The sequence below is a fragment of the Acidovorax temperans genome (assembly GCF_006716905.1).
Lineage (GTDB): Bacteria > Pseudomonadota > Gammaproteobacteria > Burkholderiales > Burkholderiaceae_C > Acidovorax > Acidovorax temperans.
In genome coordinates, this window is sequence record NZ_VFPV01000001.1 from 346,256 (window position 1) to 401,825 (window position 55,570).

General features: G+C 62.2%; 57 protein-coding genes and 6 pseudogenes (2 of these 63 cut by a window edge). 29 read left to right on the forward strand and 34 right to left on the reverse strand.

The window, feature by feature from the left end; translation table 11 throughout:
- Positions 1-1,463: the 5' portion of a heavy metal translocating P-type ATPase gene (locus BDD18_RS01645; protein WP_244938960.1), read on the reverse strand. The gene continues 1,051 nt to the left of window position 1, outside the view; the window shows 1,463 of its 2,514 coding nt (coding positions 1-1,463); it begins with the start codon at positions 1,461-1,463; its stop codon lies beyond the left edge, outside the window.
- Between the two features lie 102 nt (positions 1,464-1,565).
- Here BDD18_RS01645 and BDD18_RS01650 point away from each other — a divergent pair, with 102 nt between their 5' ends.
- A complete protein-coding gene (locus BDD18_RS01650) occupies positions 1,566-2,009 on the forward strand; it encodes a universal stress protein (protein ID WP_044398647.1) in 444 nt (147 codons plus the stop codon).
- Positions 2,010-2,110: 101 nt separating this feature from the next.
- On the forward strand, positions 2,111-2,299 hold the full coding sequence (locus BDD18_RS01655; protein WP_244938961.1) for a type 2 periplasmic-binding domain-containing protein: 189 nt from the start codon (positions 2,111-2,113) through the stop codon (positions 2,297-2,299).
- Positions 2,300-2,561: 262 nt separating this feature from the next.
- Here BDD18_RS01655 and BDD18_RS01660 read toward each other — a convergent pair.
- The 17 genes and pseudogenes from BDD18_RS01660 to lgt all read right to left on the reverse strand — a co-directional run.
- Positions 2,562-2,954, reverse strand: a pseudogene (locus tag BDD18_RS01660) (IS5-like element ISAav2 family transposase); the annotation flags it as partial.
- Between the two features lie 116 nt (positions 2,955-3,070).
- The gene (locus BDD18_RS01665; protein WP_125958936.1) at positions 3,071-4,183 is read right to left on the reverse strand and encodes an IS5 family transposase; all 1,113 of its coding nucleotides are present in this window, start codon (positions 4,181-4,183) and stop codon (positions 3,071-3,073) included.
- A 92-nt stretch (positions 4,184-4,275) separates the two neighbouring features.
- A pseudogene (locus BDD18_RS01670) lies at positions 4,276-4,823 on the reverse strand (IS5-like element ISAav2 family transposase); the annotation flags it as partial.
- Positions 4,824-4,880: 57 nt separating this feature from the next.
- Complete coding sequence (locus BDD18_RS01675; protein WP_142081018.1) at positions 4,881-5,126, reverse strand: DUF1010 domain-containing protein; 246 nt, start codon at positions 5,124-5,126, stop codon at positions 4,881-4,883.
- A 30-nt stretch (positions 5,127-5,156) separates the two neighbouring features.
- Complete coding sequence (locus tag BDD18_RS01680) at positions 5,157-5,441, reverse strand: DUF1010 domain-containing protein (RefSeq protein ID WP_125958935.1); 285 nt, start codon at positions 5,439-5,441, stop codon at positions 5,157-5,159.
- A gap of 19 nt (positions 5,442-5,460) precedes the next feature.
- Complete coding sequence (locus BDD18_RS01685) at positions 5,461-5,760, reverse strand: DUF1010 domain-containing protein (protein ID WP_142081020.1); 300 nt, start codon at positions 5,758-5,760, stop codon at positions 5,461-5,463.
- Between the two features lie 19 nt (positions 5,761-5,779).
- Entirely contained in the window at positions 5,780-6,025 is a 246-nt protein-coding gene (locus BDD18_RS01690; protein WP_142081022.1) for a DUF1010 domain-containing protein, read from the reverse strand.
- Positions 6,026-6,041: 16 nt separating this feature from the next.
- Positions 6,042-6,341, reverse strand: a complete 300-nt coding sequence (locus BDD18_RS01695) for a DUF1010 domain-containing protein (RefSeq protein ID WP_082758537.1) — start codon at positions 6,339-6,341, stop codon at positions 6,042-6,044.
- 16 nt (positions 6,342-6,357) lie between these two features.
- Positions 6,358-6,603 carry a DUF1010 domain-containing protein gene (locus BDD18_RS01700; RefSeq protein ID WP_142081024.1) on the reverse strand — a complete coding sequence of 82 codons (246 nt, stop codon included), beginning with the start codon at positions 6,601-6,603 and terminating at the stop codon, positions 6,358-6,360.
- A gap of 42 nt (positions 6,604-6,645) precedes the next feature.
- Positions 6,646-7,359: a hypothetical protein gene (locus BDD18_RS01705; RefSeq protein ID WP_135147901.1), complete on the reverse strand. Its 714-nt coding sequence runs from the start codon at positions 7,357-7,359 to the stop codon at positions 6,646-6,648.
- Between the two features lie 4 nt (positions 7,360-7,363).
- Positions 7,364-7,684, reverse strand: coding sequence for a hypothetical protein (locus BDD18_RS01710; RefSeq protein ID WP_125875134.1), 321 nt, complete (start codon positions 7,682-7,684; stop codon positions 7,364-7,366).
- A 237-nt stretch (positions 7,685-7,921) separates the two neighbouring features.
- A complete protein-coding gene (locus BDD18_RS01715; RefSeq protein WP_142081026.1) occupies positions 7,922-9,475 on the reverse strand; it encodes a malonate--CoA ligase in 1,554 nt (517 codons plus the stop codon).
- Positions 9,476-9,497: 22 nt separating this feature from the next.
- Positions 9,498-10,298, reverse strand: a complete 801-nt coding sequence (locus tag BDD18_RS01720) for an enoyl-CoA hydratase/isomerase family protein (RefSeq protein WP_066699450.1) — start codon at positions 10,296-10,298, stop codon at positions 9,498-9,500.
- Positions 10,299-10,594: 296 nt separating this feature from the next.
- Positions 10,595-11,593, reverse strand: a complete 999-nt coding sequence (locus BDD18_RS01725) for a Bug family tripartite tricarboxylate transporter substrate binding protein (protein WP_066699443.1) — start codon at positions 11,591-11,593, stop codon at positions 10,595-10,597.
- Positions 11,594-11,680: 87 nt separating this feature from the next.
- A complete protein-coding gene (locus BDD18_RS01730) occupies positions 11,681-13,180 on the reverse strand; it encodes a malonyl-CoA decarboxylase (protein WP_142081028.1) in 1,500 nt (499 codons plus the stop codon).
- Positions 13,177-13,845: a GntR family transcriptional regulator gene (locus BDD18_RS01735; protein ID WP_142081030.1), complete on the reverse strand. Its 669-nt coding sequence runs from the start codon at positions 13,843-13,845 to the stop codon at positions 13,177-13,179. The genes BDD18_RS01730 and BDD18_RS01735 overlap by 4 nt, the downstream gene beginning before the upstream one ends.
- A 509-nt stretch (positions 13,846-14,354) precedes the next feature.
- On the reverse strand, positions 14,355-15,176 hold the full coding sequence (gene lgt / locus BDD18_RS01740) for a prolipoprotein diacylglyceryl transferase (RefSeq protein WP_066691787.1): 822 nt from the start codon (positions 15,174-15,176) through the stop codon (positions 14,355-14,357).
- A gap of 198 nt (positions 15,177-15,374) precedes the next feature.
- On the opposite strand from lgt, the gene BDD18_RS01745 reads away from it, so the two are divergent.
- The 6 genes from BDD18_RS01745 to bfr all read left to right on the forward strand — a co-directional run bounded on the left by BDD18_RS01745 (position 15,375) and on the right by bfr (position 21,586).
- A complete protein-coding gene (locus BDD18_RS01745; protein WP_142081032.1) occupies positions 15,375-15,872 on the forward strand; it encodes a sigma-70 family RNA polymerase sigma factor in 498 nt (165 codons plus the stop codon).
- 185 nt (positions 15,873-16,057) lie between these two features.
- Positions 16,058-17,017, forward strand: coding sequence for a FecR domain-containing protein (locus BDD18_RS01750; protein WP_142081034.1), 960 nt, complete (start codon positions 16,058-16,060; stop codon positions 17,015-17,017).
- A 249-nt stretch (positions 17,018-17,266) separates the two neighbouring features.
- Positions 17,267-19,474 carry a TonB-dependent receptor gene (locus BDD18_RS01755; RefSeq protein ID WP_244938962.1) on the forward strand — a complete coding sequence of 736 codons (2,208 nt, stop codon included), beginning with the start codon at positions 17,267-17,269 and terminating at the stop codon, positions 19,472-19,474.
- A 53-nt stretch (positions 19,475-19,527) separates the two neighbouring features.
- Positions 19,528-20,607: an IS630 family transposase gene (locus tag BDD18_RS01760; RefSeq protein ID WP_142081035.1), complete on the forward strand. Its 1,080-nt coding sequence runs from the start codon at positions 19,528-19,530 to the stop codon at positions 20,605-20,607.
- A gap of 49 nt (positions 20,608-20,656) precedes the next feature.
- Entirely contained in the window at positions 20,657-20,917 is a 261-nt protein-coding gene (locus tag BDD18_RS01765; protein ID WP_170207363.1) for a TonB-dependent receptor, read from the forward strand.
- Positions 20,918-21,109: 192 nt separating this feature from the next.
- Positions 21,110-21,586: a bacterioferritin gene (bfr, locus tag BDD18_RS01770; RefSeq protein ID WP_067512193.1), complete on the forward strand. Its 477-nt coding sequence runs from the start codon at positions 21,110-21,112 to the stop codon at positions 21,584-21,586.
- Positions 21,587-21,831: 245 nt separating this feature from the next.
- Here bfr and ilvD read toward each other — a convergent pair whose 3' ends face one another.
- Together ilvD and BDD18_RS01780 are read right to left on the reverse strand one after the other, a co-directional pair.
- Positions 21,832-23,691, reverse strand: coding sequence for a dihydroxy-acid dehydratase (gene ilvD / locus BDD18_RS01775; protein ID WP_142081039.1), 1,860 nt, complete (start codon positions 23,689-23,691; stop codon positions 21,832-21,834).
- A gap of 185 nt (positions 23,692-23,876) precedes the next feature.
- The gene (locus BDD18_RS01780; RefSeq protein ID WP_044398679.1) at positions 23,877-24,119 is read right to left on the reverse strand and encodes a TIGR04438 family Trp-rich protein; all 243 of its coding nucleotides are present in this window, start codon (positions 24,117-24,119) and stop codon (positions 23,877-23,879) included.
- 113 nt (positions 24,120-24,232) lie between these two features.
- Here BDD18_RS01780 and BDD18_RS01785 point away from each other — a divergent pair, with 113 nt between their 5' ends.
- Entirely contained in the window at positions 24,233-24,538 is a 306-nt protein-coding gene (locus BDD18_RS01785; protein WP_066699349.1) for a c-type cytochrome, read from the forward strand.
- Between the two features lie 129 nt (positions 24,539-24,667).
- On the opposite strand, the gene BDD18_RS01790 is transcribed toward BDD18_RS01785, so the two are convergent.
- Complete coding sequence (locus BDD18_RS01790) at positions 24,668-25,132, reverse strand: Signal transduction histidine kinase (RefSeq protein WP_066699346.1); 465 nt, start codon at positions 25,130-25,132, stop codon at positions 24,668-24,670.
- 284 nt (positions 25,133-25,416) lie between these two features.
- Positions 25,417-27,411, reverse strand: a complete 1,995-nt coding sequence (acs, locus tag BDD18_RS01795) for an acetate--CoA ligase (RefSeq protein ID WP_066694762.1) — start codon at positions 27,409-27,411, stop codon at positions 25,417-25,419.
- Between the two features lie 189 nt (positions 27,412-27,600).
- Between acs and BDD18_RS01800 the strand changes: the two genes are divergently transcribed.
- Positions 27,601-28,200: a TIGR00645 family protein gene (locus tag BDD18_RS01800; protein WP_066694760.1), complete on the forward strand. Its 600-nt coding sequence runs from the start codon at positions 27,601-27,603 to the stop codon at positions 28,198-28,200.
- 50 nt (positions 28,201-28,250) lie between these two features.
- Here the strand turns inward: BDD18_RS01800 and fumC are convergent, their stop codons facing one another.
- Positions 28,251-29,654, reverse strand: coding sequence for a class II fumarate hydratase (gene fumC, locus BDD18_RS01805; RefSeq protein WP_066694758.1), 1,404 nt, complete (start codon positions 29,652-29,654; stop codon positions 28,251-28,253).
- A 178-nt stretch (positions 29,655-29,832) separates the two neighbouring features.
- On the opposite strand from fumC, the gene BDD18_RS01810 reads away from it, so the two are divergent.
- Positions 29,833-31,389, forward strand: coding sequence for a fumarate hydratase (locus BDD18_RS01810; RefSeq protein WP_142081041.1), 1,557 nt, complete (start codon positions 29,833-29,835; stop codon positions 31,387-31,389).
- Between the two features lie 78 nt (positions 31,390-31,467).
- Here the strand turns inward: BDD18_RS01810 and BDD18_RS01815 are convergent, their stop codons facing one another.
- The gene (locus BDD18_RS01815) at positions 31,468-32,775 is read right to left on the reverse strand and encodes an IS4 family transposase (RefSeq protein ID WP_142081043.1); all 1,308 of its coding nucleotides are present in this window, start codon (positions 32,773-32,775) and stop codon (positions 31,468-31,470) included.
- A 201-nt stretch (positions 32,776-32,976) separates the two neighbouring features.
- Here BDD18_RS01815 and murI point away from each other — a divergent pair, with 201 nt between their 5' ends.
- Positions 32,977-33,867, forward strand: a complete 891-nt coding sequence (gene murI, locus BDD18_RS01820) for a glutamate racemase (RefSeq protein ID WP_066696930.1) — start codon at positions 32,977-32,979, stop codon at positions 33,865-33,867.
- Positions 33,868-33,948: 81 nt separating this feature from the next.
- Here the strand turns inward: murI and BDD18_RS01825 are convergent, their stop codons facing one another.
- Positions 33,949-34,473 (reverse strand): M48 metallopeptidase family protein, encoded by a 525-nt coding sequence (locus tag BDD18_RS01825; protein ID WP_067512151.1) that lies wholly within the window; start codon positions 34,471-34,473, stop codon positions 33,949-33,951.
- 114 nt (positions 34,474-34,587) lie between these two features.
- On the reverse strand, positions 34,588-35,214 hold the full coding sequence (locus BDD18_RS01830) for a DUF6806 family protein (protein ID WP_142081045.1): 627 nt from the start codon (positions 35,212-35,214) through the stop codon (positions 34,588-34,590).
- A 249-nt stretch (positions 35,215-35,463) separates the two neighbouring features.
- Between BDD18_RS01830 and BDD18_RS01835 the strand changes: the two genes are divergently transcribed.
- The 3 genes from BDD18_RS01835 to BDD18_RS01845 all read left to right on the forward strand — a co-directional run bounded on the left by BDD18_RS01835 (position 35,464) and on the right by BDD18_RS01845 (position 37,475).
- Complete coding sequence (locus BDD18_RS01835; protein WP_142081047.1) at positions 35,464-36,666, forward strand: tyrosine-type recombinase/integrase; 1,203 nt, start codon at positions 35,464-35,466, stop codon at positions 36,664-36,666.
- Between the two features lie 139 nt (positions 36,667-36,805).
- Positions 36,806-37,189, forward strand: a complete 384-nt coding sequence (locus BDD18_RS01840; protein WP_142081049.1) for a type II toxin-antitoxin system RelE/ParE family toxin — start codon at positions 36,806-36,808, stop codon at positions 37,187-37,189.
- Positions 37,173-37,475 (forward strand): helix-turn-helix domain-containing protein, encoded by a 303-nt coding sequence (locus BDD18_RS01845; RefSeq protein ID WP_142081050.1) that lies wholly within the window; start codon positions 37,173-37,175, stop codon positions 37,473-37,475. Before BDD18_RS01840 ends, BDD18_RS01845 begins: the two co-directional genes overlap by 17 nt.
- Before the next feature lie 32 nt (positions 37,476-37,507).
- On the opposite strand, the gene BDD18_RS01850 is transcribed toward BDD18_RS01845, so the two are convergent.
- From BDD18_RS01850 to BDD18_RS01870, 5 genes are read right to left on the reverse strand one after another with little or no spacing between them, the layout of a single operon-like run.
- On the reverse strand, positions 37,508-37,717 hold the full coding sequence (locus BDD18_RS01850; RefSeq protein ID WP_142081052.1) for a KTSC domain-containing protein: 210 nt from the start codon (positions 37,715-37,717) through the stop codon (positions 37,508-37,510).
- 24 nt (positions 37,718-37,741) lie between these two features.
- Complete coding sequence (locus BDD18_RS01855; protein ID WP_211360638.1) at positions 37,742-39,676, reverse strand: ATP-binding protein; 1,935 nt, start codon at positions 39,674-39,676, stop codon at positions 37,742-37,744.
- Positions 39,627-40,955, reverse strand: coding sequence for an SIR2 family protein (locus tag BDD18_RS01860; protein WP_211360650.1), 1,329 nt, complete (start codon positions 40,953-40,955; stop codon positions 39,627-39,629). The genes BDD18_RS01855 and BDD18_RS01860 overlap by 50 nt, the downstream gene beginning before the upstream one ends.
- 5 nt (positions 40,956-40,960) lie before the next feature.
- Entirely contained in the window at positions 40,961-42,253 is a 1,293-nt protein-coding gene (locus BDD18_RS01865) for a DUF2130 domain-containing protein (protein ID WP_142081054.1), read from the reverse strand.
- Positions 42,254-42,281: 28 nt separating this feature from the next.
- A complete protein-coding gene (locus BDD18_RS01870) occupies positions 42,282-42,473 on the reverse strand; it encodes a type II toxin-antitoxin system RelB/DinJ family antitoxin (protein WP_094098537.1) in 192 nt (63 codons plus the stop codon).
- Positions 42,474-42,731: 258 nt separating this feature from the next.
- Between BDD18_RS01870 and BDD18_RS01875 the strand changes: the two are divergent.
- From BDD18_RS01875 to BDD18_RS01890, 3 genes and pseudogenes are all read left to right on the forward strand, one after another.
- Positions 42,732-42,893, forward strand: a pseudogene (locus BDD18_RS01875) (ATPase); the annotation flags it as partial.
- Between the two features lie 768 nt (positions 42,894-43,661).
- Entirely contained in the window at positions 43,662-44,486 is an 825-nt protein-coding gene (locus tag BDD18_RS01885; RefSeq protein WP_142081058.1) for a DUF932 domain-containing protein, read from the forward strand.
- Positions 44,487-44,563: 77 nt separating this feature from the next.
- A complete protein-coding gene (locus BDD18_RS01890; RefSeq protein ID WP_142081060.1) occupies positions 44,564-46,591 on the forward strand; it encodes a ParB/RepB/Spo0J family partition protein in 2,028 nt (675 codons plus the stop codon).
- 207 nt (positions 46,592-46,798) lie between these two features.
- Here the strand turns inward: BDD18_RS01890 and BDD18_RS01895 are convergent.
- A pseudogene (locus BDD18_RS01895) lies at positions 46,799-47,319 on the reverse strand (GNAT family N-acetyltransferase).
- A gap of 800 nt (positions 47,320-48,119) precedes the next feature.
- Here BDD18_RS01895 and BDD18_RS01900 point away from each other — a divergent pair.
- Positions 48,120-48,434: a DUF736 domain-containing protein gene (locus BDD18_RS01900; RefSeq protein ID WP_003107092.1), complete on the forward strand. Its 315-nt coding sequence runs from the start codon at positions 48,120-48,122 to the stop codon at positions 48,432-48,434.
- A gap of 63 nt (positions 48,435-48,497) precedes the next feature.
- Here BDD18_RS01900 and BDD18_RS01905 read toward each other — a convergent pair whose 3' ends face one another.
- On the reverse strand, positions 48,498-48,803 hold the full coding sequence (locus tag BDD18_RS01905; protein WP_142081062.1) for a helix-turn-helix domain-containing protein: 306 nt from the start codon (positions 48,801-48,803) through the stop codon (positions 48,498-48,500).
- A gap of 240 nt (positions 48,804-49,043) precedes the next feature.
- Between BDD18_RS01905 and BDD18_RS01910 the strand changes: the two genes are divergently transcribed.
- From BDD18_RS01910 to BDD18_RS01945, 7 genes and pseudogenes are all read left to right on the forward strand, one after another.
- On the forward strand, positions 49,044-49,394 hold the full coding sequence (locus BDD18_RS01910) for a DUF2958 domain-containing protein (protein ID WP_034008069.1): 351 nt from the start codon (positions 49,044-49,046) through the stop codon (positions 49,392-49,394).
- A 309-nt stretch (positions 49,395-49,703) separates the two neighbouring features.
- A complete protein-coding gene (locus BDD18_RS01915) occupies positions 49,704-50,465 on the forward strand; it encodes a DUF2285 domain-containing protein (RefSeq protein WP_142081064.1) in 762 nt (253 codons plus the stop codon).
- Positions 50,466-50,548: 83 nt separating this feature from the next.
- Positions 50,549-50,830: a helix-turn-helix transcriptional regulator gene (locus tag BDD18_RS01920; protein ID WP_003107109.1), complete on the forward strand. Its 282-nt coding sequence runs from the start codon at positions 50,549-50,551 to the stop codon at positions 50,828-50,830.
- Between the two features lie 26 nt (positions 50,831-50,856).
- Positions 50,857-51,714, forward strand: a complete 858-nt coding sequence (locus tag BDD18_RS01925; protein ID WP_142081067.1) for a replication initiator protein A — start codon at positions 50,857-50,859, stop codon at positions 51,712-51,714.
- Between the two features lie 253 nt (positions 51,715-51,967).
- Entirely contained in the window at positions 51,968-52,606 is a 639-nt protein-coding gene (parA, locus tag BDD18_RS01935; RefSeq protein ID WP_142081069.1) for a ParA family partition ATPase, read from the forward strand.
- Positions 52,603-52,875 carry a hypothetical protein gene (locus BDD18_RS01940; RefSeq protein WP_011516028.1) on the forward strand — a complete coding sequence of 91 codons (273 nt, stop codon included), beginning with the start codon at positions 52,603-52,605 and terminating at the stop codon, positions 52,873-52,875. The genes parA and BDD18_RS01940 overlap by 4 nt, the downstream gene beginning before the upstream one ends.
- Positions 52,872-53,186 (forward strand): annotated as a pseudogene (locus BDD18_RS01945) (DUF2840 domain-containing protein); the annotation flags it as partial. The gene BDD18_RS01940 and the pseudogene BDD18_RS01945, both read left to right, overlap by 4 nt.
- A gap of 82 nt (positions 53,187-53,268) precedes the next feature.
- On the opposite strand, the gene tnpA reads toward BDD18_RS01945, so the two are convergent.
- Complete coding sequence (tnpA, locus tag BDD18_RS01950; RefSeq protein WP_026437438.1) at positions 53,269-53,700, reverse strand: IS200/IS605 family transposase; 432 nt, start codon at positions 53,698-53,700, stop codon at positions 53,269-53,271.
- Positions 53,701-53,821: 121 nt separating this feature from the next.
- Here tnpA and BDD18_RS01955 point away from each other — a divergent pair.
- The 3 genes and pseudogenes from BDD18_RS01955 to BDD18_RS01970 form a co-directional block, all read left to right on the forward strand.
- Positions 53,822-54,070: pseudogene (locus BDD18_RS01955) on the forward strand (DUF2840 domain-containing protein); the annotation flags it as partial.
- Complete coding sequence (locus tag BDD18_RS01960) at positions 54,067-54,654, forward strand: S26 family signal peptidase (RefSeq protein WP_142081071.1); 588 nt, start codon at positions 54,067-54,069, stop codon at positions 54,652-54,654. The pseudogene BDD18_RS01955 and the gene BDD18_RS01960, both read left to right, overlap by 4 nt.
- A 448-nt stretch (positions 54,655-55,102) precedes the next feature.
- Positions 55,103-55,570 carry the beginning of a relaxase/mobilization nuclease domain-containing protein gene (locus tag BDD18_RS01970; protein ID WP_142081074.1) on the forward strand. Its footprint extends 1,530 nt past the window's final position, so the window shows 468 of its 1,998 coding nt (coding positions 1-468); the start codon lies at positions 55,103-55,105; the stop codon falls past the right edge of the window.

A 55,570-nucleotide genomic window follows, 5' to 3' on the forward strand; every position in this document is an offset into this window, starting at 1 on the left:
GTTTTGTCAAACACCACCGTATCGATCTGCGCCAGGGCCTCCAGCCCTTGCAGGTTGCGCACCAGCACGCCCTGCCGCGCCAGCGTACCTGCTGCCGTCAACATCGCCACCGGGGTGGCCAACGACAACGCACAGGGGCAAGTGACGATGAGCACCGCCACCGCCACCATCAGCGCGTGCCCTGGGTCTTTGGGCCACCACCAGGCAGCAGCAGCAAAGGCGGCCAGCAACACTGCCACCAAAAACGGTTTGGCGATGCGGTCCGCCAGCTGGGCCAGACGTGGCTTTTGCAGGCCAGCGCTCTCCATTAAGGCCACGATCTGTGCAAAGCGGGTTTGGGCGCCCACACATTCCACGCGAACTTCTACCGACGACTGCAGGTTGTAGCTGCCAGCCGTTACCGCGCTGCCTTCGGGCTTGTGCACCGGGGTCGATTCACCAGTCAGCAGGGCTTCGTCGGCCTGGGTGCTGCCTTTGAGAATCGTGCCGTCGGCCGGAAACGCCTCTCCTGGCAAGACGCGCACCGTGTCGCCCACCACCAGGCGACGCACCGCCACGCGGGTGAATGCACCGTCAGCGCCCAAGCGCTCCACGCTGTCGGGCAGGCGATTGAGCACCGCTTCCAGCGCACCTGCCGTGCGGTCACGCAGGCGCAGCTCCAGCCAGCGCCCGGTGAGCAGGAAGAAAACGAACATGGTCAGCGAGTCGAAGTACACCTCGCGACCAAAAATGCCATTGGGGTCGAAGGTGCCTGCCGTGCTCACCACAAAGGTGATGCCCATGCCAAGCGCCACGGGCAGGTCCATGCTCACCTGCCGCTGGCGTACATCGCGCAAGGCACTGGTAAAGAAAGGGCCGCAGGCAAAAAAGACCACGGGCAGCGAAATCACCCACGAGGCCCAGCGCAGCAGCGTTTCCATCTCTTGCGACAAATCGCCGGGCTGCGCCACGTACGCAGGCCATGCGTACATCATCACCTGCATCATGCAAAAACCGGCCACCAGCCAGCGCCACAGCGCACGGCGACTTTCCACCAGCCGCTGGCCGCGCACAAAAGCATCCATGGCCGGAACCGCGCGATACCCCGCGCTGCGCACCGCTGCCATCCACTGCGATGGCAACACCCTGCCCGGCTGCCACACCACGCGGGCGCGACGGGTGGCTGCGCTCACATCGGCCTGCAACACACCGGGCACAGACTTCAAGGCATCTTCAATGGTGAGGGCACAGGCCGCGCAATGCATTCCATCCAGCACCACATGCGAATCCCAGGTTGAGCTGGCAGGGTCTGCCACGGCACTTGCGTCCAGCGCAGAGCCTGAAGGCGTGCAAGGCCGACCAAAACCCAGCCACTCTTGTGGGTCGTCCAGAAGAGACACGGCTGCTGGGTCCACCGCCGCCTCGGAAGCGCCAACCACAGGCGCCACCGGAATTTCCGGCGCACCGGAGCGAAACATTGACATGGTTCAAGCCTATCCGCGGAACATGACATCCTTATTGACCTGAATCAAGCCACAAAAGATGATGCATCCTAAGCTTGTTACATCACTTTGAGGAGCCCCCCCATGTACAAACGCATCCTGATTGCAACCGACGGTTCACCTTTGTCCGACAAGGCTGTTGAAAGCGGCCTGTCTCTGGCGGCTTTGACCGGCGCCTCCGTGGTCGCACTCAAAGTGGTGCCCCGCTACCCCCGCAGCTACTTTGAAGGGGGCATGCCGGTGGACGCAAGCGACGTGAAACGCATCGAAGGCCAGTGGGGCGACGCCGCCCAGGCCATGGTGGATGCCGTCAAGGCCCAGGGCGCAGCCCAAGGCGTGACCGTGAAAGCCGTCACCGCCAAGTCCGACCTGGTGGCCGAGGCCGTGATTTCTGCCGCCAAAAAGCACAAGTGCGACCTGATCGTGATGGCATCGCACGGCCGCAAGGGCCTCAAGCGCCTGCTGCTGGGCAGCGAAACCCAGCACGTGCTGACGCACTCGCACATCCCCGTGCTGGTGCTGCGCTAATCACCAAGTTAAGCATCAAAACAGGCTCTAGCGCTTATTCAGCAAGCGCTAGCAGCTATGCAAATCATAGCAAAACACCGAGAAGGCTCTGCGCCCTCTCGGTGTTTTTTCATTCCCGACTGGTTTGCGGGCAGCCCAGCGGCGGCCCATTGGCAGAGCAATGCCTGCCGCCCCGCCTGGGCCACTTCAAGCGCACGCTGCCGCAGGTGTCGCTGAACTTCGTGCGCTACCAGCACGCGCACGACTTTGCGACGCCGCACGAGTTCGACGCCGCCATCCAGTACGGCTAGGGATGTCCTTACATGGACGTCTCCAGAAGAGCAAGATTCGGCGGCGTGAAGGTCTGAAGGGTTTGCAGTCTTACATACGGCCTGTCGGTGCAGGGTGTTCGTCCTGCTGGCCCTGATGGCATTCGCGGGTGAGGCTCCTGTCTGCACATCGGGCTTGATGCCCTGTATCCCTATCGGATTGCCCCCACCCCGGTTTGACCTGTTGACCGGCTTTGTTGCATAAATCGGCCATAGGCCAAGGCATCCCCAATCCCAAAAAGATTTACGCAGCAGCGACCGTCTGGGGCGTGCCCAGATCGGTAAATTGATTGAGGATTGAAGCTCGGATGTGCAGCTCGGTCACCTGGCGCTCAAACGTCCTGGCCATGACCTTCTCGCCCAGGCGCTTGAAGCAATTCATCTTGGTCTCCACCAGTGACCTTCGGTGGTAGCCGCTCCAGCGTTTCCAGATAGCCCGCCCCAACTGCCTACACGCCTTGACCGCTTCATTGCGGTGAGCAAATGCCAGCCCTTTGCGCAGCTTCGCTCCTTTGCGCGGCGGGATGATTGGAATGGCTCCCCGCAGGTAGCACGCCTTATGTACATCCTGCGTGTCGTACGCCCCATCACCGGTAAAGCTAGCTATCTCTTCATTGCTTGGAATTTGACCTAGCAGGCTGCTGAAATACTCCCCGCCGCAGCCCAGCCCACCTCCCCGCTTTTGACGGAACCGCCTGATTTTTCAGCAGTCTGGGCCTGTTTTGCTCGTTTTTGAGCCCTTTTCTTCGCCCTTTACACCCCGCTGGCACCCTGCAGACGCACCTGTCCCAAGGTGCGCATGCGCGTGAGGTTGTACGCAGCCATGTTCAGCACAAACAACTGGTCGACCTTTTGCAGTCCGCGCACCATCACTTGCCGGATGCTGCCGATCATCTTGGCCCAGCCAAAGCCTTGTTCGATCAGCTTTCTCTTTTGCTGGGAGATGGCGTAGCCTTCGCTGTTTGCAATCGCGTCAGGAACTGCCGACTGGCGCCCCGACTTGTTCTGCGCTACATGGGGCAGCACGTTCATCTCTTGCAGCGCGTCGATGAACTCCCTGGCGTCGTAACCCTTGTCTGCGCCCAGCGTGATCGTGATGGGGTCATCGCCGGGCAGTGCCTGTCGCGCATCGTTGATCATGGCCTTGGCCGCTTCGCGCTCTGCATATCCGTCGGCCTGTGTGACCACGGCGCTGACCACCAGCCCGTGGCGGTTGTCGGTGAGTGTGTGGCCCATGAAGCGCAACTCACTGGCCGTCTTGCCCTTGCGGTACAGCCTTGCATCCGCGTCCGTTGTGGACTCGTGGGTGTCGTTGCTGCGCTTTTGGTCTTTGAAGTTCCCCGCGTCGGTATCGTCGTCGCCCTGGCGGTCTTTGCGCACAAAACTCTTGTGGCCCGCCCAGGCCTGGATCAGGGTGCCATCCACGCTGAAGTGCTCGCCCGAGAGCAGTTCCTGCTCCTGGGCTTGTTGCACGATCTGATTGAAGAACTCGATGACCGCATCGTGCTCGATCAGGCGTTCGCGGTTCTTGCTGAAGACGGTGGGCACCCAAACGGCATCGTCCATGGCCAGGCCAATGAACCAGCGAAACAGAAGGTTGTACTGGGTCTGCTCCATGAGCTGGCGCTCCGAGCGCACGCTGTAGAGCACCTGGATGAGCATGGCGCGCAGCAGCTTCTCGGGGGCAATGCTGGGGCGCCCGCCCTTGATGTCGGCCGCATACATCTGGGCAAACAGATCGTCCATCTTCTGCAGGGCCTTGTTGACCATGATGCGGATCACCCGCAGGGGGTGATCAAGGGGCACGAAGTCATCGAGATGGCGCATCGTGAACAGGCTCTCGGTGAAGGTGTCGGCTCCGCGCATGGATGGCTCGTCTGTCTGGTCAGTGGGGGGCTTGATTGTCGCGGCTGGGCGGCTGTCGCGGACTGTCGGTGGGGAGTATTTCAGCAGCCTGCTAGCAGGTCTGCTGCCATGGGCGAGTCGCCCACTTCATTGGTTGTTACTGCGATGGCCCGAATCTGCAGTGTCTGGGCATCAATACCCAGATGCACCTTGCGCCACTGGCGGCGCCGCTGTGCGCCGTGCTTTTTGGTTTTCCACTCACCTTCGCCCAAGAACTTGATGCCCGTGGAGTCGGCCAGCATGTGCAAGCCTTTGTCACTTGCACGGTAGCGCACCTGCACATCCAAGCTCTTTTGCCTGCGACACACCGTGCTGTAGTCGGGCACTGGCCAATATCCAGGCCTGCCATACCCAATAGCGACTCAACCAGGCCCAGTGTCTGGCGCAAGGGCTGGCCAAACAAGCACTTGATGGTCAGGCAAAACTGAATGGCCGCATCTGAGAATTTTTGGCAACGACCACGCTTGCCCGTGGGCTGAGCTAGCCACTGCATATCCCTATCGAGCCAAATGGTCAGCTCACCTCGCGCCTTCAACGCTGCGTTGTAAGCCTTCCAGTTCGTTGTGCGGTACTTAACCCGACCCCAGCTCGTCTCTCTCATCTCCCGAGCCTACATCAGCTGCGACCGGCATTTGTGCAACAACGCCCTTCTGATCTACTAACAGCCCAGATAAGCCGCCCGCCGTAGGCGGGTCGGCTTGAGCGCAAAGTTAGACCCGAAGGCCAAAAGGGAGCGCCCAGCCTTGAAGACGGGCGCAGCCCAAGAAAAACCGCTGGGCCACGAAAGCGGAGCAGCGCTGCAAGAAGGATAGCTGGTGGCGCTTGCTGCACAAGCGCTGGAGGCCCAAAAGGCTTGAAAGCCTTTGGAACAGGGCGGAGCGCTGAAATAAGTGGCTGCGCGCATAAAGCGGGTGATGGGACTAACGCCCTGAGTTCAGCCGCCGCCGTAGGCGGTCGGCTGCGACGAATAGTTAGACCCGAAGGCCAGAAGGGAGCGCCCAAACTTAAAGACGGGTGCGGCCCAGGAAAAAGCGCTGGGCCTCGGGAGCGGCGCAACGCTGCAAGAATGATAGCTGGCAGCGCTTGCTGAACAAGGGCTAGAGGCCAAAAAGGCTTGAAACTTGCGCGGCGAATGCAGGCGAAGCCCGGCGCAGCGCCGAAACCCCAAAGGAGAAACCTGTGAGAAAGGCGAACCGCTGGAGTAAATGCTGGCCTGCATAAAGCGGAATATGAAGGGACTAACGGCCAAGGTAAGCGGCTGGCTGAAAGCCAGTCCGCTTGAGCGCAGAGTTAGACCCGAAGGCCAAAAAGGGGCGCCCTGACTTGAAGACGGGCACAACCCACGCAAAAGCGCTGGGCCACGGAAGCGGCGCAGCGCTGCAAGAAAGATAGCAGGTGGCGCTGGATAAACGGGCGCCAGAGGCCAAAAAGGCTTGAACCTGCCGAAGCGAACGCAGGCGAAGCCCCGCAGAGCGCCAAAACCCCCAAGGAGAAACCTTGGAGAAAGGCGAAGCGCTGGAGTTAATGGCGGCCTGCATGACGCGGAATATGAAGGGACTAACGCCCAAGGTAAGCCGCCCGCCGTAGGCGGGTCGGCTTGAACGCCGGGTTAGACCCGAAAGCCAAAAGGGAGCGCCCGGACTTGAACAAGGGCGCAGCCCACGAAAAAGCGCTGGGCCACGAAAGCGGCGCAGCGCTGCAAGAATGATAGCTGGTGGCGCTTGCTGCAAAAGCGCTGGAGGCCAAAAAGGCTTCAAAGCCCCTGGAATAGGGCCGAGCGCTGGAATAAGTGGCTGTGCGCATAAAGCGGGTAATGGGACTAACGCCCAAGGTAAGCCGCCCGCAGTATGCGGGTCGGCTTGAACGCCGGGTTAGACCCGAAGGCCAAAAGGGAACGCCCTGACTTGAAGAAGGGCGCGGCCCACGAAAAAGCGCTGCGCCACGGAAGCGGCGCAGCGCTGCAAGAATGATAGCTGGTGGCGCTTGACTGGCAAGCGCTAGGGGCCAAAAAGACTGAAAACTTGCCCAACGCATGCAGGCGAAGCCCAGCGGGCGGCCCAAACTCCAAAGGAGAAACCTTTGAGAAAGGCAAAACCTTGGAATTAATAACGGCCTGCATAAAGCGGGTGATGGGACTAACGGCCAAGGTAAGCGGCCCGCAGAATGCGGGTCCGCTTGACCGCAGAGTTAGACCCGAAGGCCAAAAGGGGGCGCCCAGACTTGAAGACGGGCGCAGCCCAAGAAAAACCGCTGGGCCACGGAAGCGACGCAGCGCTGCAAGAAGGATAGCTGGTGGCGCTTGCTGCACAAGTGCTGGAGGCCAAAAAGGCTTGAAAGCCTTTGGAACAGGGCCGAGCGCTGGAACAGGTGGCTGCGCGCATGGAACGGGTGATGGGACTAACGTTGGAATTAACGGGCGCGCTTTAGCGCGTCCCTGTTGAATGATTTGTTAGCTTTTCTTTGTGCTTAGCCCACCACATGTCTATCACCGCAGACATTTCAGGCTTAAATTCCGAGATGTAATCATCAGCTACGCCCTGTGCCCCTGTGGCATGCGGTAGGACAACAACAGTCAGCTTCTCATACTGCTGAAAACCAAATCGGAAGCGCCTTCGTGGCTTACCGTTGAAATATACGTCTTTTTGAAGCCACCTAGTTTCCCCTTTACGAGCGCCAAAGATGGATTCGACCCTAATGCTTAGGGCAGGTGAAGTAAATGCCCAAAGAAGTTCTCTGCCAAAGAAAAAAATTACGCTTGGTTTCAATGCTTCGCACGTCTGGAAGAATGACTCGTTATTCTCGATGCATGCCTGCTGAGTGTTTATGCCATCCATATTGTTTGAGCATGTTTGTAGCCAGTTTGTTTGAACGATTGACCTTTCGAACGAACCTGCTCTCTCGCTACTTCGTGCAAGCTCGTAGCCCCATAGTGAAAACCAAGAAACAATACGATTCCTAAATGGATAGTCATTGACCTCGCCGTCTGAAAAAAAAGATTTATGCGGGTCTGCCCTGTTAATTCCGGCAGCATCTTGTCGCTCATCTTCTTTACTATAGCCGTGATTTAGGCCGCATAGTAGAAGTCCTCCTTCTCTATTTTCGCGGCCAATCAATGTGTGAACTGGCAATTCAATCATCGAGTTACCAGAGCCTTAGAGCCAATTGACCAGCAACAACTAAAATTGGCGATCTTCCTATTTCGTAGGTATTAGATGAGTTAGCGCCGGTTTTTGGTTTTGCTTTTTGACCTTCAATAACCCATGTATTTGAGAAAGATGCTCCTGTTTTTGGCTTCAATTCTTTGCCATCCCAAATCCAAGTGTTTGAAAAGGACGCACCGGTTTTTGGTTTTATTTCCTTGCCATCAAAAACCCAAGTGTTTGAAAAAGAGGCGCCACTTTTTGGCTTGAGTTCTTTTCCGTCACAGACCCAGTTGCTCGGTAGTTCAGTTTTATTCGCCATAATAATATCCTTTGTTTATCTAGAAGCTAGGCTTCGATTCAGTGAAAGCTAACTAGATTTAGACGACAACAATAAAATTGACAGAAGTCTGATAACACATTTCAACACTGCGATTTCGGCGGCAGTATGCACCCCCTCGCCTTTTAGGCAAACCTAAAGTTTTGCGGATGGATGCGCATTCCGATGCTTGCGCTGCTCGGGCCCGCCAAGGCGGGCTTAGATGTCGGCCTCCAACCATCAAGCAAACAACCCCTTGTACTGATCCCGCAGCAGATTCTTCTGCACCTTCCCCATCGTGTTGCGCGGCAACTCCGCCACCACAAAGCACTTCTTGGGAATCTTGAAATTGGCCAGTTGCGACTTGAGCTGGGCCACGATGGCGTCGGCATCCAGTTGGGCGCCGGGCTTGGCGATGACCACGGCCACGCCCACTTCGCCAAAGTCAGGGTGGGGCACGCCGACCAGGGCGCTTTCGGCCACGCCGGGCATTTCGTTGATGTAGCCCTCGATCTCTGCGGGGTAGACGTTGTAGCCGCCGCTGATGATCAGGTCTTTGCTACGGCCCACGATGTGGACGTACCCGCGCTCGTCGACCTTGCCCACGTCGCCGGTTTTGAAGTAACCGTCCTTCGTGAACTCTTCCGCCGTCTTCTCGGGCATGCGCCAGTAGCCCTTGAACACGTTGGGGCCCTTGACCTGGATGCCGCCGATCTCGCCCACGGGCAGGTCTTTGCCGTCGTCGCCCTGCACGCGCAGGCTCACGCCCGGCAGGGGGAAGCCGACGGTGCCGCCACGGCGTTCGTCCTGGCCTTGGTAGCGCTTGTCAGCGGCGTAGGGGTTGCTGGTGAGCATGATGGTTTCGCTCATGCCGTAGCGTTCGAGAATGGTGTGGCCGGTGCGTTGCTGCCATTCCTTGAAGGTTTCGATGAGCAGCGGTGCAGAGCCTGCGATGAACAGGCGCATGTTCTTCACCGCATCCTTGTTCAAAGCCGCCTCAGCCAGCATGCGCACGTACAGCGTGGGCACACCCATGAACACAGTGGCGCGGGGCATGGCGGCGATGACGGCCTTAGGGTCGAACTTGGGGCACCAGATCATCTTGCTGCCGTTGATGAGCGCACCGTGGATGGCGACGAACAGGCCGTGGACGTGGAAGATGGGCAAGGCGTGGATGAGCACGTCACCCTTCTTCCAACCCCAGTAGTCTTTGAGCATGACGGCGTTGCTGAGCATGTTGCCGTGCGTGAGCATGGCGCCCTTGCTGCGGCCGGTGGTGCCGCTGGTGTAGAGGATGGCGGCCAGGTCGTCGGCGCTGCGGGCCACTGCCTGGTGCTCGTCGCCGTGGTGGGCGGCACGATCGAGCAGGCTGCCGGTGCGGTCATCGCCCAGGGTGAACACATGCTGCGTGCCCAGGGTGAAGGCGATTTTGCTGACCCAGCCAAAGTTGCCGGGGCTGCACACCACCACGGCGGGCTCGGCGTTGCCGATGAAGTATTCGATCTCGGCGCTTTGGTAGGCGGTGTTGAGTGGCAAGAACACGTAGCCCGCACGCAGCGTGGCCAGGTACAGGGCCATGGCTTCGACGGACTTTTCGACCTGCACGGCCACGCGGCTGCCTTCGGGCAGCTTGAGCGATGCGAGCAGGTTGGCGATGCGGGCGCTGGCGCGGTCCAGGTCGCGCCAGGTGTAGAACAGCGGGCTGCCGTCTGCGGCGGTGGTCTCGACGGCGGTGCTGTCCAGGTCAGACGGGAAGGCGGCGCGCAGGGCGCTGAAGAGGTTTTGGTTGCTCATAAGTAGGCGGGCAGTTCAGCGGTTAAAACACAGGGGGTCTTTTGGCAAGAAACGCGGTAATGCCTTCGCGGTGCTCGGCACTGTCGGCGTAGGCATAGGGGTCGTGCGGGCCATTTACTATCATTTCAATAGCTGCTGGCGCTTTCCCATCAAGCGCTGGATGCGTTTTTAATGCTCGAAGCACTTGCTTGTTCATGCGTGCGGCGCCCGGGGCCAGGGCGGCGATGCGGCGGGCGCTGGCCAGGGCTTCGGCGGGCACATCGTCGTCGGGCACCACGCGGCTCAAAAAGCCGCGCGCCAGCATGTCAGCGGCGGTGAAGGTGGCGGCTTCCAGCAGCATTTGGCGGGCAGCGGTTTCGCCCACGGCGGCGGCTACCAGCTGCGCCTCGCGCGGGGCCATGGGAAAGCCGAGCTTGGCAATGGGCGCGCCAAAGCGGGCCGCAGCGCCCGCCACGCGCACATCGCAGCAGCTGGCAATCTCGACCCCCGCGCCCATGCAGGCGCCGCTGATGCTGGCGACGATGGGCACATCGCACGCCAGCATGGCATTCAGGCCGCCCCACACGTCGTTTTCGTGAAAGTCGCGCAGCGCGGCTGCGTCAAACCGGAAACCGGGGTATTCCGAAATGTCTCCCCCGGCGCAGAAGGCGCCGCCCTCGCCCGCAATTACCACGCAGCGCGCGTTGCTGGCCTGGATGCCTTCAAACACCGACCGCAACTGGCGCCACATGGTGCGCGACATGGCATTGAGCCGCCCGGTGTGGCGCAACGTGACGCACACCACACCGGCTTCGCCGTCCTGAACCAGCACCTCACCCGACATCTTGGTATCCATTTCCTTCACATTCCCCGCAACCTTCGCACCCGCACTGCACTATCACCAGCGCCACCGTGGAACTGGCTCTGCCAGGCCACCGGTGGCGTCCCCCTTCAGGGGGAAGGCGCAAAGCGCGGACGGTGCGAATAAGCCCGGCGTGCCCGAGCGCGCCGCACAAGCACGCTCCGTCTAGGCGCAAAGCGCAGCCATAGCACTGGCTATGGCGAGCATTTGCAACAACGACGGTGTGCGCTTGTGCGGAACGAGCGGGCATGGCGGGTTTGTTTGCACCGTCTTGGGGGTTAGTCCAATTTGGCGCCAGAGGCCTTGACCACGTCAGACCAGCGCTTGACTTCGCCGCTCACGAAGGCGGCGAATTGCTGCTGCGTCATGCCGCCGTACTCTGCGCCGTTGCTGGCCCAGATGGACTTGAGTTCGTCAAACGAACCGAGCTTGCGAATTTCTTCCACGATTTTGGCCTGCACGTCGGCGGGCGTGCCCTTGGGCGCCCACAGGCCGTACCAGGTGGTGACGGTGTAGTCCGGCAAGCCCACTTCGGCGGCGCAGGGCACATCGGGGAAGGCGGGGTTGCGCTTGGTGCCCGACACCATCAGCGCCTTGATGCGCCCACCCTTGATGTGCGCGGCGGACGAGCCCAGGCCGTCAAACATCATGTCCACATTGCCGCCAATCAGGTCTTGCAATGCGGGGCCCGCGCCACGGTAAGGGATGTGCGTGATAAAGGTGCCCGTTTGCTGCTTGAACAGCTCGCCCGCCAGGTGGTGCGACGTGCCTGCGCCGGCCGAGCCGTAGTTGAGCTTGGCAGGGTTCTTCTTCACATGGTCGAGGAACTGCTTGAAGTTGGCCGAGGGCGTCTTGGGGTTGACCACCAGCACCTGGGGCACTTGGGCCAGCAGGGCTAGGGGGATGAAGTCTTTCTCGATGTCGTAATCGAGCTTGGGGTACATGGCGGGGGCAATGGAATGGTGCACGCCGCCCATGAACAGCGTGTAGCCATCGGCCGCCGCGCGGGCCGCAAAGCTGGCGCCCACGGTGCCGCCCGCGCCGCCGCGGTTGTCAATCACCAGCGTCTTGCCCGTGGCTTTGGAGAACTGCGCTGCCAGGGGGCGCGCAAAGGCATCGGTGCCCCCACCGGCAGGAAACGGCACCACCAGGTTCACCGGCTTGGTGGGCCAGGCCGATGCCTGCGCCCACACGCTGCCCGCGCCCAGCAAGCCCAGGCCAGCACCTGCGGCGGTTCGCAGCACGTCGCGGCGCTGCACCATGTTTTCTGTTGTCATTCCTTGTCTCCTGTCGTCGTTATAAAAAAGGAAGTCCGTCCCTGGCGGAGCCTCTGAGAACCTGTTCAGTGGCCCGCGAACCGACCATCAATGGCGGCAAAGGCTGTCGATGTCTCCCGACGCTGGCACTTTGCCCTGCGCCAGCAAGCTCCGGTGCTTGTCTATGCGCTTCAAGTCGTACAGGTAATTCACCATCAACCCATACGATTGTTTCAATCCCTTGGCAGACGGGTCGCCCGCCCAGTTCAGCCGTTCTACCCGCGCGCCGTTGCCCAGGTGAAAGCGTGCCACGGCATCCACCGGCTTGCCGTCCACCATTTCGCGGGCGAGGTAGTGGGCCGCGCATTCGAGCAGCATTTGCCGCACGGGCGATTTGGCGTCCAGGTCGAGCGGTTTATCTACCGCCGCCAGAAAGTGCGTGGCCTGTGGCGGCTCAAACCCCACGGCCCGGCCCAGTTCGCTGCGGCGCTTGTCGTCCAGGCGGTCAAGCATGGCCCCCGCGTTCTTGGAAAGCCATGCGCGGAACCCCGGAATGGGCGACAGCGTGGCAAAGGTGCGCAGGCGCGGAAACTCCTGCGTCAGCGTCTCCACCACATGCTTGATGAGCGAGTCGCCAAAGCTCACGCCACGCAGGCCGGTTTGCGTGTTGCTGATGGAGTAAAAAATCGCCGTGGTGGCGCGGGTGATATCGACGGGTGCGGCAGATTCATCCAGCAGCGGCGTGATGCTGGGCGAGATTTTGTCGACCAGCGCCACTTCCACAAAAATCAGCGGCTCGTTGGGCAGCCGGGGGTGGAAGAAGCCATAGCAGCGGCGGTCGCTGTCCAGCCGGTTTTTCAGGTCGGCCCAGCTGCGAATGTCGTGCACGGCCTCGTACTTGATGAGCTTTTCGATCAGCGAGGCAGGCGAGTCCCACGACAGGCGGCGCAGCTCCAAAAACGCCACGTCAAACCAGGTAGAGAACAACTGCTCCAGCTCGGCATCGAGCGCCAGCAGGCGCTTGTCGCTTTTGAGCAGGGGCAGCAACTCGGCGCGCATGTCCACCAAAAAGCGCATCCCATCGGGGAACACCGCAAACCGCTGCAGCAGCCGGGTGCGCGGCGACACCAGCGCACGGCGCAGCGAGATTTCGGCCTGCCCCTCTTCGGCCGTGCCTGCGGCGGCCTCGTAGCGCTGGCGGGCCGATTTGAATTCGGTGGCGTCGGGCGCAAACTGCTCGCACAGCAGCAGCCACATGTCGCGGCGCTCTTCCAGCTCGGCGGTGGCATACCACTCGGCCACGGCCTGGGCGCGGCGGCCGCCTTCCAGCTCGCTCACCTGCGGGGCCACCACGGCTTGCAAATCAGTGTGCAGGCGGCGCAGTGCGCGGGGCGACAGGGCCTCTTGCCCCCGGCGCAGGGTGGCCTGCAGCCGTTCGTGCGTGGAGCGCGGCGCGGCCACCTTGGGTACCACATCGGTCACGCCCGATTTATCGGTGCTGGCACGGGCCAGTTTTTCAGGGCCCTTGGCGCCCTCCTTGTCGGCCACGGGGGCGGCAGCGCGCAGACGGGAGACACTGCGGGAGATCCATTCGGCGGTGCTGTTCATGGTGTCAACCTCGATTGCTGGTTACGGGCCACATCGCGCAGCGCATCGCGCTGGCGTAACAAATGGGTGCGCATGGCATCTTCGGCGGCGGCGCTGTCGCCCGCCTTCAGCGCGGTGAACACTGCCAGGTGCTCGGCCAGGCTTTGCTGCAACCGGCCCGGCGCGTGCAACTGCTGCAGGCGGGCCAGCCGCAAAATCTTGCGCAAATCGCCAATCACCTGCGCCAGCCAGCGGTTGTCGGCCAGGGTGATGAAGGCCTCGTGGATGGCGTGGTTGGCGGCGTAGTAGTCGGGGATGCGGCCTTCGCTGGCGCATTGCTGCAGGCGCTGGTGCAGGGTCTCGAGCGCCGCCACATCGGCACTGCTGGCCTTTTGCGTGGCCTCGTGGGCGGCACGGCCTTCCAGCAAGGCGATCACGGGGAAGATTTCGTCGAGGTCGCGCTCCGTCACCTCGGCCACAAAGCAGCCCCGGCGCGGTTCGTGGCGCAGCAGCCCCTCGGCCACCAGCACCTTCAGCGCCTCGCGCAGCGGGGTGCGCGAAATCTCCAGCCGCTCGCACAGCGCAGCCTCGTCCAGAAAGCTGCCTGGCGGCAGTGCGCCACCAAAAATCTGCTCGCGCAGCCGCGAGGCGACTTCATCGTGCAGTGAATTGGGAACCGGGCGCATGGTCTGAAGCAGCTCCTGGAAAATGAAAGCACGCCCCCCGAATGGGAGGACGACGGATGCTGAAGAACGTAAGCCGGGGGTGTTTTTTCACCCTACCGCGTTCAACAGCACGGCATCTGTCGATTTCGTTTGTAATTTCTCATAATTATGAAAAATCACAAGATGGAAACCCCGAGTTTTGGCCCGGGCGGGGTAAATAGCCGCAGTCTGCGGCGGTTGCACAACACTTGGAGGGTGATGAGTGGGCGGCCGGGTCTGGGCGAAGCGCCAGCGGTGCTTGGCTGAAATTTGAGCCAAATGAGGCTCTAGCGCCCGATAGAAAAGCGCAAGCAGCTATTAAAATAATAGCAATTCACGAAGGCGGTCGATGCGCAGCAGGATGCCCGGCCAGCAACGTTGCGTTGCTGGCACTGAGGTCGGACCACAAAGATTTCAGCGCACAGAAAGCGCCTGGAGGACGGCGCCCCCAGCTCAACAACCCGGAGCCGGGGAATTGAACAACGCGCGGCTTAACGGCGTGCAGCCACCGGCTGGCGCTGCGCCCACACCCAGAGTGCCACGCCCGCAGCCACCATGGGCACGCACAGCCACTGACCCATGCTCATACCCAGCGACAACAGGCCGAGGAAGCTGTCGGGTTCGCGGAAATATTCGGCAATGAAGCGGAAGCTGCCGTAGCCCACCAGGAAGGCGGCGGCCACTTGGCCCTGTTTGCGCTCGCGCCGGGCATACAGCCACAGCAGCACGAACAGCAGCAGCCCTTCCAGCAAGAACTGGTAGACCTGCGAAGGGTGGCGCGGCTGCAGCGAACCGCTGTGCGCAAACACCATGCCCCAGGGCAGATCGGGGCTGGCAAAGCGGCCCCACAGTTCGCCGTTGATGAAGTTACCCACACGGCCTGCAGCCAGGCCAGTGGGTACGCAGGGCGCCACAAAATCAGCCACCTGCAGCCAGGGGCGTTTGCGCGAATGGGCAAACCACAGCATGGCGGCAATCACCCCCAGCAGGCCACCGTGAAACGCCATGCCGCCCTGCCACACCGCAAAAATCTCCAGCGGGTGGGTGAGGTAGTAGCCGGGCTTGTAGAACAGGCAGTACCCTAGCCGCCCGCCAATGACCACGCCCACCACGCCGAGGAAAAGAATGTCCTCGACATCCTTGCGCGTCCAGGCGCTGGGGCCGGTGATGGAGGCAAAGGGCTCGTGCCGCAGGCGGCGCGTGCCCAGGAACATGAACAGCCCAAACGCCACCAGATACGTGATGCCGTACCAGTGAATGGCGAGGGGGCCCAACTGCAGGGCAACGGGGTCGATGTGGGGGTAAGTCAGCATGGTGGGCGGTATTGTGCCCGCAAGCCATGACGGGCCTGGCGTGGGGCCAAAGGGCGCTGCGTGCCAAAGCTCAACGCAGCCAGGCATGGGCACGTGAACGGGATGGATGCAACTTTGACATAATTGATAAGCATTCCCATTTGCATTCACATCCCTCCAACTGGTTCCGCCCGTCTGCCCCTTGGCCCGTTCTTTGCCGTGCAAGAGCTTTACCTAGACCACCACCCCTGGCTGCAAAGCCTGCTGCGCAAGCGACTGGGCAACCGCGAGGACGCGGCGGACCTGGCGCACGACACCTTTGTGCGGGTGATGCGCTCAGAGTTGTCGCCTACAGACCTGTGCGAGCCGCGGGGCTTTTTGGCAACGGTGGCGCGTGGGCTGGTGGCGGACCTGTTCAGGCGGCGCACTCTGGAGCAGGCCTACCTGGAATACCTGGTTGCCTTACCCGAGGAACAAGCCCCCTCCCCCGAGGAACAAGCCCCCTCCCCCGAGGACCAGGCCCAAGCCCAGCAGGCCCTGCTGGAGGTAGACGCCCTGCTGCGCGCCTTGCCCACCAAGGTGCGGCAGGCGTTTTTGCTGGCGCAGCTGGAAGAGCTGCCCTATGCAGAAATCGCCCGGCGCCTGGGCATATCGCACCGCACGGTGAGCAACTACCTGACGCGCGCCATGGAGCACTGCTGCCTGGCCTTGGCCTGAGAGGCTGAAAGTCTTTTGCCTATGCCCGCCTTGCACGCCAAAACACCGCTGCTCGTCGTTGCAAATGCTCGCCTTAGCCCGAGCTATGCCTGCGCTTTCCGCCTCGATCAGCGGCGTTTTGACGCACCTTTCGGGCACGGGCAAAAAACTCTGAGCCTCTGAATCGTTGCACCCTGCCCGCCTGCATGAAATCCGCCGCCACCCGCACCCCGGCCGAGCGCCAAGCCCTGAACGAGGCCGCACGCTGGCACACCCGCCTGCATGACGAGGCCGCCACGCCCGAAGACCTGCAGGCCTGGCAGCAGTGGCACAGCGCCCACCCCAGCCACCAGTGGGCCTGGCAAACGGTGCAGGCCGTGAGCCAGCGGTTGGCGCGCATTCCAGCCCCCGTGGCGATGCAGGCTTTGGCGCAACCGCCGATGGCGCGACGCGCGGCGCTGCGTGGCGTGGCGCTGGGCCTGGGCGGGTGCGCAGCCACCTGGCTGGCGTGGCAAGCCAGCCCCTGGCAGGCGCTGGGCGCCAGCTACCACACCGCCACGGGCGAGCGCCAGCAGCTGGGCCTGCCCGATGGGTCAGAGCTGGCGCTGGACACCGCCACGGCGGTGGACGAGCACTTTGACGCCAACGACCGCAGGCTGAGTCTGCGGTCTGGCCGCATCCAGATCACCACCCGCCCGGACCTGCACCAACGCCCCTTCAGCGTGCAAACGCCACAGGGCAGCGTGCTGGCGCTGGGCACACAGTTCACCGTGCAGGTGCTGGACGCCCAGCACACCCGCGTGGCGGTGCAAGAAAAATCGGTGCGCGTGCAGCCCACCCATGGCGAGGCGCGCCTGCTGGTGGCCGGGCAGCAGATGGTTTTTTCGTCCACCGAAGCCCTGCCCCCTCAACCGGCCCATCTGGCGCAGGCCAGCTGGCGCGACGGCGGGCTGGTCGCCCTGGACATGCCGCTGGCCGAGCTGGTGCAAGAGCTGGCCCGCTACCGCCCCGGCTATCTGGGCTGCGCGCCCGAAGTGGCCCACCTGCAGGTGTCTGGCGCTTTTACGCTGGACAACACCGACCGAGCGCTGGCCGCCCTGGCCGCCAGCTTTGCCGTGCAGGTGCACTACCGCACGCGCTACTGGGTGCGGGTGGAGGCTGCATGAAGGGCCCGAGGGCCCGAGGGCCTGAGCCCAACGCCCCTTGCCACCGCCCTGCCCGCTTCAAAAAACTATCAAATTGATAGCTGACCGCGATTTACCCATAAGCGCTAGGTGCCTAAATGGCTTATAAATTGGGCACACGCTGCCTGAATTTTTTCCGCAAATTTGTAACAACCTTTGCATGATCGGCGCGCCTCGTTCGGCATACCAGTGAAGCGAATTTTTTCCATCCCACCGAACCGAGGAAGCTCCATGTCCCGCACCCGAATGAACGGCGGCCGCGCCGATCACCCCCAATTTGCCCTGCCCCCCCTGGCCCGTGCCGCCCGCATTGCGGCGCTGAGCGCCGCTGCACTGCTCACGCCGCTGGCTTACGCACAGGGCACGGCCACCACCGCACCGGCCACGGCCGCCAAGTCCTTTGCGATTGAGGCAGGCCCCCTGGCCCAGGTGCTGGCGCAGTACGCACACGCTGCCGGTGTGACCCTGGCCTTTGACGCCGCGCAGCTGGGCGGTGCCCGCTCTGGCGGACTGCAAGGCAGCTATGGCGTGGACGCAGGTTTTGCCAAGGCGCTGGAGGGCACCGGCTGGCGCGCCGTGCGCGAGGCCAACGGCGCCTATGTGCTGCGCGCCGCGGCTGCGCCCGTGCAAAAGGCAGCGCTGGCCGAGGTGGTGGTTTCGGAAGAGGCCGAGGCCATTGGCGGCCTGCAAAAGACCTATTCGGGCGGCCAACTGGCGCGTGGGGGCGACCTGGGCATGCTGGGCAAGACCGACTTGATGAACGTGCCGTTCAGCACCACCAACTACACCTCGGAGCTGATCGAAAACCAGCAGGCCCAAAGCGTGTCGGACGTGGTGATGAACGACGCATCGGTGCGCCCCCTGGCCGCACGCGGCGGCTTCGGTGACGAGTTCCAGATTCGTGGCCTCACCCTGCCCAACGGCGACCTGGCCATCAACGGCCTGTATGGGCTGGCCCCCTCCACCCGCATTCCGCTGGAATCCATCGAGCGTGTGGAGGTGCTCAAAGGCCCGGGGGCGCTGACCAACGGCGTGGGCCCGAGCGGCAGCGTGGGCGGCAGCATCAACACCGTGCTCAAGCGCGCAGGCGATGTGCCGCTTACGCGCGTCACCACCACATTCATGAGCCAAGCCAACCTGGCCGCGCATCTGGACGTGGGCCGCCGCTTTGGCGAAGACAACCAGTGGGGGGTGCGCGTCAACGGCCTGGTGCGCGGCGGCGAGGGCACCATTGACGAGGGCAAGCAGAACCTGAACCTGGGCTCGGTGGCGCTGGACTACGCAGGCGCACGCACCCGCTGGTCGCTGGACGCCATGGCCACGCGCGGCCAGACCGACAACTTCCGCAACCACATCACCCTGCCAGCCGCTGTTGCCATCCCTGCCGTGCCCGACACGCGCACGGCCTGGTACCCAGGCACCCAGTTGAAAGACAACTTCAAACTGATGACGTCGCGCCTGGAGCATGACCTCACCGACAGCACCACCCTCTATGGCGGCGTGGGCTGGTCCAAGCTGGACTACATGCAGGACTTTCCTGGCGGCTCGGGGCTGAACGCGGCGGGCGACTTCACCGTGCGCAATGCGTGGTACGACCAGTACACCGACTCCAAGGCCGCCGACGCAGGCCTTCGCACCCGCTTCACGACGGGCTCCGTCAAGCACACCGTGGCGGTGGGCGTGAACTACATGGAGCAGGAGACGGGCTACTTCTACGCCACCGGATCATCCGCAGCGTCCAACCTCTACAACCCGGTGCCTGCCCCGGCCATGACGGGCGTGCGCGGAGCACCCGCCAAGAGCGTGGAGAACCTCCAGCACAGCGTGGCCATCGCCGACACCATGGGTTTTCTGGACGGGCGCCTGCTGGTCACGCTGGGGCTGCGCAGGCAGACCATGGACTACCAGGGCTTCAACGTGACCACGGGCGCGTCCACCAGCCAGTACAAGGCCAGCAGCACCACACCGCTGGCGGGGGTGGTCTTCAAGCCCGCCAAAAACACATCGATTTACGCCAACTACACCGCAGGCCTTTCGCGCGGCAGCAAGGTGTCGGAAACAGCCACCCCGCCCTATGACAATGCAGGCGAAACCATTCCGCCCTTCAAGTCCAAGCAGATCGAAGTGGGCGTGAAGGTGGACTGGGGCCGCATCACGACGCAGGCCGCCATCTACCAAATCAAACGGCCCAGCGCCTACGCTACGCCGTCGGCGGTAGACCCCAGCATGAACCACTACAGCTACGACGGAGAGCAGCGCAACCGCGGACTGGAACTGACAGCCTACGGCGAGCTGCAACGCGGCCTGCGCCTGATGGCCAGCACCGCGTTCACCAGCGCCAAGCTCACCCGCACCCAGAGTGGCGTGAACCAGGGCAACACAGCCACCGGCGTGCCCAAAATCAACTACAACCTAGTGTGGTGTCTCAAAAATAGATAGAACTATTTTGACCGGTGTTGGTCGAATCAGCTTCCTTATAGGAGACTACGCTGATGGCCCACCCTGGACGCCCCGCCACGAAGCTGCAGATCACCGATGCCGAGCGCGCAGAGCTGCATGCGCGACTGCGCGTACGCAAAGCGCCCGAGGACGAGAAGCTGCGCATGCGAATCGTGCTGGGCTGCGCAGATGGGGAGTCGGGCACCATGATTGCCCAACGCTTGGGCACGACGGTGCAAACTGTCTCCAAGTGGCGGCGGCGCTACCGGGCGTATCGTCTGGCGGGTTTGACCGATGCCCCGCGCGCTGGCCGCCCGCGCAGTGTGGGCGACGAGCAGGTTCAGCTCATTGTGGACAAGGTTCGCCAGAGCAAGCCTGACAACGCCACGCACTGGAGCGTGCGCCAGATGAGTCGGCACGCTGGCGTATCGCCCGCGACGGTGCAGCGCATCTGGCATGCCTTTGAGCTGAAGCCGCACCTGCAAGAAACCTTCAAGCTATCGACGGATCCCCATTTCGTGGACAAGGTACGGGATGTGGTGGGGCTGTATATGGCACCACCCGATCGCGCCTTGGTGCTGTGCGTGGACGAGAAGAGCCAGATCCAGGCTCTGGATCGCACCCAACCAGGGTTACCACTGACGTTTGGCAAACCCAGCACGCGCACGCACGATTACAAGCGCCATGGCACAACGTCGCTGTTTGCAGCGCTGGATGTGGCCACTGGCAAAGTCATAGGACAGCTCAAGCGCCGTCACCGCAGTGTGGAATTCCTGCAGTTCCTCAAAGCCATCGATGCAGCGGTGCCTGGCGAACAAGACATCCACCTGATCATGGACAACTACGGCACGCACAAGACGCAGGCAGTGCGGGCCTGGCTAGCAGCCCATCCTCGCTACCACGTTCACTTCACGCCCACCTCAGCGTCCTGGCTCAATCTGGTCGAGCGTTTCTTTAGCCAGATCAGCGAGCAGTGGATCAAGCGCAGCGCCCACACCAGCGTTGCTCAGCTGGAGCAATCCATACGGGAATACATTGATCGTCACAACGAGGATCCCAAGCCGTTCGTGTGGCATAAAAGTGCGGACACCATCTTGGCATCTGTGGCGCGGGCAGCGAGTACCATTATTTGATGCTTACTTTTGAGACACCACACTAGGGCTGGACTGGGACACGCCCTGGGTGCAGGGCCTGAGCCTCAATGGCCGCGTTGTCAGCTCGTCCTCCGTGTACAGCGACGTGGCCAACACGCTGAGCACATCCGGCTGGACACGGCTGGACCTGGGCGCGCGCTACGCCACCAAACTGGCGGGCAAGGCGGTGGTGTTCCGCGCCAACCTGGAGAACGTGACCGACAAGGCCTACTGGATCACCGGCCTCAACAGCTATTCGACCACCGGGTTGCCACGCACACTGACCGTGTCGGCACAGGTCGATTTCTGAGAGCCGCCCCTTGCCCGCACTGCGAAAAACGCGCACATAGCGTGCGGGCCCTGCGGGGGCAATGCGAACGCTTCTGATCCCTGTGCGCATGCAGACTGGCGCACAGGGGTTATCACGCGAAAAACCCGGAAACCGTCTGCGCGGGCGCGATACTCTCCCCCTCAAAAACACAAAAAACAAGGAAGTAGCGCCATGCAAGGCAACCCACAAGTCATCGAATATTTCAAGAACCTGCTGCGCGGCGAGCTGGCCGCGCGTGACCAGTATTTCATCCACTCGCGCATTTACGAAGACCAGGGCCTGGTGAAGATGTACACCCGCCTGGACCACGAAATGCAGGAAGAAACCCAGCACGCCGACGCGCTGCTGCGCCGCATCCTCTTTTTGGGCGGCATGCCTGACATGCGCCCCAACCCCTTCACCCCCGGCACCACGGTGGTAGAGATGCTGCAAAAAGACCTGGCCGTGGAATACGAAGTGCGCGATGCCCTGCAAAAAGGCATGGAGCTGTGCGAGAGCGTGCGCGACTACGTAAGCCGCGACCTGCTGCTGGCCCAGCTGCGCGACACCGAGGAAGACCACGCCTACTGGCTGGAGAAGCAACTGGGGCTGATCGAAAAAATGGGCCTGCCCAACTACCTGCAAAGCCAGTCGCAAGCTGCGGCCTGAAGGGTCTTAATGGGCTGAGCCCAGGGCAACCGCTCACTTCGCAATATTTGATCAAATCAAGCTCTAGCGCCCTCCAATCAAGCGCAAGCAGCTATTAAATCAATAGCATAACCATCAAAAAGGCCGCCAAGCATCACTGCTTGGCGGCCTTTTGCATGGGGTCAGTGCATCCAACCAAGCCACTCCAGGTGCGCCGCAGCGCGGGTGGCGATGACTGGAGCTTATGACTGCCGAGAGGGAGCCTCTCAGTCGTCCAGCAACGACAAATCGCGCACAGCGCCCTTGTCGGCCGACATGACCAGCTTGGCGTAGGCCTTGAGCGCAGCAGACACCTTGCGAGGGCGTGGCTGCGCGGGCTTCCAGCCCTTGGCGTCTTGCTCTGCACGGCGCTGGGCCAGTTCTTCGTCAGACACCAGCACGTTGATGCTGCGGTTGGGGATGTCGATGCGGATGCGGTCGCCATTCTTCACCAAGCCAATCGCGCCGCCAGCAGCGGCTTCGGGCGAGGCGTGGCCGATGGACAGGCCCGAGGTGCCGCCCGAAAAGCGCCCATCGGTCAGCAGCGCGCAGGCTTTGCCCAGGCCCTTGGACTTGATGTAGCTGGTGGGGTACAGCATCTCTTGCATGCCGGGGCCGCCCTTGGGGCCTTCGTAGCGCACGATGACCACATCGCCCGCCTTGACCTTGTCGGCCAGGATGTTGGCCACGGCTTCGTCCTGCGACTCGACCACATGGGCGGGGCCTTCAAACACCAGCAGGCTGTCGTCCACGCCTGCGGTCTTGACCACGCAGCCGTTGACGGCGATATTGCCGGTCAGCACGGCCAGGCCGCCTTCCTTGGAGAAGGCGTGCTCATAGGCGCGAATGCAGCCTTCGGCGCGGTCTTCGTCCAGGCTGGGCCAGCGGGTGCTTTGGCTGAAGGCCACTTGCGTGGGGATGCCAGCGGGGCCGGCCATGTAGAAGGTCTTCACCGCGTCGGATGGGTTGCGCTTGATGTCCCACGCGTCCAGCGCTTCCTTGAGCGTTTTGGTGTGCACGGTGGGCACATCAGTGTGCAGCTTGCCCGCACGGTCCAGCTCGCCCAGGATGCCGTAGATGCCGCCTGCGCGGTGCACGTCTTCGATGTGGTACTTGTTGGTGTTGGGCGCCACCTTGCACAGCTGGGGCACATCGCGCGAAATGCGGTCAATGTCGGCCATGGTGAAGTCGATCTCGGCTTCTTGCGCGATAGCCAGGATGTGCAGGATGGTGTTGGTGGAGCCGCCCATGGCGATGTCCAGCGTCATGGCGTTCTCAAAGGCCTTGAAGCCCATGGAGCGCGGCAGCACGGTGGTGTCTTCTTCTTCGTAGTAGCGCTTGCACAGCTCTACCGCCAGACGGCCAGCGCGCTTGAAGAGTTGCTCGCGGTCGGCGTGCGTGGCCACCACGGTACCGTTGCCGGGCAGCGACAGGCCCAGGGCTTCGGTCAGGCAGTTCATCGAGTTGGCAGTGAACATGCCCGAGCAGGAACCGCAGGTGGGGCAGGCAGAGCGCTCGACCTCGGCCACGTCGGCATCGCTCACCTTGTCGTCGGCGGCCATCACCATGGCGTCGATCAGGTCGAGCTTTTTGAATTCGATTTTTTGTGTTTGTGGGTTGGCCAGCTTGACCTTGCCAGCTTCCATGGGGCCACCCGAGACGAACACCACGGGGATGTTCAGCCGCATGGCGGCCATCAGCATGCCGGGGGTGATCTTGTCGCAGTTGGAGATGCACACCATGGCATCGGCGCAATGCGCGTTGACCATGTATTCCACCGAGTCGGCAATGATGTCGCGGCTGGGCAGCGAGTACAGCATGCCGTCGTGGCCCATCGCAATGCCATCGTCCACGGCGATGGTGTTGAATTCTTTGGCCACACCGCCCGCCGCCTCGATCTCACGCGCCACCAGCTGGCCCAGGTCCTTGAGGTGAACGTGGCCTGGCACAAACTGCGTGAACGAGTTGACCACCGCAATGATCGGCTTGCTGAAGTCGTCGTCCTTCATGCCGGTGGCACGCCACAGCGAGCGGGCACCAGCCATGTTGCGACCAGCGGTAGAGGTTTTGGAGCGGTAAACGGGCATCGTGATGTCGGGTGAAGTGTTGGAAAAAGGCGAAAGAGCGCCGGGGAATTATCCCCCAGCAGAAAAAAACCGGCCTTGCGAGAAGCCGCAGGTTAACCCTGAGCCATTCGCCATGGCCCCAAGAGCGCAAAGGCGAGGAAACGAAGCTGGGGCCACCCAAGAACGGGTCTTGACGCCACACAGCCTCAGCGGGGCTTGCGTGGGCGCATGCCCAGGGCTTCCTTGTTCTTGTTGATGCGATCCTGCTTGCGCTTTTCCATGCGCTCAACGGCCTTGCGCTTGGTGTACCCGGTGGCATCGGCCCACATCCACCATGCGGCCGTGGCGCCGAAGGAGCCCACAATCACCCACCAGGACCATGTAGCCACGGGGCCAATCTCCATGTACTTGAGCAGTAGCAACAGAAGTGAAATGCCTAAAAGATACATAACCGCCCCCTCAAAAAATGTGATTGCATTCGTTGACCAAACACAACCGGAAGTCAACGCGCATCACTACAATCGCGTTGAAATAACTGTAACCCAACCACAGGAAACCCACCATGAAACGTGCCCTGATCACCATCGCCATGACGCTTGCCGTTGCTGCCCCTGCCATGGCCGACCAAGCCCTCGCAACTTCCAAGAATTGCATGGCTTGCCACGCTGTCGACAAGAAGCTGGTGGGTCCTTCTTACAAGGACGTGGCTGCCAAGTACGCTGGTCAAAAAGACGCTGTGGACAAGCTGGCCGTCAAGATCATCAAGGGCGGCTCTGGCGTGTGGGGCCCCGTGCCCATGCCAGCCAACGCACAAGTGAACGAAGCCGAAGCCAAGAAGCTGGCTGCCTGGGTGATGGCCCAGAAGTAATCAGCGCATCGCGCTACTTCGGCGGGCCGCAAGCCCGCCAAGCAAAAAAGCCGCAAACCTTTGGGTTGGCGGCTTTTTTGTTGCTGTGGGGTAAGACAGTGCAGCAGGCGAATACGCGTGTACCCAGCCTCAGACCATCGGTTCGCTGCGCCCCACCAGCTTTTGTTCCAAGTGGCCCACGTAGGCCGCCGTGGTGTTGTCAGACTCCTGCGCACGCGCGGTGAGCCGGGTTTCCATGTTGTCTAGCCGGTTCAACAATGCAGCATGGGCCTGGCTTTGCTGTTGCTCCAGAAATGCGCGAAGCTCGGTAAAGCGCGATGCTTCGGCCTTGTCGGCCAGCTCCCGCTGGGCCTGCATTTCCTTGGTATGGCGACGCGTTTCCAGCAATACCGAGCCTTGCAAAGACAACACGTAGGCCACCAGCAAGACGGCCAGCAGCGCGGTAAGCCCCAGCATGAGCAGCCCCAGAGGGGCGTCAAAGGTCGCCAAGCCCACAGACACCGCTGTCACCACGGACAAGGCGTCCCAATTGAGCAAGGCCAAACCTGCAATCGCCACGATGATCAGTAGCAACAGGGTGGACAACATCTTCATAAAAACTCCTTCGCAAACCAGACTGGCACCTTGTAGCCCTGACTGGAAGAGCGATTCACACCATCAAACACGTGGGCGAATCCTCTAAGGCCAGCGGCAGGGCATGTAGAGGGCGTTTGTACCCCAACTGCGGAGCTGGCAGCGATGCCAAGCCAAAGTTGCGCCTCCATCCTACAAAGGCGCAGCGATGCGCCCGATGAATGGGCCAAGCAAGCGCAAATCGCTCAGGCCATAAAAAAAGCGCCTGCTTGGCAGGCGCTTTGTGAGATCAGACCTTAAAAAGGTCAGTTGGTCTGGGCCAGTTGATCCAGGATTGCGGGGTTTTCCAGCGTGCTGGTGTCCTGCGTAATGGCCTCGCCCTTGGCAATGCTGCGCAGCAGGCGGCGCATGATCTTGCCGCTGCGGGTCTTGGGCAGGTTGTCACCAAAGCGGATGTCCTTGGGCTTGGCAATGGGGCCAATTTCCTTGGCCACCCAGTTGCGCAACTCGTTGGCGATCTGCTTGGCTTCTTCGCCAGTGGGACGTGAACGCTTGAGCACCACGAAGGCGCAAATGGCCTCGCCCGTCACATCGTCAGGGCGGCCCACCACAGCGGCCTCGGCCACCAGGTCGGTCTTAGCGACAAGTGCGGATTCGATCTCCATGGTCCCCATGCGGTGGCCCGACACGTTCAGCACATCGTCAATACGGCCAGTGATGCGGAAGTAGCCACGGTCAGCGCTGCGCACAGCGCCGTCGCCTGCCAGGTAGTAGCCCTTGAGCTCTTCGGGGAAGTAGCTCTTCTTGAAACGCTCGGGGTCATTCCAGATCGTGCGGATCATGCTGGGCCAAGGGCGCTTGATGACCAAAATGCCACCTGAGCCGTTGGGCACGTCGTTGCCCATCTCATCAACGATGGCCGCCGTGATGCCGGGCAGGGGCAGCGTGCAGCTGCCGGGCACCAGTGGTGTAGCGCCGGGCAACGGGGTGATGACGTGGCCGCCCGTTTCGGTCTGCCAGAAGGTGTCCACGATGGGGCAGCGCTCGCCGCCCACGTTCTTGTGGTACCACATCCAGGCCTCGGGGTTGATGGGCTCGCCCACGCTGCCCAGAATGCGCAGGCTCGACAGATCGGAGCGCGCAGGGTGCACGGCCTCGTCGGCTTCGGCTGCCTTGATGAGCGAGCGGATGGCCGTGGGAGCGGTGTAGAAAATGGTGCACTTGTGGCGCTCGATCATCTGCCAGAAGCGGCCTGCGTTCGGGAAGGTGGGGATGCCTTCGAAGATGATCTGCGTGGCGCCTGCGGCCAGCGGGCCGTAAGCCACGTAGGTGTGGCCCGTGATCCAGCCAATGTCGGCCGTGCACCAGAAGATATCGTCTGCACGCAGGTCAAACGTCCAGTCCATGGTCATCTTGGCCCACAGCAGATAACCGCCGGTGCTGTGCTGCACGCCCTTGGGCTTGCCTGTGGAGCCGCTGGTGTACAGGATGAACAGCGGGTGCTCGGCGCCCACGGCCACAGGAGCGCACTCGGTGCTTTGGCCTGCCAGCGCTTCGGCAAAGGTCTTGTCGCGCCCGGCCACCATGTTGCAGGCCGTGGCCGTGCGCTGGTAGACGAACACGTTGCGGATGGTGTCGCAGCCGCCCATGGCCAAGGCCTCGTCAATGATGGCCTTCAGCGGCAACTCTTTGCCACCACGCATCTGGTAGTTGGCGGTGATCACGGCCACTGCGCCTGCGTCGATGATGCGTTCATGCACAGCCTTGGCGCTGAAGCCGCCAAACACCACGCTATGCGTGGCACCAATGCGGGCGCAGGCCTGCATGGCAATCACGCCCTCGATGGTCATGGGCATGTAGATCAGCACGCGGTCGCCCTTGGCCACGCCGTGGGCCTTGAGCGCGTTGGCAAACTGGCTCACGCGGGCCAGCAGCTCCTTGTAGGTGATCTTGGTGACCTCGCCGTCATCGGCTTCGAAAATGATGGCGGTCTTGTTCTCGGTGGGCGTGCCAATGTGCTTGTCAAGGCAGTTGGCACTGGCGTTCAATTCGCCATCATCGAACCAGCGGAAAAACGGGGCGTTGGACTCATCCAGCGTGCGGGTGAAAGGCTTGGTCCACTGCACATTGGCGCGCGCCTGCTTGGCCCAGAAGCCTTCGAAGTCAGCTTCAGCTTCTTTGCACAGAGCCTCGTACCCGGCCATGCCGGAGATGCGCGCAGCTTTGACCACTGCGTCGGCTGGCGGAAACACTCGGTTTTCCACCAACACAGACTCAATTGAAGATGTTGTTGCACTCATGGTGTTGTCTCCTGGGTCATTGGAATAAGAATTCGCAGGTACTGTCTTCTGCCCCACTTACATGCTACTGACTCGCAGGTGACTATTCGGCTCAGGGTTAGCCCTTGGTTTCGACGGCCGTCACTGAGCGCCCCTAGAATCGCACGTTCGCTTTTTGCCCCTTAACTTTCTTGCCTCACGCAGGTTCGCATGTCCAAATCCCAGCATAAAACCAGCGCTCCACTGCGCCCCCTGCCCTCGCTCATCTTTGCCAGCCGCTGGCTGCAGCTACCGCTGTACCTGGGGCTGATTCTTGCGCAGGCGGTGTATGTCTTTCACTTTTGGGTCGAGCTGGTTCACTTGGTGGAAGCCGCATTCGGCAACACCGCCGCCCTGAAGCAACTGGTTGCCAGCATTGGTTACAAGAGTGACTTCGAAGTCACTGCGCTCAACGAGACCATCATCATGCTGGTGGTGCTGGCGCTGATCGACGTGGTGATGATCTCCAACCTGCTGATCATGGTGATCGTGGGCGGCTACGAGACTTTTGTGTCGCGCTTGCACCTGGAAGAGCACCCCGACCAGCCCGAGTGGCTGAGCCATGTGAACGCGTCGGTGCTCAAGGTGAAGCTGGCCACGGCGATCATCGGCATCAGCTCCATCCATCTGCTCAAGACCTTTATCAATGCGGCCAACTATGACCTCAAGGTGCTGATGTGGCAGACCATCATTCATGTGGTGTTCTTGCTGAGCGCCCTGGCGATTGCGCTGACCGACCGATTGATGTCGCACCCCAGAGACTCGCATTGAACCGCTGACGCCCCGGACCATCGCTGAACGCCCCGGGGCGATTCCTTCTATCAGACCATATTGCGCGGCACGACCCAGGCGTCGAACTCCTGGGCCGTCACATGGCCCGAGGCCAGAGCGGCCTCTCGCAAGCTGATTCCTTGCTGGTGGGCCGCCTTGGCAATGGCGGCAGCCTTGTCATAGCCAATATGGGGGTTGAGCGCAGTCACCAGCATCAAAGACTGCTCGACCAGCGCTTCAATCCGTTCGTGGTTCGGCTCAATGCCCGAGGCACAGTGCTTGTCGAAACTGACCATGCCATCGGCCAGCAGGCGAACGCTCTGCAAAAAGTTGTGGATCACCATGGGCCGGAACACGTTGAGTTCGAAATTGCCCGACGCCCCACCCACCCCAATCGCCACATCGTTGCCCATGACCTGAGCGCACAGCATGGTCATGGCCTCGCACTGCGTCGGGTTGACCTTGCCGGGCATGATGGACGAGCCAGGCTCGTTTTCCGGGATGGTGATCTCGCCCAGCCCGCTGCGCGGCCCGCTGGCCAGCCAACGCACATCGTTGGCAATCTTCATCAAACTGACCGCCAGCCCCTTGAGCGCGCCGTGAGCCTGCACCAGGGCATCGCAGCTGGCCAGGGCTTCAAACTTGTTCGGTGCCGTCACCAGGTTCAACCCGGTCAAGTCAGCCAGTTCTTTGGCCACGGCCTGGGCATAGCCCGCCGGGGCGTTCAAGCCCGTGCCCACGGCCGTGCCGCCCAAGGCCAGCTCACACAAGTGGGGCATGGCTGCGCGAACGTGGCGCTCGGCATGGTCTAGTTGTGCCACCCAGCCAGATACCTCTTGCCCCAAAGTCAGCGGAGTCGCGTCCTGCAGGTGAGTGCGGCCAATCTTCACGATGTCGGCAAACGCTTCAGCCTTGGCGGCCAGCGTCATGCGCAACGCATGCAGGGCGGGCAGCAGTTTGTGGGTCAGCGCATCCACCGCCGCCAGGTGCATCGCAGTAGGAAAGACGTCGTTGCTCGACTGGCTCTTGTTCACGTCGTCGTTGGGGTGCACCAGGCGGCCTTCCCCACGCGGGCCACCGAGCAATTCACTCGCCCGGTTGGCCAGCACCTCGTTCATGTTCATGTTGGTCTGGGTGCCCGAGCCGGTCTGCCAGACCACCAGAGGAAATTCCTCTTCATGCGCGCCAGCCATCACTTCATCGCAAGCCGCCACGATGGCCGTGGTGCGGGTGGCATCCAGCAAACCCAGGCTGTGGTTCACATACGCGCTGGCACGCTTGACCTGGGCCAGCGCCCGGATGAGTTCAGGGGCCATACGCTCACCCGAGATGGCAAAGTGCTGCAAAGAGCGTTGGGTTTGCGCCCCCCACAAGCGCCGAGCAGGCACGTCGATGGGGCCAAAAGTGTCGCGCTCCGTGCGGTAGGCCGATGCTTTGCCGTTGTGCAGTGTCATGTGCGGGATCCTGGCTTGCGAGTGAAAGACGGTACTCAGCATAACCAGTCGCTCCCATGGCGCACAAGCCCGTGGCTCAAAGCAGGCATGCAAGCGACCAGATAACCCTGACAGAACCACGCAAGCCCACGGAGGGATAATCGAAGGCTGTCGATTTCATCCCCACAAACTTCCCGCCATGACCACGACATCCATTCGCCAAGAAGACCTGATCGAATCCATCGCTGGTGCGCTGCAGTACATCAGCTACTACCACCCCACCGACTACATCGCCCACCTGGCCCGCGCCTACGAGCGCGAAAAGAGCCCAGCGGCCAAGGACGCGATCGCCCAGATCCTCACCAACAGCAAGATGAGCGCCACTGGCCACCGCCCCATCTGCCAGGACACCGGCATCGTCAACGTGTTCCTGAAGGTGGGTATGGATGTGCGCTGGGAAGGTTTTACCGGCAGCCTGGATGACGCCATCAACGAAGGCGTACGCCGTGGCTACAACCACCCCGACAACACGCTGCGCGCCTCGGTCGTGGCCGACCCGCAGTTCGCCCGTAAGAACACCAAGGACAACACCCCCGCCGTGATCTTCACCGAGATCGTGCCCGGCAACACCGTGGACATCACCGTGGCGGCCAAGGGCGGCGGCTCGGAGAACAAGTCCAAGATGTACATGCTGAACCCCGGCGACAACGTGGTGGACTGGGTGCTCAAGACCGTGCCCACCATGGGCGCTGGCTGGTGCCCGCCCGGCATGCTGGGCATCGGCATTGGCGGCACGGCTGAAAAAGCAGTGCTCATGGCCAAGGAAAGTCTGATGGACGACCTGGACATGTACGAACTGCAGGCCAAGCAAGCCAGCGGGGCCGAACTCGACAATGTCGAAAAGCTGCGCCTGGAGTTGTATGAAAAGGTCAACGCCCTGGGCATCGGCGCGCAAGGCCTGGGCGGCCTGACCACCGTGCTGGACGTCAAGATCAAGATGTACCCCACGCACGCGGCCAGCAAGCCGATTGCGATGATCCCCAACTGCGCCGCCACGCGCCACGCCCACTTCGTGATGGACGGCTCGGGCCCCGTGTACCTCACGCCCCCCAGCCTGGACCTGTGGCCCAACGTGGAATGGGCGCCCGACTACAACAAGAGCAAGAAGGTCAACCTCGACACCCTGACCAAGGAAGAAGTCGCCAGCTGGAAGCCCGGCGACACGCTGCTGCTCAACGGCAAGATGCTGACCGGCCGCGATGCCGCGCACAAGCGCATCCAGGACATGCTGGCCAAGGGCGAAAAGCTGCCTGTGGACTTCACCAACCGCATCATTTACTACGTGGGCCCTGTGGACCCGGTGAAGGGCGAGGCCGTGGGCCCCGCAGGCCCGACCACCGCCACACGCATGGATGGCTTCACAGAGATGATGCTGGCCCAGACCGGCCTGATCGCCATGGTGGGCAAGGCCGAGCGCGGCCCGGTTGCCATTGAAGCCATCAAGAAGCACAAGTCGGCCTACCTCATGGCCGTAGGCGGCGCCGCCTACCTGGTCTCCAAAGCCATCAAGACCGCCAAGGTGGTGGGCTTCGAAGACCTCGGCATGGAAGCCATTTATGAATTCGAAGTGGTGGACATGCCGGTGACCGTGGCCGTGGACTCTGGCGGCACCAGCGCCCACATCACCGGCCCGGCCGAATGGCAAAAGCGCATTGCCTCGGGCGAGTTCAAGGGCATTGAAGTGGCTGCAGGCTGACACGCACAGACGGCCAAGTGCTCTTGCCTGGCGCATGGCCGTATCTTGAAAAGCCGCCTTCGGGCCAATGCCAGTCAGTTAAGAGCTGACTGGCATTTTTTTCGTTGGGAATTTGGAAGCGCGTTTTTTGACGACCCTTGGGAAGCTGCGCCCAGTGCGGCGTGGCCGCAGCACGAAGTGTCGCGATTGCGCCAACAGGGCTGCCAACTGCTTGGGCAAGGTGCCGGCAGAGTCCAGGCTGGGGACCGCCAGTAAGTTCACGATGGCGTAGCTGGCCGTATGGAAGCTGATGCGCTGGGGCTCGACCTGGACGTGCACTGCCATCTCGCGCATCCAGCGGCGCAGCAGCGTGTAGGCGATCAGCACGCCCCACAGCTCCTGGCGCACCAGCGCGGGCTGCTTGCTGCGCAGCACCGGCTCACCCTCCTGCAGGGTCTGCTTGATCTCCCGGAACCCCAACTCGATCTCCCAGCGCTGGTGGTAGAGCTCGGCCAGCTCCTGCGCCGGATGCGTGCGGGGACACAGCAAGGATGTGATGAAGCGGCGCAGCCGTCCACCCACGCTCACCTCGATCAGGCGTGCCTGCCAGTGGCTGGGCAGATGCGGGTGTGCCTTGCGCGCTTGTGGGGACACCGGCATGCGGATCAGCGCATCGCCGCACGCCAGTTGCTGGACGATCTCATGGCGCAGATTGTCCCGCGCGCGCATCAACCAGTGGCGCTGCGTACCCGCAGCCTGCCAGTCCAACAAGAACGCTGCCGAGAAGTACGCCCGGTCAAACAGGGTCACCGAGTGATCCTCGCCGCGCAACTGCGCTGCCAGGCTCAATTCGCCGCAGTCCATGGCGCCGAGCTTGGCATCAAGCATCTCGTGGCTGTGTGTGTCCATCAGGCAAGTGGCGCGGATCTGCGGCCAGGGCGAGAGGCCATGCTGGTTGCTGCAGCTGCCCAGTTCGACTCGATTCTCAGGGGTGTCCGGGGCCGACCAGACCACACCATCCACAGCCAGTACGCGCAGTGGCTGGCGCACATTCACCGCAGGACGGCTCCAGGCTTGGGTCAGTAGAGCGAACAGCTCGGCCAAAGGCTCCTCGCCCAGGCGCTGGCGGGCTTGCACGCTGACGCTCGGTGCGGGCGGCGCTTGTCCATCCAGGCTCAAATCCAGCTGCTGCACCACCTGCCACAGTGGCCGGTCGCGAAACAGCGCCAGTCCGATCACAAGCCACACGGCATGTTCGGCAGGCAGCTTGCGCCGGCGGATGGAGGCCTTGCCGCTGGTCCCCAGCGCCTGTGCGATCCAGGTGGGGTCTATCAACGCGCTGAGCTGCTCGAGGCGATCAGGTACTCGGGGCAGGGTCTGGCGCAAGGCGTTTGCAAGCAGGCTCATCAAGCAAAAAAGGGAACGTGTTGAACACGCTCCCTTTTACTGGATCAAGCCGCCTGCGGGCTTAACTGACTGGCATTGGCCTTCGGGCGGTTTTTTCATTTCTGCATAGTGACTGACATCCTGATTCAAGCTGGCGTTTCCGCGCAGGCTCCTCGTCTTTCCTACAATCCCGGTTTTCCCACTGCCAGAGCTTGGTTCACGATGCCGCAGGCTTCTTCTCCCATCGGTGTATTTGACAGCGGCGTCGGCGGGCTGAGCGTGCTGCGAGCGCTGTTGGCAGCCCTGCCCCACGAACGTTTTGTGTACCTGGCCGATAGCGCCAACGCCCCTTATGGCGAGCGCGGCGACGCTTTTGTGGCGGCACGCACCCACGCCATCACCCAGTACCTGCGTGAGCAACACGACATCAAAGCGCTGGTGGTGGCCTGCAACACCGCCACGGCGGCGGCCATCCATGAAGTGCGCAGTAGCCATCCCGACCTGCTCCTGGTGGGGCTGGAGCCCGCTATCAAATCGGCTCTGGCAGTCACAAAGACTGGGCATGTGGGCGTGATCGGCACCCGCGGTACGCTCACCAGTGCCAAATTTGGCAAGCTGATGGCTTCATTGGCCGATCAAGCCCATTTTGTGGTGCAACCCTGCGATGGGCTCGCACACGCCATCGAACGCAGCGTGGCATTGCCTGTAGCCCCAGCCTCCTACCCAGTTGAAAGCACTGAAACGGGCGCATTGTGCAAACGTTATGTGAATGCCATGGGTGCCTTTGGTACAGCGCCAGGGGAAATGGATACCTTGGTTCTGGGCTGTACCCACTATATTTTCGTAGCCCACGAGTTGCGCACGCTGGTGGGCCCAGACGTGCAGTTCATAGAAACCGGTGAACCTGTTGCTCGCCAAACCAAGCGCCTGCTCGACGCTGCAGGCTTGTTGCAAACAGCAGGCTCCGCTGGCGGCAACCTCTCCGAGGAAAGTGCGGACGTTACTCCTTCCGTACTCCTGCTGACCACAGGCCCAGTGGCCATGATGGAAGCGGCTGCCAAGCGTTGGCTAAACCTGCCAACGGAACACTGCCGGTCCGTATCAGTGCGCTGAAAAATATAGATAAAAAGTGGCTCAAGCGCTTGATGAATAAGCGCCACAAGCTATTAACTTTATAGCAATCAACCAACAAATTCAAACAAGCTCATCGCCCCACAACCGGGCACCTGCGTGGTCCATGTGTGTGAGGTACAGGCGCAGGTCAAACTCGTACTGGTGATACTGCGGCTCCATGTGGCTGCACAACTGGTAAAACGCCTTGTCGTGGTTCTTTTCACGCAGGTGAGCCAATTCGTGGACCACGATCATGCGCAGAAACTCATCAGGAGCCTGCTTGAACATCGAGGCGATGCGAATCTCATGCTTGGCCGCAAGGCGGCTTCCTTGCACCCGCGAGACCGCAGTGTGCAAGCCCAAGGCATTGCGCACCACGTGGATCTTGTTGTCAAAAAGCACCTTGTTGACCGTACCAGCGTTGCGCAAGTAACGAGTCTTCAGCTCTTGTACGTAGTCGTACAAGGCCTTGTCGCTGCGTACGCTGTGGGGCTGGGGATACTTGCGCAGCAGCACGTTTGCCAGTTGCCCCTGCTCCAACAAATCGCGTGCCTGCTCCTGCAGCGCCACAGGGTAGGCGCGCAGATACGGAAGATCAGAAGCCATGGATGACTAAAAACAATGGCAGCGCCCTGGAACATTGCGCAGGCAGGCCATTTTTGTGAAAGGCCTTACCCGAGCGCCCAAAACGCCCGCGTCTTTTCACCTGCAGCCAGGGTCTCAATGCAGATGGCGGGGGCGACGACCACCGCCGTGCCCACTGCCAGAGCCACCAGGGCCCCTTGGGGGCTTGCCAATTTCCAGCGAATTCACCAACGCATCAAAACGCTGCGTGAACAGCTTGTCGATCTCGGCGACCACGCCACCCAGCTCAGCGCCATCAAAGTGGCGCTCCATCATGTTCACCACGTCTTGCACCAGCAGATCGCGCTGCACTTGCATGATGGCAGCCGGTGTGGGCCCAACAAAAAGCATCACAAAATCGTCGCGGGATTCGGCGCCGTCTTGACCGTCCTCTTCTTCAAACTCTGCGTCGTAGAAGGTCACCTCCAAGGCAGCTCCTGTTTCGCAAAGCTCGTTGAGGTTCATGCACATCTCGTCGAGTGTCTGGCGAAAATCTTCATCGCCCCGCACGGTCCAGCAAATCTGCAGAAGGTGCTCTTTAGGGTCGAACTTGATGCCAGGTTCTTCTTCATAGGCACTGGTAGCGCCGTCAGCGAGAGAACGCGCTCCTGCATATTTCCACAAAGGCTTCAAGGCATCCTGCAGTTGCTCGAAACTGGCATCTGCCCGCAACTGCACCTGCCCGTGGACATGAATTTCGAAGGGAGCGTTATAACTTGACATGATTGAATCGTAATGGTGCCCCGAGCCGGGGTCGAACCGGCACGCCCCTTTTCAGGAAGCGGCGGATTTTAAGCCTGAGCATGTGTTCCGCACCGGGTAATGCTGGGCTTGGATACAGCTTGCTATGGCGGGTTTTCCTTCGAGGCCAAGCCTTAGATCATATCCCGGTGCGCGACGCAAACCGCCCCGGTTCTCCTTCGCTTGGCTCTTGGCCGGCTCCTGGAAATCGGGGCCTTTCAGGAGCACATCATGGCGAAGATCAAACTAACCAAGACCGCGGTTGACGCTGCACAACCAAAGACCTGCGACGTGGAACTCCGGGATACGATCGTTCCGGGCTTCTTGTGCAAGGTTACACCAGCAGGCCGCAAGGTGTTCATGCTTCAGTACCGCACGAACTCCGGTGTGCGGCGCAAGCCGGCGCTCGGCCAGTTCGGCGAGCTGACTGTCGAACAGGCACGGTCGCTGGCGCAAGATTGGCTGGCCGAAGTCCGGCGCGGCGGCGACCCCGGACACGACAAGGCCGAGGCCCGCAAGGCGCCGACGGTCAAAGAGCTGTGCGGCCGGTTCATGGAAGACCACTCCAAGCCGCACAACAAGCCGAGCACGCAGGACGGCTACCAGTACCAAATCGACAGCTTCGTCATCCCTGCCTTCGGCAGCAAGAAGGTTCACGAGGTCACGCGCCACGACATCACCGCGCTGATGAAGCGCATGGAGAAGTCCCCCACGCAGGCCAACCGCGTGCTGTCGCTCGCTCGCAAGATGTTCAACCTGTCAGAGCTGTGGGGCTACCGGCCCGACGGCTCGAACCCATGCCGCCACGTACCCAAGTACCCGGAGAAAGGCTCGACCCGCCTCATCACCGACGAGCAGATGGTCAGCCTGTTCGCCTACCTCGACAAGGCCGAGGCCGAGAAGTTGGAGCATCCGATCTACCTGCTGGCCGTCCGGCTGCAATTCGAGTTCGCGGCGCGCATGTCGGAGATCCTGCTGTTGCAGTGGGATTGGCTCGATCTGCCCAACGGCCGAGTCGTCTGGCCGGACAGCAAGACGGGCGATATGTCCAAGCCGTTGAGCGAGGAAGCCCGCCGACTACTGACGAACGCGCCGCGGTACGGCAAGTCGCCTTACGTCTGCCCGGCCATCCTCGATCACGACAAGGCGCTCGGTCCCCATTCCTACTACCAAGCATGGCGGCGCATCCTCGATCGCGCTGGCGTGCCGAAGGTCGGCACCCACGGCATCCGCCATCGCTCGGCGACCGATATTGCCAATTCGGGCATCCCGGTCAAGGTCGGCATGGCGCTGACGGCGCACAAGACCGTGGCGATGTTCATGCGCTACGTCCACACCGAGGATGACCCTGTGCGCAAGGCCGCCGAACTGGTGGCGAACCGCCGCAAGTCGGTTGTCAGCGCACGCCAGGAACCGGAACAGGTGGCCGCATGACCGGCGGCCAGCATCCCGCCCTGTCTGCTCCGATTGTCGTGACGGTGACACGACAATCGGGTGGGTTACTCCTTCAGCTTGGGAGCCATACCGGGGACTGGAAAAGTGTACCCGTTTCGGGTATAGTTTGGAGGTCGAGATGATGTGCATCCTTAAGCGGAAGGATTTTGCTCGGTGGCAGACGGGCGAGAAGCTGCCCGATGCCGCCTTGTGCAAGGCGGTCACGGAGATGGAAAGCGGTCTGATCGACGCGGACTTGGGCGGCTCCCTCTACAAGAAGCGGGTGGCCCGCCCCGGTGGCGGCAAGAGCGGCGGCTATCGCACGTTGCTGTCGGCCAGGATTGGCGACCGCTATGTGTTCCTGCATGGGTTCCCCAAGAGCGACAAGGCGAACATCACGCAGGACGAGAAGAAGGCGCTGCAATTCGCAGGCAAGGTGTTTCTGGAACTGTCTGCCGAGGCCTTGTCGAAGGCGTTGCAGTCGGGTGTTTTAGTGGAGGTGCATTGTGAGCAAGATCATTGAATCGTTGCGCGGCGACCTGGCGGCGCTCCACGAAGCGGGAGCGATCGGCAAGGTGACGATGCGCGAGTTCGACGCGATCTGCCCGCCGCCGGTGCGGGAGTTTGGCGCGGCGGATATCAAGCGCCTGCGCGAAACCTTGAAGTTCAGTCAGCCGGTGTTCGCACTCCACCTGCATACGTCGGCCTCGACCGTGCGCAAGTGGGAGCAAGGTGAAACTCACCCCACCGGCCCGGCGCTCAAGCTGCTCAACGTCATCGCTGACAAGGGCTTGCAAGCCATCATCTGATACCTATTCGTATCTACTGACCGCGGCTGCCATCAGTGTTTCGAAAAGGGATACCGATTCTTAATGTTGGCATTGAAGTACGTCCCTTTGGAGTCCGCGTTCATAAGCCCAGCATGCTCGCCCTCAGGAACCCCTGAGTATTCGTACACAGATCCATTATTGAACTCTATTTCTAGTATCTGGCTGTCGGCATCATAGCCAATGGAGCTGATGTTGCTTGAAGTGACTGGGGCGCGTTCCATAGTGTCGTCTCCTTCGGTTGAAAATTAGGTTTCTGAATCCACTGCCTGTTCTGTACCAGCATTGGGATCTTGCTTGCGCCAAGCCTCGACTAGAGGCTTGTAATTTTCATCTTTAACAGGTTCGGTCCATCCGCCAGACCTTATACGCTTGCCGCCTTCCCCCTTGGGCACAACGACCATAGGATCGTCACTTTCCGGGCGCCGACCCTCAGGTGGACGGTCAATGATTGCCCTTATTGGCATATTGACGGCTTCGCCCACGATCAATGCCTCACCAGTTCGGAGAACTGGAAGCATTGAAAAGAGCCCTTTGAGATTGTCCGATGCGCAGGATGTGACTTGGGATCGATCAGAATCGTTGGTTAAACGCAAGGCGACAACCGTACCGCATTGAGAAAGAATTGTGGTATCCACTTCGGATGGCCGTTGGCTAACTAACATCAAGCCAACGCCGTATTTCCGCCCCTCTTTCGCTATGCGTCGCGCTGCAATTGCAGCTCTATTCTTTGACTGAGGACCAAGGTATACATGAGCCTCTTCAAGAACGACGAGAAGAGGCCGCTCTCTACCACCTTCTTGCTTATTTCTACCCCAAAAGATTGCGTCATACAAAATTCGCAACACGGCCCCTACCAAGTCATCCACAACAGCGGTAGGAATACCTGATAAATCGAAAACAGAGATTGGCTTATCTGCGCCTATCCACGCCTCAAGCAACGCGTCAAGATCAGCGGCCGTTGTTCCGTCTTTGTCGGGTGCCCACTGGCCGGGACGAAACAGAAACTGCATGCGAGGATCTCGAAGTTTGCTTTCCAAACTATCAAGGTGGCCACGCGGTAAGTCACCGTAGATTCCCGCATACACCTTGTCAGGATCATTCTTTTCGTCTTTGAGCGGACGAAACCTCGGACGAACAAGTTGGTCGCCATCGCCAACTGCTTTGACTGGGGGCGCGCCTTCCTCGATATATGTGCGCGTAGCCTCAGTCTGGTTTTGGTTCTTACTTACGCTGTGGGTCGCGCAATGTAGCGAATACAAATCATGCCAGAGTTGGTAAACAGAGAACGGCAGCGGGGTGTCAATCGTGACCGTGAGATCTGGCAGGCCATGTGCAACACCTGCTGCCTTTGACGAGCGCTTGCTTGATAGCAGTTTCTCTTGCAGCAAGGTCAGAGGCGTCCCTGAGGCTGCCCCCATCGTTATGGAAATGAATTCCTCGGCCGTTAGCGCCCAAAATGGGACATGCAGCTCGCGCTCACCTATGGTCGTATCGGCTCCGACTCTAAATACCTTGGCTTGATCGCCAAAAGCCTTTGCGTACTCCCCGTGGAGGTCAAACAGTACGACGCGTGCAGACTTGAAGCGTGCTTGGTCAGAAACTGCTCCCAATAGATTTGCAACGGCATTCGACTTTCCGGAGCCGGTGCTCCCAACAACAGCCGAGTGACGAGTAACAAGGCGATTCATGTCCAGGTACGCACGGATTGATTCGGCACTCGCAACGCGTCCTATGGCGACGTATCCATCATCATCCCCCGGCGCGTACACAGTTTTCAAATCCGACTCAGTGACTACGTGAACCGAGTCGCCGATAGAGGGATACTGCGCTATGCCTCGTTCAAACTTTGTTCCCCTTCTCCCTTGGCCAACAAGTTCAACTCTGAGCCACCGATTGCCGAGCTGAGGAGCAAGCTCGGGCGGCCCAGGTGCAGCTCCGGCACCGACCTGAGATATCACTCCATACAGATCGACATATCCTGATGGAATACGAACAAACCCTCCAACTTGTCCAACACGGTATGCTTCCCCGTTAACAAAAAGAAGGCCGCCAGGCGTGCTCTCTGAGAGCTTCACGCTCACACTCGAACCGTTGACATCTTCAACGGTTCCAAGCCGTGATGGGTCTGGGTTACCCGGCTGGTTGTGCATCGTGAGTGCCCCCGCCGCAAAGCTGTTCAAGAAAAAGGCCAAAGTAGTGGAAATCGCCTAAACGGCTGCGTGGTTGCTGCTCTTTGGAACCATCCTCAACCTCGGTCTCTTCTTCAGTGAGCCAAGGGGTGTGCTCATTGCCACCAATGGTTCCAGGTCGATATCGGCCTACTCGTGTTCCTACGACCGCTCCATCCCAAGCAAGAACGGTGAGATTGCTTTGCTTTACTGCATAGTCCACAGCTCTAGAGTGCTGTCCAAGCCCTGAATACATCAGCGCGAAGCACTGGGCATTGCGATTCCCTCTCAACCCATCAAGCAAGACTTCATTCAAGTGATCGTCAAGAAAAGAATATCCACACACCACTAACCTAGGGGCATCTTTCCCATGGAAGAAGGCTCTTAGTCGATCAAGCATCGCAAGGTATGGCATGCGACGGCTTTGGTCATATTTGAGATGAGATGGAAAGATCATGACCTTACCCGCCTCTGCCTCACGGGTCACACGAACGACGCGGGTTACCTTCGCCCCATTTACGATCTCTTCGCTCTTCTCCCAATTGATTGATCCGTGGAGCTTCCACAACCTCGTCCATCTGGAGGGGATAACGTCGTGCTCGATCGAGGCCAAATCAAACCAGGGCTTGTGCGAACCAACAAATCCGTCGAAGTGTGGGAGCGGGTGCTGCTCAAATGCCTGCTCGAAGAGAACATCGTAGTTGGGAGTAAATATTTCAGCAGGTGAGCTTCGGTATACCCCGCCGATCCAAGACGCAAAACGGTTGTACGCGTTGCGATACACGGGCAATGGCTTCCGTATTTCCGTTGCGATTAACGCGCAAACTTTCTCGTCAAGGTCGCTCAAGTCCTTTTTCGTCATCCCCAAAATTTCCGCACTTCCTCGGCGATTCGCCAAAGTACGCAATTCCGTCAGCACGTCTTCTACGGTAGGGTCTTTGCCATCTGCTGGTTTGCATTCTTCACACAATGCGTCCCAGTGTTTCTTGAACTTCGACGTAGCTCCAGATGCTTCATCTGCCGACAACAGCCCACCAGCAATACGCTTCGTCAATTCCACAACCGCTGGAATCAGCACGATGCTACTTTTTCCTTCGGCATCGTAGACACCTAGAGGGCAGCCAGCCCCAAGGAAACAACCTATGCGCTGCTTGTCGTCTTGAAGTACCAGCCGAAGATTTCGTGCCTGCTGCGCTGCGTCGTGTATGGCGGGTAAAGGCGTTGTTTTTGCAGGCACAACATCAGCAGGTGATGGGACTGGCGCATCACTCGTATTTGAATTTTGAGTCACGGCTTTCAGCTTCCTTGTTCTTCATCATTTGGGCCGGGCAGAGCCACCAGGCTCAGGCCTTCGATTTCCTGCAGTGACTTACCTGCTATGCCTTGCAGATCCCCATACATACCAACAGTGGCGCCCATCACACGTTCGATCTGCTCCTCACGCTTCGCCCATTGCTTCATGATGGCCTTTCGTTCTTTATCTAGGTCTTGCTGCATCGAGGAGAATGCTTCAACGATCGCTTCCACGCGATGACGGAATCGCGGTCCCGTTAGGTACTGATAAACCATTTCGGTCTTGGTTTGCTGACCCTCGCTGACCTGCCTAGTCATGCTCACCTGAAGCAGAGTGTGGCGGAGTATCGTTGCTACTGGCAGAACCGCCCGTGGGCTGGTTACCCAAACACCATCAATAACATCAAAAGTTTCTATGCCTTTTGGCAATACCTGACTCACGAGAACCGACACCTCCGCTTTGGCAGTTCGCTGATCATCGCGCAACTTGGAGAGCCAGCCGTCGCTCCAATTCTTGGTTCGCTTTGACTCCCAGAGTATTTCGCCGCTTGGTTGTCCAGTTTGGCTGATCACACGTTGCAGCACGTCACCACCGAACTCTCCCTTTGCAACAGGCTCGATAGAGTCAAATGGGAATTTCGCGCGCAGCAGGTTTTCAAGATCCATTTCCTGGACTTCGCCCTGCAGTTGCTGAGAGCCTTGCTCTGCCTTTTGCTTCAATTCCTCGATCTTCTGTTGCATCGACGCGATGGTTTGATCTTTCTCCATTACCTTGAGCTTCAAACCATCTTCGGCCTCTCGCCGTGCCATAGCGCGCACTTCGGTCAAGCCCTCTTGAACACGTTTCTCAACAGTCAATTCCAGTTCGCGTTTGGCATCGTCGAGTTCGCGCTGCTTCTTGATCAAGTCAGCCTGCGCCTTTTGGGCTTCGGCCAACTTCTCATCGCGTGACTTCAACACCTCCTGAAGCTCAACTAGCTCACGTGCTTTCGCGTCCAACTCTGCCGCACTCGCGAGCTTCGCTTTCTTGGCTTCATCAGCTATGACTCGTGCGCGCTCGGTCTTTAGTTGTGCTGCAACCTGATCTGCAACTTGGTCATCAAGAGCGCGTTTTTCCTCGGCAACCTGTTTTTCCTTTTCCCGCAGGCTTTGTTCGCGCTTGGCGAAATCTAAGTCTTTTTGTGCGATTTGTTGTTCGTACTGCTGACGTGTCGCAGCAATAAGCGGAGCTGCAAGGGATTCTGTTAACCGAATTTCGGTCTTGCAGTTTGGGCAAATGATCGTTGGCTCTGTCATCGCGAGTCCTGATAGATATTTCGCATACTCATGGAGACTTGCGCTTCAGCGGAGAAGCGACACGATTCAGATCGAAAGGCAAAGCCTTATCGGTCGCGATGCGTGTTAGCAGCATGCGAATCGCATCCGAAATCGACAACCCCATTCCGGATAAGACATTGCTGGCTTCCTCCTTGATCTCTTTGTCAATCCGGGCGCGAACGACATCACTGCTTGCCATGAAACAGACTCTAAAAAAGTGTAGCCACATCGTAGCCCATTTGTGCCATCGTGTAACCAATCCGCGGGGGCGTCCCGGCGTACCGCCGTCGGGTTCGCGGGCTTGCGCCCCGCGCCTCGTCCCGAGTCGCGGCCATCCGGCGTTGACCCCTGACGCCTTCGGCCCTCGCGGGCCTGCGCGCTCCGCTTGCCAACGGCGGGGCTGCGAGGGTGTGGCTGTGGGGCGGTCTTGCTGTTCCCTTCGCCGTCGAATGCTTCCCGCATGAAGCCCCAACAGGCTTACCGGACGGGGCGCCTGGCGCACCTGAAACGCGAGGTGTTCGCCCAGGTGTTCAACGCGCCGATTGCGGCCAATCAACCGTGCGTCTTCGTCGAACCCGGCGTGATCGAGCAGTTGCAGACGATGACGGCGGCGAACTGATCGCGCCTGGTTTCATCCGGTGCGCTGCCCTGCGGGGCGGCGCACCTTTTTTCTGCTGTGTCCTGGTGCCGGGACTTCGCGCCTGCGGCGCTGCGCGCTGCGCTTGCACTCCAAGGGAAGTGCCTTCGGCACATCCCCGCCGCGCTTCGCTTGGCGCCCCTGCAAGACCGCCGCCCCGGCTGCGCCGGCGCGGCAACACCGAAACCGTGGCAGTTCATCGCTCGGTACGGAAGATCCACGCTGCATCTTCGCTTTTGCATGGGCGTCCCCGGCCAAGAAACATGGCCGGTCGCGCTGTCATGCGCGTGGCGCATCGAGCCGCCTGCGGCGTCTCGCCCCTGACGGGCTTCCATCGTTCCCTCGCTCCGCTCGGCTGACGCCTCCGGCCCGGCTTCCAGCTTCGGGCCTGCGCGCTTCGCTTGCCGTGCGGTCTGCACATCGAGGCGGCCGTTGCCATGTCCAGCCGTCTTCCCTGACTCCATCACCTTGTCCGCGACTGTAGCCCGCGGCCGGGGGCCGTCAAGGCGCGCAGGGCCGTGTCCTCGGCTGCGCCTGCGGGCCGCACCAACCCTGCGCTTGTCTCCTTGACGGCCCCCGTCCGCGCGCTCCTGACCGTCGCGGGCGATGAACTCAGGAAAGACGGTGGCAACAGGGCCAACCGGGTTCCTCGTGCCGACCGCACCGAACAGCCGAAAGGCTGGGCTCCGAATCTAGGAATCCGGTGTGCGGTGAACAGCAAACCCTTTTTTCTTTGTCAGGAGAAATGCCATGCAACTCGCATCCCGCTTCGCTTCCCGTTCCCCGGTGCTGCGTTCGGAACGTCCCTTGTCCGATGACCAAATCCGGGCCGTGGCCCCGTCCATCTTCGCGGAGGCCCCGCACGAAAGCCGCTCGGAACGCTACAGCTACATCCCCACCGCCACCGTGCTGCAGGAACTGCGCGGGGAAGGCTTCGAGCCTTTCATGGTGACGCAAACCCGCGTGCGCCATGACGACCGCCGCGACTACACCAAGCACATGATCCGGCTGCGCCACGCCAGCCAGATCAACGGCCGCGAGGCCAACGAAATCATCCTGCTGAACTCCCATGACGGCACCAGCAGCTATCAGATGCTGGCCGGAATGTTCCGCTTCGTTTGCAGCAATGGCCTTGTCTGCGGCGACACCGTGGCCGACGTGCGCGTGCCGCACAAGGGCGACGTAGCCGGGCACGTCATCGAAGGCGCTTACGAAGTCCTGCACGGCTTCGATCGGGCGCAGGAATCCCGCGATGCTATGCGCGCCATCACGCTGGACGCCGGGGAATCGGAAGTGTTCGCCCGTGCTGCGCTGGCGTTGAAGTACGACGAGGACAGGCCCGCGCCCATCACGGAATCGCAAATCCTGATGCCGCGCCGCCATGACGACGACCGCCGCGACCTGTGGAGCGTGTTCAACCGCACGCAGGAGAACTTGACCAAAGGCGGCCTGTCCGCCCGCGCCGCGAATGGCCGCCGCCAGACCACCCGACCCGTGCAGGGCATCGACCAGAACGTGCGCCTGAACCGCGCCCTGTGGCTGCTGGCCGATGGCCTGCGCCAGTTGAAAGCCTGAATCCCACGCGGCAGGGGCAGGCAGCAGCCCTTGCCGTTTCTCTCGCTGCTGCATCCCAACCGCAAGGAGTCATCACCATGAACGCCGTACTCAAAACCGAAGCCGTCGCCATCGAAGCCGCCGCACCGCTGGAAGTGGCCGACCCGACCAAGAACCTGATCTTGGTTCCCCTCTCGCAGTTGCTGCCGCGCCGCTCCAAGCGCAACGTCCGCACGACCCCGCGCCAGTCCATCCCCGAACTGGCCGCGAGCATTGCCCGCATCGGCCTGCTGCAAAACCTGATCGTCATCCTGTCCGCCGATGGGGAGCAATACGAAGTCGTCGCAGGCGACCGCCGCCTGACCGCCTTGAAGCTGCTGGCGAAGAAGAAGCGCATCCCCGCCGACTACGAAGTGCCGTGCCTGCTGGTGGCCGATGCTTCGGCCCGCACCGTCAGCCTCGCGGAGAACGTGCAGCGCGAGAACATGCACCCCGCCGACCAGTTCGCGGCCTTCGCCGCGCTGGTCAAGGAAGGACGCCTCGTCGAGGACATTGCCGCCGACTTCGGCGTGTCCCCGCTGGTGGTGCAGCGCCGCTTGAAGCTGGCGAATGTCTCGCCGCGCCTCATGGCCGACTATCGCGCCGGTGGCGTGACGCTGGAACAGTTGATGGCCTTGACCATCACCGACGACCACGCCGCGCAGGAAGCCGCGTTCTTTGGTGCGCCGGAATGGCAGCGCAGCCCGTCCAAGCTGCGCGAGCGCCTGACCGAGCGTGAAATCGACGCCACGCATGCGCTGGTGCGCTTCGTCGGGCTGGACGCCTACACGGCGGCAGGCGGCGGCATCCGCCGCGACCTGTTCGCCGAGGGCGATGCCGGAACCTACCTCACCGATACCGCAGTGCTGGAAACGCTGGTGCGCGACAAGCTGGCAACACTGGCCGAGGACGTGCGCGCCGAGGGCTGGGCGTGGGTGGAGGCCGTGCCGCATCTGGCCTACGAAGAACGGCAGGCGTTCCAGAACGCCCCGCGCAACCGCCGCGAGCCGACCACCCGCGAGGCCCGCCGCATCGCCTCGCTGGAAAACCGCCTTGAAAAGATCGACGCCGAACTGGAAGACGCGAGCGACGCCGAGGACGAGGCCAAGGCCGAGAAACTGGAACAGCGGCGCGATCAGGTGATCGGGGAACTGCAAGACGCGGAGGACGCCTTGCGAGGCTATGCGCCCGAGGTGCGCAAGGTGGCCGGTGCCATCGTCACCATCGACCGCAACGGTGAGGCCGTCATTCATCGCGGCCTGCTGCGCGAAGCCGAGGCGAAGGCGCTGCGCACGCTGGAAAAGCTGCGGCGCGGTTTCGGCAGTACCGAAGGCGAAGCCGCCAACGACGAGCACGAGGACGCCGACGACGCGCCCAAGGCCGCGAGCCTGTCCGACCGGCTGGCGCAGCGGTTGAGCGCCCATCGCACGGCGGCGCTGCAAATCGAAGTCGCCCGGCATCCGCAGGTCGCGCTGGCCGCGCTGGTGCATGGCATGGTGCAGACCGTCTTGCAGCCCGACGCCTACGGCGACGGCCTGCCGCTCGGCGTGCGCCTCACTGCGCAAGACCGGCTGGAAGGCATGGCCCCGGACTGGCCGGAATCGCCCGCCGCCGTGGCGCTGCGCGAACTGCAACAGGTGGTAGGCGAAGCCTTGCCGGAGGACAGCGCCGAACTGTTCGCCGCGTTGCTGGCGAAGTCGCAAGACGAACTGGTGCGGCTGCTGGCCGTGTGCGTGGCTTCCACGGTGGACGTGGTGACGCCCCGTGCCGTGCCGCACCAGCCCGGCAAGGAACTGGCGCAGGCCGTGGGCCTCGACATGGCCGCATGGTGGAAGCCGACCGCAGAAGGCTACTTCAAGCACGTTTCCAAGGCTGTGATTCTGGATGCCGTGAGCGCGTTTGCACCGGAATCCATCACCCGGCTGGCGAAGCTCAAGAAGGCCGACATTGCCAGCGAGGCCGAGCGGCTGGCCGATGGCACCGGCTGGATGCCCGCCATCTTCAAGGCCGAAGGCCCGCAGGAGGCCGCGCAGGAAGAAGGCCCGGAGCAGGACGCCCCGGAGGATACCGAGGCACTGGCCGCTTGACCCGCGCCGAAGGCAAGCGCCCCGGCCTCGACCGGGGCGCTTCGCTTTGTGTGGTGGCGCATCGAGACGAAGGAATAACCGCGATCAGCACCGCGCCCAGGCCGTTCCGCCCTGGGCGCGGTGGACGCGAAATCCGGGTGCGACAGTGACCGCGCCCAGTGTTCAAGGCCAATAGTCGAATCAAAACGCCGCCGCCTTCGCGCTGGCTCAGGCGGCGGCGTTGAAGGCATCGCTGTAGTGCGCGATGCCTTCCGGCACTGTCCCATGCAGGGCCAGCGCCATGAAATAGCCGGGCGGCACGCCCGGCAGTTGCAAGCGCGCATGGGCCTGGAAGCCAAAGCGCGTGTAGAGTACGTTGGATCGCCCAGCAGCACGCAGCCTGCGGCCTGCATAGCCCGCAGTTCAGACAGCGCCTGTTCCATCAGGCGCGAACCGATGCCTTGCCCCTGCCTTGGCGGCAGGACGGAGATCGGCCCCAACCCATACCAGCCCTCGGTCTTTCGCCCGTGCTCATGGGTGATCGTTACTGGCGACAGCGCGACGTGACCGACGACGCGCCCATGTTCTTCGGCCACGATGGAAAGCGTCAGTTCGTTGGCGGCACGCAAGGCGCGCACGATGAATTGCTCGGTGTGGCTGGTGTGTGGTGCATCAGCGAACGCGGCGATGGTCACGGCCTCGATGGCGGCAATGTCGTCCGGGGTTTCGTGTCGGAGCTGGAGGGTCATGGGCTTGTCTTCGATTGCTTCCTGAAAATATAGAACGGCCTGGGCGTGTCGGCGCACAGCGCCGCCGGGCTTTCGGGCTGCGCCCCGTGCCGCCTTTGCCGTCACGGCCATTCGGCTTCAATCCCTCACGCCTTCGCGCCTGCGGCGCTGCGCGCTTCGCTTGCCTCCAGGGGAAAGTCCTGCGGGCTATCCCCGCCGCGCGATGCTTGGCGCCCCTCGATGCGGCCGAATCGGCCCGTCCAGCGCCCCGCCGCGATGGACGGGCGCTGGCGAACACGCTGGCGCTCGCTGCGACAGGTTGTGCAGGTGCGTGCCGTCCTCAACGCTGGCGGTTCCTGCCCATCACGTCACGAAGGACGGTTCACGGACAACCCGCCCGGCATCGCTATGGAGCTTCCACGCCACGCCTCAAGAGCGGCGCCGCAAGGTGCGGCGGGGGCGTTCTCGCTTGTCGTCGGGTGGTTGACCTGGCCCGCGTCAGTGGGCGAGCCGGAGAAGCCTTCATGCGGGGATGCCGAGTCGGCCCCATCTCCTTTCGGAGCGGTCCGGCCCAAGGCGTCCTTGTCTCGTTGTGAATCCTGGCGGGGGCGCGGCTGCGCCTCGGGCTTATGGCTGCAACCGTCCGGCGAAAACAATTTCCCCTGCGCTGCGCGCATTCCTCGCGGGCCAAATTCTTTTCGCCTCCCGGCTCTCCACTGCGTTGCGACCGCAAGCGGTGCAGCCAGCCCGCCCCCCGCCGGCCGGATCACAACAAGGACGCGATGGGCGCGAACCTTGTTCAACCGAAAGGAAAAAACATCATGGCCAACATCGGCACCTTCACCACCGACAAAGACGGCTTCACCGGCACGCTGCGCACCCTGACGCTCAACGTCAAGGTCAAGCTGGTTCCCAACGACAAGGGCAGCAGCGAGAACGCTCCCGACTTCCGCCTCCAGGCCGCTGGCCACGACATCGGCGCGGCGTGGAACAAGACCAGCGAGGCCGGGCGGGAATACAAGTCCGTGACCCTCGACGATCCTTCGTTCCCGGCTCCGGTCTATGCCCGCCTGATCGAAGGCGAGGACGGCACGCACGACCTGATTTGGTCGCGCAGCAAGCCCCAGGCGGCGTGACCGCCGCAGCGCCCCGCCCATCGCGGCGGGGCGCTGCGCTGCTAATAGCAGCACATCACCGCATCACGCGCGCGGCTTCGCCGTATCGCGTTCGCTCAACACCGCCTCCAGCTCCCGGCGCACCTGCGCCAGCAGCTCGTCGGCCTTGCGCGGGCTGTCGCCCGCAAAGGCCAGCGTCAGCAGCGTGAGCGGATGGATCTCCATCACCTCGCACAGCTCGGCCAGCTTATTCAGAGTCGGGCTCTTGAGGTCGCGCTCCAGGGTACTCATATAGGTGCGGCTGGACACGTCAGAGAAGGCTTCCTGGCTCAAGCCACGCGCCTTTCTGACTGTCTTCAACGCCTTCGCCAATGAGTTCCCAGCCGCCACCTATGGTTTCCTCTCAAAAACCAAGATGACATCCCATTGCACCCTATAGAGCTACAATCTATAGTGTTCATTTGGTGTTCTCCGTTTTTGTGCCTTTACGGAAATCCGCATCGGCGGGTTCCAGCAAAGCCACGCAAGCGCATCCGTGCTTGCGCACGAAGGCGTAAATCCGGTTTGGCGGTTCTGCGCTTCAACGTGAAACCGCATCCGTGCATCATTGGATTTGTGGGATTGCCGACCATGCCCCAGCCACTCGCCACCGTCCCGGAGCGCGCGCAACTGCTCGCCAACGGCGAGGCCCGCGCCGCTGGCCGGGCCATCGACCCGGTGCCTGTGGTGCGGCTGTTCACGCCGGACGCGCATGTGACCTGGCTGCTGGCCGCACTCGATCCCGCCGATGGCGATACCGCCTGGGGTCTCATCGACCTGGGAATCGGGATGCCGGCGCAGGGAACCGTCAAGCTGTCCGAGCTGGCCGGCATCGTCGGGCCGCGCCAGCAGCCCGTGCTGCGCGACCGCTATTTCCGCCCCACACGCACGCTATCGGAGTACACCCGGCTGGCCGAGCGCGACGGCGCGATCCCGGACTGAATACGGCCGACTGTGACTTTTTCAGTCTGGCGTCATACCGGGCAGGTCTTAATCAGCATTCTTGCAGCGTAGCCCCACCAGTCTGATCCAAATAGACATGATGCCCAGCGCGGGCTGCGGCAGGCTGGCCTGTGCAGCACTCCAAGTTCGGGGCGCTGCCGCCGCATCATTGAGACGAATATCGCAACGCATCGGAGCCAATCGGTCTTGACAACCCCATTCGCCTTTTTAACCCACGACGCTCTGACGATGGCGATGTAGCGCGTAGTTCTTCCGTGGCGGCGAGTCCTGTTCGCAGGAGGAGGCGTCATGGTCAATCCTCATCACCTCGCGCATTGGTATCCGACTGCCGCATACCTGTATGTCTTTTGGCTGGATGCGCTCGCGCTCGCTTGGGAGTATTTGCGCAGGCATCCGGACTACCGGCTCGACTGGCTTCGCCGTCATCGCGGGCCAGACACGGCGCATCGCTGGGGTTTGCGCCTACTGGAAGACCCGGCGCTCGATGCGCGCGACGCGCATCCGGCCTGGCTGCCCGGCCATGCCGCCGTGGTACAGCTCTACCCCGATGTCGATCCGCCACAGGATGCGGCGACCTTCGCGTTCTGGCGCATCCCCGGTCACAAGCAACTGCTCCATGACGGCAAAGGGCTGGCGCTGATCGCGCGCAGCCCAGGCCACTGCCTGCGCTTCGCGCTCGCGGCCGGCCTGGAGGACGGCATGGCCGTGGCCTATGCCCACCGCGGCGAGGCTGCCGCGCCTACGCGCGGTCATGCGCTCCAAGCGGCACTGGCGGCCGCCAAGCCCAGGCCGACACCTACCGCGCTGCTGGAACTGCACAGCTTGCAGGCGCTCGACGCGACCCTGGCGGGCGCGTCCTTGCGTGAAGTCGCGGAAGGACTGTTCGGCGTAGATGCCGCAGCCGATTGGTACAGCGATGGCGGGCTGCGCTCGAAGGTGCGCCGCCTGGTGCGGCGCGGCGATGCGCTGATGCGCGGCGGCTATCGCCACCTAGCACAGCTTCCGCCGCTTGAGAAGGGTCGTTTTGAGGACGACGCAAAACGGCCCTGAGCAGGACAGCTTGGTTTTCTGAGACTGCCTCCATCCGGTCGCGCTGTGTGACCGGGCGCTTTCAACCGATGGAGGTTCACACCATGCGTCCCGCTCCCTTGCGGCCTGCCGCCACTGTCTCGACCGCTGCCGCACAGCCCCAACGCTATCTCACCAACGACGAAGCCGCCGAGTACCTGCGCCTGTCGCCGCGCACGCTGGAAAAGCAGCGCGTGATCGGCGGCGGCCCGCGCTTTCGCAAGTTCGGCCGCCGCGTCATGTACGCCGTGGCCGACCTCGATGCCTGGGCCGCCGACCGCAGTTTCGAGACGACTTCCGACCCCGAATACGCCGAGCACCACTCGGCCGACAGCCGTGCGCGCTGATCGGCGGCGCGCGGCAGGCCATCGCCATGTCCAGCACTGCGCTGCCCATGCGGCAGCGGCCGTTGCAGGAGCGCGAACAGCTCGACCTGTTCCGCGCCTTGCCCGGCGACATGGCGCCGCGCGACAGCCAGGACTTGATGGCCTATCCGTTCTTCTCGCTCGGCAAGTCCAAGCGGGTCAAGCCCATCGACTTCCGTGCGGGCAACGTGACGATCCGCGTGGAAGGCACGCAGGAGCACGGCATCGCCACGATTTGGGATGCGGACGTGCTGATATGGGCGGCCTCGCAGATCGTGGAGGCGAAGGACGCGGGCCTGCGCCCGTCGCGGCTGATGCGCGCCACGCCCTACGAAATCCTGCGCTTCATCGGGCGCGGCAAGTCGCTGCGCGACTACCAGCGCCTCAAGGCCGCGCTCGACCGGCTGCAATCGACCACGGTGGCCACGTCCATCCGCGAGACGACCGGGCGGCGCCTGCACCGCTTCTCGTGGATCAACGAATGGAAGGAACTGGCCGATGCCAGCGGCACGCCGCTGGGCATCGAGCTGATCCTGCCGGACTGGTTTTACGCCGGCGTGCTCGACGCCGCCCTGGTGCTGACCATCGACCCGGCGTACTTCCGGCTGACCGGCGGCATCGAGCGGTGGCTGTACCGCCTGGTGCGCAAGCACGGCGGCAAGCAGGCATACGGCTGGCAGTTCGACTTCCGCTACCTGCACCAGAAATCCGGCAGCACCGCCAAGCCCTACGACTTCGCCTGCGACCTGCGCGCGCTGGTCGCGCGGCAATCGCTGCCCGGCTACGTCCTGGGCATCGAGCGGATGCCGGACAACGGCATGGAGCTGCTGACCTTCCGGCCCGTGCCGCAGACGGCACGGGGATAACTCCGGGAAAGCCTGTGGATGGTGTCGTGCTATCAGGCGTGCGGGGTATCGTGCTATCAGGCGTGGGACTATCGTGCTATCAGGCGTGCCGATCGGCCGCAAACCCGCGCCAGCATTGGGTTTGTTCGCCCTCTAACTTCCCTAACTTAATTTCTCTAACTTTTAGTAGAGAAACGCCGTTGCGGTGGACAACCACCACGCGGCCACAAGCGCAGCAGCCAAAGCCCGGCTTTCCAACACGGAGGGCCGCGCCATGATCGTCGCTCTGCTCAACCAGAAAGGCGGCGTGGGCAAGACCACGCTCGCCACGCACATCGCCGGCGAGCTGGCGATGCGCGGCCAGCACGTCGTCCTGCTGGACGCCGACCCGCAGGGTTCATCGCTGGACTGGACACAGCGCAGAAGCCAACAAGGCTTGCCGCGGCTGTTCAGCGCCGTGGGCCTCGCACGCGAAACGCTGCACCAAGAGGCGCCAGAAGTCGCCAAGCGGGCCGATCACGTCGTCATCGACGGCCCGCCGCGCATCGCGGCGCTGGCGCGCTCCGCGCTTCTGTCGGCCGAGCGCGTGCTGATCCCGGTGCAGCCCAGTCCCTACGACCTGTGGGCCAGCGCCGAGATGGTGGCGCTGATCCGCGAAGCGCAGGTGTTTCGGCCCGCGCTGCGCGCGGCCTTCGTCATCAACCGGCGCGTCAGTACCACCGTGATCGGGCGCGAAGCGCGCCAGGCGCTGGCCGACCAGCCGCTTCCTGCGCTGCGTGCGGAAGTGCATCAGCGCATCGTGTTCGCCGACAGCGTGGCCGCTGGCCGGCTTGCACGCGAGACGGCGCCGGACAGCACCGCCGCGCGCGAAATCACTGCGCTGGTGGAAGAACTGCTGCGGTGGCCGACATGACAGCGAAGCCGCCACCTCGCGCAAAGCGCGTCGGCATCGGCGCGCGTCCACCGGCTAATCCGCACGCCGAGGCGTGGATTCGCCAGGGCGATGCCGATGCGCTTAACAAGGGCGACCTCTACACCGCCCGTCTGACCCTCGACATCACGCCCGCGATGCGGGCGCGCATCAAGGTATCGGCCTTCACGCAGGGCGTGACCGTGGCCGACCTGCTGCGCGGCCTGCTGGAAAGGGAGTTTCCAGAGCACCGCAGGGAGAACACCCCATGACCGCATCCGCTTCGCCTGCCTCTGGCGCGGCCACGGCTGCGCTCGCAGCACCTTCCGGCCAGCCTGCCAGCGCGCCGCTGACGCGCGTGGCGCTGGCCTACATCGAACCGCGCTTCAAGCTCTACCTGCGCTTCGGCGAACCTGCGCGCACGCACCAGCTCGACCGCTGGCGGCGCTGCGCAGTGTTCCTGCCGGGCGCCATGTTGGGCCGCATCCGGTGGCAGGCCAACGACTACGGCACTGTTCGCTGGCAGCTCATGGTGATGCAGGCTTGCACGCCAGGTAACCATCCCCCGGCAAAGCCGGGGGCATTCGGGATGTGAGCCGCTCAAAGCGGCTGTAAGGGGTCGCTAACGCGGCCCCTCATTCTTGGGGCCACCTATCGGTGGCTACTCACCTCCATAGACCGAGTTGGTCCAACCTCTCGTCTTCCTTCTCCTGGTTTCGGATGTACTCCCGTATCACCGCTTCGTCGCGTCCCACCGTCGAGACGAAGTACCCTCGCGCCCAGAAGTGCTGACCCACGAAGTTGCGCTTTCGCTCTCCGTACACCCGCGCAAGGTGGATTGCGCTCTTGCCTTTGATAAAGCCCACCACCTGCGACACCGAGTACTTCGGTGGGATCGACAGCATCATGTGCACGTGATCGGGCATCAGATGCCCCTCTTCAACCCTGCATTCCTTTTGCGCGGCCAACTTTCTGAATACCTCACCCAGGTGTTCGCGTAGCTGCTTGTACAGCGTTCGCCTTCGACACTTGGGGATGAAGACCACGTGATATTTGCAATCCCAGGCCGTGTGACTCAAACTTTCATACTTGTCCATCGTGTTTCTTCCTTTCGTTTGCTTGGCGGCTCACGATTGAAAGTCTCTACGGTGGACAACCTCCTGAAAAGTCAAACTTCTACTGCCTCCCCGGCAGAGCCGGGGGGCCTCCTTTTGGTAGCTAGATGCGGCACAGCGCATCCCCGGCGTGCAGCCGGGCGCGCGCCTGCTGCTGCACGCCGAGGGCGAGAACCAGGTGCGCGCCGTGCTGGAGCGCATCGACGCCATCGAAGCGCTGGGTATCGCACCCGCCGCTGTCTCGCCCGCGTACTGGCGCACGCTCGCCAACCGTCTCGCTGCGCGCTTACCGCTGCCCGAATACACCGCCGAGCGGCACGCCGCCTGGCTCATCGGGAGGGAACTACCATGACCGCCGTTTCGACTGCCAGCACCGCGCCGCGTCCTCGCTCGCGCTTGCGCGCTCGCCTCGTGCTGGCGGGCCTGTCCGCCTGCGGCCTCGCTGCGCTGGCTTGGGCGTCCTTCGTGCATCCGCTGCCGCGCCTGATCTACAACCCATCCGACAGCGTGGCGGTCGGCTGGTATCGCGTCGATCCGCTGCACCACGGCACCACCTCGCTGCCACGTCCTTTGTCCGTGGGCAGCATCGTCCTGACCACGCTGCCGCCACACGCCGCCTTGCTGGCCGCGCAGCGCGGCTACCTGCCGACGCGCGTGCCGCTGCTCAAGCGCGTGGGCGCCGTCGCGCCGCAGGAGGTGTGCATCACCGACCGCGTTGTCCGCATCGACGGCGCGCCTTCGGCCGCCGTGCTGCCTGCTGACCGCTGGGGTCGGCCGCTGCCATCCTGGCAGCAATGCCGTCGTCTCGAACCCGGCGAACTGTTCCTCTTGAGCGTGACCAACCCAGCGTCGTTCGACAGCCGGTATTTCGGGCCGGTCAGCGCATCCGCCGTGATCGGCATCGCGCATCCGGTCTGGCTGGAATCCCGCCCATGATGGCCGTCGATTCGCTGCACGTTGCCGTGCATCTCATCGTGCCATCGGGCGTGTCGTTCTGCTGGCCGTCGCCGTGTCGTCGCGCGTGCAGTGCGGGTGCATTCGCACCGCACTTCGCGCTGCCTCCGGCGCAGCCGTCCAACGTGCAGGCGTCTTGCCTCGAACGCGCCCGGCCTATGGCCGTCGCCGCGTTCGCCGGCGCGCTGGCTGCTCGCGCAGCAGCGCCGCCTGGCCGCCGCTGCCCGGAGCGCCAGCGAAGGGCAAAGGCGGAAGGCAAGACAAAAGGACGCGGCACCGGGCCGCGTCGAAAGCCAGTCTGCACATGGGGGTTGCGCGGCACGGAGCGGCTTCGTCGCCGTGCCGCTTGTGGCGCGAAGCCCGCGCCAATGCAGGCATGTCCGCGTGCTTCGCACGACCAAACACGCCGGAGCTTGCAGAGGGCACAGCCATGACGGATCGCCGCGACGACGATTTCCGCATCCGCCCCAACGCCTCCAAGAACCGGGGCCAGGGCTTCGTCTCCAAGGTGCTCGAGCAGGCAGGCAAGGCCAGCGGCGGCAAGCCGTCGGTGCGTCGTCCTGGCGTTGCCAGCGGCTCCGGGAGGGGCACGGGCCAGCGGCCCGGCTCGCGCCTGGGTCGCGGCCACACGGCGGCGCGCTTCGCGGGGGCGAAGCTGACACCCATGTCGCGGCGCGTGACCATCAAGACGCTGCTGGTCAACCAGCGCCAGGCCAGCCCGCAGTCGCTCGCCAAGCACCTGCGCTACATCGAGCGCGACGGCGTGGGCCGCGATGGCGAGCCTGGCCAAGCCTACGGGCCGCAGATCGATGCCGCCGACCTCGACGCCTTCAAGGAACGCTGCGCCGACGACCGGCACCATTTCCGCTTCATCCTCTCGCCCGAGGATGGCGCGGAA

Coding starts and splice junctions, on each gene's coding strand:
- BDD18_RS01810 (WP_142081041.1), top strand. CDS start 29,833: ATGACCACGACATCCATTCGCCAAGAAGACCTGATCGAATCCATCGCT.
- BDD18_RS01790 (WP_066699346.1), bottom strand. CDS start 25,132: ATGAAGATGTTGTCCACCCTGTTGCTACTGATCATCGTGGCGATTGCA.
- BDD18_RS01830 (WP_142081045.1), bottom strand. CDS start 35,214: ATGTCAAGTTATAACGCTCCCTTCGAAATTCATGTCCACGGGCAGGTG.
- bfr (WP_067512193.1), top strand. CDS start 21,110: ATGCAAGGCAACCCACAAGTCATCGAATATTTCAAGAACCTGCTGCGC.
- BDD18_RS01735 (WP_142081030.1), bottom strand. CDS start 13,845: ATGCGCCCGGTTCCCAATTCACTGCACGATGAAGTCGCCTCGCGGCTG.
- BDD18_RS01725 (WP_066699443.1), bottom strand. CDS start 11,593: ATGACAACAGAAAACATGGTGCAGCGCCGCGACGTGCTGCGAACCGCC.
- BDD18_RS01890 (WP_142081060.1), top strand. CDS start 44,564: ATGAACGCCGTACTCAAAACCGAAGCCGTCGCCATCGAAGCCGCCGCA.
- BDD18_RS01650 (WP_044398647.1), top strand. CDS start 1,566: ATGTACAAACGCATCCTGATTGCAACCGACGGTTCACCTTTGTCCGAC.
- BDD18_RS01705 (WP_135147901.1), bottom strand. CDS start 7,359: ATGATTGAATTGCCAGTTCACACATTGATTGGCCGCGAAAATAGAGAA.
- BDD18_RS01665 (WP_125958936.1), bottom strand. CDS start 4,183: ATGCGCGGAGCCGACACCTTCACCGAGAGCCTGTTCACGATGCGCCAT.
- BDD18_RS01925 (WP_142081067.1), top strand. CDS start 50,857: ATGTCCAGCACTGCGCTGCCCATGCGGCAGCGGCCGTTGCAGGAGCGC.
- BDD18_RS01840 (WP_142081049.1), top strand. CDS start 36,806: ATGATGTGCATCCTTAAGCGGAAGGATTTTGCTCGGTGGCAGACGGGC.
- lgt (WP_066691787.1), bottom strand. CDS start 15,176: ATGCTGACTTACCCCCACATCGACCCCGTTGCCCTGCAGTTGGGCCCC.
- BDD18_RS01760 (WP_142081035.1), top strand. CDS start 19,528: ATGGCCCACCCTGGACGCCCCGCCACGAAGCTGCAGATCACCGATGCC.
- BDD18_RS01865 (WP_142081054.1), bottom strand. CDS start 42,253: ATGACAGAGCCAACGATCATTTGCCCAAACTGCAAGACCGAAATTCGG.
- BDD18_RS01680 (WP_125958935.1), bottom strand. CDS start 5,441: ATGCAGGCCAGCATTTACTCCAGCGGTTCGCCTTTCTCACAGGTTTCT.
- BDD18_RS01700 (WP_142081024.1), bottom strand. CDS start 6,603: ATGCGCGCAGCCACCTGTTCCAGCGCTCGGCCCTGTTCCAAAGGCTTT.
- fumC (WP_066694758.1), bottom strand. CDS start 29,654: ATGACACTGCACAACGGCAAAGCATCGGCCTACCGCACGGAGCGCGAC.
- BDD18_RS01920 (WP_003107109.1), top strand. CDS start 50,549: ATGCGTCCCGCTCCCTTGCGGCCTGCCGCCACTGTCTCGACCGCTGCC.
- BDD18_RS01870 (WP_094098537.1), bottom strand. CDS start 42,473: ATGGCAAGCAGTGATGTCGTTCGCGCCCGGATTGACAAAGAGATCAAG.
- BDD18_RS01910 (WP_034008069.1), top strand. CDS start 49,044: ATGCCCCAGCCACTCGCCACCGTCCCGGAGCGCGCGCAACTGCTCGCC.
- ilvD (WP_142081039.1), bottom strand. CDS start 23,691: ATGCCCGTTTACCGCTCCAAAACCTCTACCGCTGGTCGCAACATGGCT.
- BDD18_RS01780 (WP_044398679.1), bottom strand. CDS start 24,119: ATGTATCTTTTAGGCATTTCACTTCTGTTGCTACTGCTCAAGTACATG.
- BDD18_RS01835 (WP_142081047.1), top strand. CDS start 35,464: ATGGCGAAGATCAAACTAACCAAGACCGCGGTTGACGCTGCACAACCA.
- BDD18_RS01695 (WP_082758537.1), bottom strand. CDS start 6,341: ATGCAGGCCGTTATTAATTCCAAGGTTTTGCCTTTCTCAAAGGTTTCT.
- acs (WP_066694762.1), bottom strand. CDS start 27,411: ATGAGTGCAACAACATCTTCAATTGAGTCTGTGTTGGTGGAAAACCGA.
- BDD18_RS01755 (WP_244938962.1), top strand. CDS start 17,267: ATGTCCCGCACCCGAATGAACGGCGGCCGCGCCGATCACCCCCAATTT.
- BDD18_RS01915 (WP_142081064.1), top strand. CDS start 49,704: ATGGTCAATCCTCATCACCTCGCGCATTGGTATCCGACTGCCGCATAC.
- BDD18_RS01800 (WP_066694760.1), top strand. CDS start 27,601: ATGTCCAAATCCCAGCATAAAACCAGCGCTCCACTGCGCCCCCTGCCC.
- BDD18_RS01785 (WP_066699349.1), top strand. CDS start 24,233: ATGAAACGTGCCCTGATCACCATCGCCATGACGCTTGCCGTTGCTGCC.
- BDD18_RS01690 (WP_142081022.1), bottom strand. CDS start 6,025: ATGCGCACAGCCACTTATTCCAGCGCTCGGCCCTATTCCAGGGGCTTT.
- BDD18_RS01720 (WP_066699450.1), bottom strand. CDS start 10,298: ATGTCGGGTGAGGTGCTGGTTCAGGACGGCGAAGCCGGTGTGGTGTGC.
- murI (WP_066696930.1), top strand. CDS start 32,977: ATGCCGCAGGCTTCTTCTCCCATCGGTGTATTTGACAGCGGCGTCGGC.
- BDD18_RS01825 (WP_067512151.1), bottom strand. CDS start 34,473: ATGGCTTCTGATCTTCCGTATCTGCGCGCCTACCCTGTGGCGCTGCAG.
- BDD18_RS01750 (WP_142081034.1), top strand. CDS start 16,058: ATGAAATCCGCCGCCACCCGCACCCCGGCCGAGCGCCAAGCCCTGAAC.
- BDD18_RS01900 (WP_003107092.1), top strand. CDS start 48,120: ATGGCCAACATCGGCACCTTCACCACCGACAAAGACGGCTTCACCGGC.
- tnpA (WP_026437438.1), bottom strand. CDS start 53,700: ATGGACAAGTATGAAAGTTTGAGTCACACGGCCTGGGATTGCAAATAT.
- BDD18_RS01710 (WP_125875134.1), bottom strand. CDS start 7,684: ATGGCGAATAAAACTGAACTACCGAGCAACTGGGTCTGTGACGGAAAA.
- BDD18_RS01815 (WP_142081043.1), bottom strand. CDS start 32,775: ATGAGCCTGCTTGCAAACGCCTTGCGCCAGACCCTGCCCCGAGTACCT.
- BDD18_RS01715 (WP_142081026.1), bottom strand. CDS start 9,475: ATGAGCAACCAAAACCTCTTCAGCGCCCTGCGCGCCGCCTTCCCGTCT.
- parA (WP_142081069.1), top strand. CDS start 51,968: ATGATCGTCGCTCTGCTCAACCAGAAAGGCGGCGTGGGCAAGACCACG.
- BDD18_RS01850 (WP_142081052.1), bottom strand. CDS start 37,717: ATGGAACGCGCCCCAGTCACTTCAAGCAACATCAGCTCCATTGGCTAT.
- BDD18_RS01960 (WP_142081071.1), top strand. CDS start 54,067: ATGACCGCCGTTTCGACTGCCAGCACCGCGCCGCGTCCTCGCTCGCGC.
- BDD18_RS01885 (WP_142081058.1), top strand. CDS start 43,662: ATGCAACTCGCATCCCGCTTCGCTTCCCGTTCCCCGGTGCTGCGTTCG.
- BDD18_RS01675 (WP_142081018.1), bottom strand. CDS start 5,126: ATGCGCGCAGCCACTTATTTCAGCGCTCCGCCCTGTTCCAAAGGCTTT.
- BDD18_RS01730 (WP_142081028.1), bottom strand. CDS start 13,180: ATGAACAGCACCGCCGAATGGATCTCCCGCAGTGTCTCCCGTCTGCGC.
- BDD18_RS01940 (WP_011516028.1), top strand. CDS start 52,603: ATGACAGCGAAGCCGCCACCTCGCGCAAAGCGCGTCGGCATCGGCGCG.
- BDD18_RS01685 (WP_142081020.1), bottom strand. CDS start 5,760: ATGCAGGCCGCCATTAACTCCAGCGCTTCGCCTTTCTCCAAGGTTTCT.